The sequence below is a fragment of the Phreatobacter stygius genome (assembly GCF_005144885.1).
Lineage (GTDB): Bacteria > Pseudomonadota > Alphaproteobacteria > Rhizobiales > Phreatobacteraceae > Phreatobacter > Phreatobacter stygius.
Genome location: NZ_CP039690.1, coordinates 1,127,426 through 1,183,525, shown reverse-complemented (window position 1 = coordinate 1,183,525; position 56,100 = coordinate 1,127,426). Strand labels below are relative to the sequence as shown.

General features: G+C 66.3%; 54 protein-coding genes and 1 pseudogene (2 of these 55 only partly in view). 26 read left to right on the top strand and 29 right to left on the bottom strand.

The genetic code is table 11. The annotated features are described in order from the left end of the window. Both E8M01_RS05510 and E8M01_RS05505 read right to left on the bottom strand, forming a co-directional pair. Positions 1-580: the beginning of an ABC-F family ATP-binding cassette domain-containing protein gene (locus tag E8M01_RS05510; RefSeq protein WP_136959205.1), read on the bottom strand. It extends 1,235 nt beyond the left edge of the window; only the first 580 of its 1,815 coding nucleotides appear in the window; it begins with the start codon at positions 578-580; its stop codon lies off the left edge, out of view. Positions 581-667: 87 nt separating this feature from the next. Continuing rightward, positions 668-2,647 (bottom strand): methyl-accepting chemotaxis protein, encoded by a 1,980-nt coding sequence (locus E8M01_RS05505; RefSeq protein WP_136959204.1) that lies wholly within the window; start codon positions 2,645-2,647, stop codon positions 668-670. Positions 2,648-2,838: 191 nt separating this feature from the next. On the opposite strand from E8M01_RS05505, the gene E8M01_RS05500 reads away from it, so the two are divergent. Continuing rightward, complete coding sequence (locus tag E8M01_RS05500; RefSeq protein WP_136959203.1) at positions 2,839-3,432, top strand: NAD(P)H-dependent oxidoreductase; 594 nt, start codon at positions 2,839-2,841, stop codon at positions 3,430-3,432. Here the strand turns inward: E8M01_RS05500 and E8M01_RS35960 are convergent. Both E8M01_RS35960 and E8M01_RS05495 read right to left on the bottom strand, forming a co-directional pair. Continuing rightward, positions 3,429-3,575, bottom strand: a pseudogene (locus E8M01_RS35960) (hypothetical protein); the annotation flags it as partial. The gene E8M01_RS05500 and the pseudogene E8M01_RS35960 overlap by 4 nt on opposite strands. Before the next feature lie 25 nt (positions 3,576-3,600). Further along, entirely contained in the window at positions 3,601-4,524 is a 924-nt protein-coding gene (locus E8M01_RS05495; protein ID WP_170181797.1) for a LysR family transcriptional regulator, read from the bottom strand. A gap of 104 nt (positions 4,525-4,628) precedes the next feature. On the opposite strand from E8M01_RS05495, the gene E8M01_RS05490 reads away from it, so the two are divergent. Further along, positions 4,629-5,636 (top strand): zinc-dependent alcohol dehydrogenase family protein, encoded by a 1,008-nt coding sequence (locus E8M01_RS05490; protein ID WP_136959201.1) that lies wholly within the window; start codon positions 4,629-4,631, stop codon positions 5,634-5,636. 20 nt (positions 5,637-5,656) lie between these two features. Here E8M01_RS05490 and E8M01_RS05485 read toward each other — a convergent pair whose 3' ends face one another. The 5 genes from E8M01_RS05485 to lgt form a co-directional block, all read right to left on the bottom strand. After that, on the bottom strand, positions 5,657-6,610 hold the full coding sequence (locus tag E8M01_RS05485; protein WP_136959200.1) for a ribose-phosphate pyrophosphokinase: 954 nt from the start codon (positions 6,608-6,610) through the stop codon (positions 5,657-5,659). 118 nt (positions 6,611-6,728) lie between these two features. Then, complete coding sequence (locus tag E8M01_RS05480; protein WP_136959199.1) at positions 6,729-7,391, bottom strand: hypothetical protein; 663 nt, start codon at positions 7,389-7,391, stop codon at positions 6,729-6,731. 82 nt (positions 7,392-7,473) lie between these two features. Continuing rightward, complete coding sequence (gene pgeF, locus E8M01_RS05475; RefSeq protein ID WP_136959198.1) at positions 7,474-8,241, bottom strand: peptidoglycan editing factor PgeF; 768 nt, start codon at positions 8,239-8,241, stop codon at positions 7,474-7,476. A gap of 24 nt (positions 8,242-8,265) precedes the next feature. After that, positions 8,266-9,348 carry a class I SAM-dependent methyltransferase gene (locus tag E8M01_RS05470; protein ID WP_136959197.1) on the bottom strand — a complete coding sequence of 361 codons (1,083 nt, stop codon included), beginning with the start codon at positions 9,346-9,348 and terminating at the stop codon, positions 8,266-8,268. Beyond that, positions 9,345-10,160: a prolipoprotein diacylglyceryl transferase gene (gene lgt, locus E8M01_RS05465; RefSeq protein ID WP_136959196.1), complete on the bottom strand. Its 816-nt coding sequence runs from the start codon at positions 10,158-10,160 to the stop codon at positions 9,345-9,347. Before lgt ends, E8M01_RS05470 begins: the two co-directional genes overlap by 4 nt. A gap of 184 nt (positions 10,161-10,344) precedes the next feature. Between lgt and E8M01_RS05460 the strand changes: the two genes are divergently transcribed. After that, entirely contained in the window at positions 10,345-10,620 is a 276-nt protein-coding gene (locus E8M01_RS05460) for an accessory factor UbiK family protein (protein WP_136959195.1), read from the top strand. Between the two features lie 49 nt (positions 10,621-10,669). Here E8M01_RS05460 and E8M01_RS05455 read toward each other — a convergent pair whose 3' ends face one another. The 4 genes from E8M01_RS05455 to E8M01_RS05440 all read right to left on the bottom strand — a co-directional run bounded on the left by E8M01_RS05455 (position 10,670) and on the right by E8M01_RS05440 (position 15,032). Beyond that, entirely contained in the window at positions 10,670-11,320 is a 651-nt protein-coding gene (locus tag E8M01_RS05455) for a class II aldolase/adducin family protein (RefSeq protein ID WP_136959194.1), read from the bottom strand. A 63-nt stretch (positions 11,321-11,383) separates the two neighbouring features. Further along, positions 11,384-12,436: a substrate-binding domain-containing protein gene (locus E8M01_RS05450; RefSeq protein WP_136959193.1), complete on the bottom strand. Its 1,053-nt coding sequence runs from the start codon at positions 12,434-12,436 to the stop codon at positions 11,384-11,386. Positions 12,437-12,486: 50 nt separating this feature from the next. Next, complete coding sequence (locus E8M01_RS05445) at positions 12,487-13,473, bottom strand: ABC transporter permease (protein WP_136959192.1); 987 nt, start codon at positions 13,471-13,473, stop codon at positions 12,487-12,489. Between the two features lie 50 nt (positions 13,474-13,523). After that, the gene (locus E8M01_RS05440; RefSeq protein ID WP_136959191.1) at positions 13,524-15,032 is read right to left on the bottom strand and encodes a sugar ABC transporter ATP-binding protein; all 1,509 of its coding nucleotides are present in this window, start codon (positions 15,030-15,032) and stop codon (positions 13,524-13,526) included. A 230-nt stretch (positions 15,033-15,262) separates the two neighbouring features. Here E8M01_RS05440 and mtnK point away from each other — a divergent pair, with 230 nt between their 5' ends. Further along, the gene (gene mtnK, locus E8M01_RS05435) at positions 15,263-16,534 is read left to right on the top strand and encodes an S-methyl-5-thioribose kinase (RefSeq protein WP_342778683.1); all 1,272 of its coding nucleotides are present in this window, start codon (positions 15,263-15,265) and stop codon (positions 16,532-16,534) included. After that, entirely contained in the window at positions 16,534-17,637 is a 1,104-nt protein-coding gene (gene mtnA, locus E8M01_RS05430) for an S-methyl-5-thioribose-1-phosphate isomerase (RefSeq protein WP_136959189.1), read from the top strand. The genes mtnK and mtnA overlap by 1 nt, the downstream gene beginning before the upstream one ends. Before the next feature lie 9 nt (positions 17,638-17,646). Here mtnA and E8M01_RS05425 read toward each other — a convergent pair whose 3' ends face one another. The 5 genes from E8M01_RS05425 to E8M01_RS05405 all read right to left on the bottom strand — a co-directional run bounded on the left by E8M01_RS05425 (position 17,647) and on the right by E8M01_RS05405 (position 22,150). Further along, entirely contained in the window at positions 17,647-18,540 is an 894-nt protein-coding gene (locus E8M01_RS05425; RefSeq protein ID WP_136959188.1) for a LysR substrate-binding domain-containing protein, read from the bottom strand. Between the two features lie 40 nt (positions 18,541-18,580). Next, entirely contained in the window at positions 18,581-19,279 is a 699-nt protein-coding gene (locus E8M01_RS05420) for a hypothetical protein (protein WP_136959187.1), read from the bottom strand. 123 nt (positions 19,280-19,402) lie between these two features. Further along, complete coding sequence (locus E8M01_RS05415) at positions 19,403-20,293, bottom strand: LysR family transcriptional regulator (protein WP_136959186.1); 891 nt, start codon at positions 20,291-20,293, stop codon at positions 19,403-19,405. A 33-nt stretch (positions 20,294-20,326) separates the two neighbouring features. Beyond that, on the bottom strand, positions 20,327-21,289 hold the full coding sequence (trxB, locus tag E8M01_RS05410) for a thioredoxin-disulfide reductase (RefSeq protein WP_136959185.1): 963 nt from the start codon (positions 21,287-21,289) through the stop codon (positions 20,327-20,329). 222 nt (positions 21,290-21,511) lie between these two features. Further along, the gene (locus tag E8M01_RS05405; protein ID WP_136959184.1) at positions 21,512-22,150 is read right to left on the bottom strand and encodes a 2OG-Fe(II) oxygenase; all 639 of its coding nucleotides are present in this window, start codon (positions 22,148-22,150) and stop codon (positions 21,512-21,514) included. Positions 22,151-22,409: 259 nt separating this feature from the next. On the opposite strand from E8M01_RS05405, the gene E8M01_RS05400 reads away from it, so the two are divergent. From E8M01_RS05400 to E8M01_RS05370, 7 genes are all read left to right on the top strand, one after another. Beyond that, positions 22,410-22,889 (top strand): Lrp/AsnC family transcriptional regulator, encoded by a 480-nt coding sequence (locus tag E8M01_RS05400; RefSeq protein ID WP_136959183.1) that lies wholly within the window; start codon positions 22,410-22,412, stop codon positions 22,887-22,889. Positions 22,890-22,927: 38 nt separating this feature from the next. Beyond that, positions 22,928-23,827, top strand: coding sequence for an alpha/beta fold hydrolase (locus E8M01_RS05395; protein WP_136959182.1), 900 nt, complete (start codon positions 22,928-22,930; stop codon positions 23,825-23,827). Between the two features lie 113 nt (positions 23,828-23,940). After that, positions 23,941-25,140, top strand: a complete 1,200-nt coding sequence (locus E8M01_RS05390) for an OpgC family protein (RefSeq protein ID WP_136959181.1) — start codon at positions 23,941-23,943, stop codon at positions 25,138-25,140. Continuing rightward, complete coding sequence (locus E8M01_RS05385) at positions 25,137-25,925, top strand: SGNH/GDSL hydrolase family protein (RefSeq protein ID WP_136959180.1); 789 nt, start codon at positions 25,137-25,139, stop codon at positions 25,923-25,925. The genes E8M01_RS05390 and E8M01_RS05385 overlap by 4 nt, the downstream gene beginning before the upstream one ends. Positions 25,926-26,233: 308 nt before the next feature. Then, positions 26,234-29,563 carry a carbamoyl-phosphate synthase large subunit gene (gene carB, locus E8M01_RS05380; protein WP_136959179.1) on the top strand — a complete coding sequence of 1,110 codons (3,330 nt, stop codon included), beginning with the start codon at positions 26,234-26,236 and terminating at the stop codon, positions 29,561-29,563. Between the two features lie 112 nt (positions 29,564-29,675). After that, complete coding sequence (greA, locus tag E8M01_RS05375; protein ID WP_136959178.1) at positions 29,676-30,152, top strand: transcription elongation factor GreA; 477 nt, start codon at positions 29,676-29,678, stop codon at positions 30,150-30,152. Between the two features lie 126 nt (positions 30,153-30,278). Then, a complete protein-coding gene (locus E8M01_RS05370) occupies positions 30,279-31,241 on the top strand; it encodes a YiiG family protein (protein ID WP_136959177.1) in 963 nt (320 codons plus the stop codon). Between the two features lie 99 nt (positions 31,242-31,340). On the opposite strand, the gene E8M01_RS05365 is transcribed toward E8M01_RS05370, so the two are convergent. Beyond that, positions 31,341-31,796, bottom strand: coding sequence for a GatB/YqeY domain-containing protein (locus tag E8M01_RS05365; RefSeq protein WP_136959176.1), 456 nt, complete (start codon positions 31,794-31,796; stop codon positions 31,341-31,343). A gap of 269 nt (positions 31,797-32,065) precedes the next feature. Between E8M01_RS05365 and carA the strand changes: the two genes are divergently transcribed. Continuing rightward, positions 32,066-33,286, top strand: coding sequence for a glutamine-hydrolyzing carbamoyl-phosphate synthase small subunit (gene carA, locus E8M01_RS05360; protein WP_136959175.1), 1,221 nt, complete (start codon positions 32,066-32,068; stop codon positions 33,284-33,286). Between the two features lie 384 nt (positions 33,287-33,670). Here carA and E8M01_RS05355 read toward each other — a convergent pair whose 3' ends face one another. Both E8M01_RS05355 and msrP read right to left on the bottom strand, forming a co-directional pair. Next, a complete protein-coding gene (locus E8M01_RS05355) occupies positions 33,671-34,030 on the bottom strand; it encodes a septal ring lytic transglycosylase RlpA family protein (RefSeq protein ID WP_136959174.1) in 360 nt (119 codons plus the stop codon). Between the two features lie 170 nt (positions 34,031-34,200). Beyond that, positions 34,201-35,169: a protein-methionine-sulfoxide reductase catalytic subunit MsrP gene (gene msrP, locus E8M01_RS05350; protein WP_136959173.1), complete on the bottom strand. Its 969-nt coding sequence runs from the start codon at positions 35,167-35,169 to the stop codon at positions 34,201-34,203. Between the two features lie 95 nt (positions 35,170-35,264). Between msrP and E8M01_RS05345 the strand changes: the two genes are divergently transcribed. Both E8M01_RS05345 and E8M01_RS05340 read left to right on the top strand, forming a co-directional pair. Continuing rightward, positions 35,265-35,528, top strand: a complete 264-nt coding sequence (locus E8M01_RS05345; protein WP_136959172.1) for a SemiSWEET family sugar transporter — start codon at positions 35,265-35,267, stop codon at positions 35,526-35,528. A gap of 149 nt (positions 35,529-35,677) precedes the next feature. Beyond that, positions 35,678-36,436 (top strand): class I SAM-dependent methyltransferase, encoded by a 759-nt coding sequence (locus E8M01_RS05340; protein WP_136959171.1) that lies wholly within the window; start codon positions 35,678-35,680, stop codon positions 36,434-36,436. Between the two features lie 15 nt (positions 36,437-36,451). Here the strand turns inward: E8M01_RS05340 and E8M01_RS05335 are convergent, their stop codons facing one another. Further along, positions 36,452-37,582, bottom strand: a complete 1,131-nt coding sequence (locus E8M01_RS05335) for a PQQ-dependent sugar dehydrogenase (protein ID WP_136959170.1) — start codon at positions 37,580-37,582, stop codon at positions 36,452-36,454. Positions 37,583-37,690: 108 nt separating this feature from the next. Next, positions 37,691-38,005, bottom strand: a complete 315-nt coding sequence (locus tag E8M01_RS05330; RefSeq protein ID WP_136959169.1) for a hypothetical protein — start codon at positions 38,003-38,005, stop codon at positions 37,691-37,693. A 303-nt stretch (positions 38,006-38,308) separates the two neighbouring features. Here E8M01_RS05330 and E8M01_RS34975 point away from each other — a divergent pair, with 303 nt between their 5' ends. From E8M01_RS34975 to E8M01_RS05305, 6 genes are all read left to right on the top strand, one after another. Further along, positions 38,309-38,482 carry a hypothetical protein gene (locus E8M01_RS34975; protein ID WP_170181796.1) on the top strand — a complete coding sequence of 58 codons (174 nt, stop codon included), beginning with the start codon at positions 38,309-38,311 and terminating at the stop codon, positions 38,480-38,482. A 189-nt stretch (positions 38,483-38,671) separates the two neighbouring features. Further along, the gene (locus tag E8M01_RS05325) at positions 38,672-40,720 is read left to right on the top strand and encodes an elongation factor G (RefSeq protein WP_136959168.1); all 2,049 of its coding nucleotides are present in this window, start codon (positions 38,672-38,674) and stop codon (positions 40,718-40,720) included. Positions 40,721-41,286: 566 nt separating this feature from the next. Next, the gene (locus E8M01_RS05320; protein ID WP_136959167.1) at positions 41,287-41,790 is read left to right on the top strand and encodes a type III secretion system chaperone family protein; all 504 of its coding nucleotides are present in this window, start codon (positions 41,287-41,289) and stop codon (positions 41,788-41,790) included. Between the two features lie 55 nt (positions 41,791-41,845). Then, positions 41,846-42,724 (top strand): pyrroline-5-carboxylate reductase, encoded by an 879-nt coding sequence (gene proC, locus E8M01_RS05315; protein ID WP_136959166.1) that lies wholly within the window; start codon positions 41,846-41,848, stop codon positions 42,722-42,724. Between the two features lie 118 nt (positions 42,725-42,842). Then, a complete protein-coding gene (locus tag E8M01_RS05310) occupies positions 42,843-43,586 on the top strand; it encodes a TetR/AcrR family transcriptional regulator (RefSeq protein ID WP_136959165.1) in 744 nt (247 codons plus the stop codon). An 11-nt stretch (positions 43,587-43,597) separates the two neighbouring features. Then, entirely contained in the window at positions 43,598-43,954 is a 357-nt protein-coding gene (locus tag E8M01_RS05305; protein ID WP_136959164.1) for a tRNA-binding protein, read from the top strand. A gap of 16 nt (positions 43,955-43,970) precedes the next feature. Here the strand turns inward: E8M01_RS05305 and E8M01_RS05300 are convergent, their stop codons facing one another. Then, positions 43,971-44,852, bottom strand: coding sequence for a branched-chain amino acid aminotransferase (locus tag E8M01_RS05300; RefSeq protein ID WP_136959163.1), 882 nt, complete (start codon positions 44,850-44,852; stop codon positions 43,971-43,973). Between the two features lie 195 nt (positions 44,853-45,047). Here E8M01_RS05300 and E8M01_RS35245 point away from each other — a divergent pair, with 195 nt between their 5' ends. The 3 genes from E8M01_RS35245 to E8M01_RS35750 all read left to right on the top strand — a co-directional run bounded on the left by E8M01_RS35245 (position 45,048) and on the right by E8M01_RS35750 (position 47,892). Continuing rightward, complete coding sequence (locus E8M01_RS35245) at positions 45,048-45,605, top strand: MarR family winged helix-turn-helix transcriptional regulator (RefSeq protein WP_211596701.1); 558 nt, start codon at positions 45,048-45,050, stop codon at positions 45,603-45,605. A 3-nt stretch (positions 45,606-45,608) separates the two neighbouring features. Continuing rightward, on the top strand, positions 45,609-46,328 hold the full coding sequence (locus E8M01_RS35240) for a response regulator (RefSeq protein ID WP_211596700.1): 720 nt from the start codon (positions 45,609-45,611) through the stop codon (positions 46,326-46,328). An 88-nt stretch (positions 46,329-46,416) separates the two neighbouring features. Continuing rightward, on the top strand, positions 46,417-47,892 hold the full coding sequence (locus E8M01_RS35750; RefSeq protein WP_136959162.1) for a TMEM43 family protein: 1,476 nt from the start codon (positions 46,417-46,419) through the stop codon (positions 47,890-47,892). A 67-nt stretch (positions 47,893-47,959) separates the two neighbouring features. Here the strand turns inward: E8M01_RS35750 and E8M01_RS05285 are convergent, their stop codons facing one another. After that, positions 47,960-48,934 (bottom strand): quinone oxidoreductase family protein, encoded by a 975-nt coding sequence (locus tag E8M01_RS05285; protein ID WP_136959161.1) that lies wholly within the window; start codon positions 48,932-48,934, stop codon positions 47,960-47,962. A 363-nt stretch (positions 48,935-49,297) separates the two neighbouring features. On the opposite strand from E8M01_RS05285, the gene E8M01_RS05280 reads away from it, so the two are divergent. Further along, positions 49,298-50,329, top strand: coding sequence for an endo-1,4-beta-xylanase (locus E8M01_RS05280; protein WP_246088605.1), 1,032 nt, complete (start codon positions 49,298-49,300; stop codon positions 50,327-50,329). Next, positions 50,329-51,765: a lipopolysaccharide biosynthesis protein gene (locus E8M01_RS05275; protein ID WP_136959159.1), complete on the top strand. Its 1,437-nt coding sequence runs from the start codon at positions 50,329-50,331 to the stop codon at positions 51,763-51,765. Before E8M01_RS05280 ends, E8M01_RS05275 begins: the two co-directional genes overlap by 1 nt. 55 nt (positions 51,766-51,820) lie before the next feature. Here E8M01_RS05275 and E8M01_RS05270 read toward each other — a convergent pair whose 3' ends face one another. From E8M01_RS05270 to E8M01_RS05255, 4 genes are all read right to left on the bottom strand, one after another. After that, on the bottom strand, positions 51,821-52,963 hold the full coding sequence (locus tag E8M01_RS05270; RefSeq protein WP_136959158.1) for a hypothetical protein: 1,143 nt from the start codon (positions 52,961-52,963) through the stop codon (positions 51,821-51,823). 152 nt (positions 52,964-53,115) lie between these two features. Then, the gene (locus tag E8M01_RS05265; RefSeq protein WP_246088604.1) at positions 53,116-53,895 is read right to left on the bottom strand and encodes a WecB/TagA/CpsF family glycosyltransferase; all 780 of its coding nucleotides are present in this window, start codon (positions 53,893-53,895) and stop codon (positions 53,116-53,118) included. A 13-nt stretch (positions 53,896-53,908) separates the two neighbouring features. Further along, entirely contained in the window at positions 53,909-55,399 is a 1,491-nt protein-coding gene (locus E8M01_RS05260; protein ID WP_136959156.1) for a GumC family protein, read from the bottom strand. Positions 55,400-55,566: 167 nt separating this feature from the next. Beyond that, a protein-coding gene (locus E8M01_RS05255; protein WP_136959155.1) for a polysaccharide deacetylase family protein crosses the window boundary here: on the bottom strand, positions 55,567-56,100 show its 3' portion. Its footprint extends 315 nt past the window's final position; the window shows 534 of its 849 coding nt (coding positions 316-849); the start codon falls outside the window, past its right edge; it ends in the stop codon at positions 55,567-55,569.

Sequence of the window (56,100 nt, the reverse complement as noted above, 5' to 3'; positions counted from 1 at the left end):
TGGTGCCGCGATCGAGCCAGATGGTGGCGCGCGACAGGTTTTCCAGGAAGCGCCGGTCGTGGCTGATCATGACGATGGCCGAAGGCGAAGCGGCAATGGTCTTTTCCAGCCATTCGATGGCCGGCAGGTCCAGATGGTTGGTCGGTTCGTCGAGAATCAGGATATCGGGCGAGGGCGCCAGCGCCCGGGCCAGCACGGCACGCTTGGCTTCGCCGCCGGAGAGCGCGGCGGTGCCTTCTTCGCCCGACAGGCCGAGCTCGTTCAGGAGATAGCGCGCGCGATAGGGGTCGTCGCCCGGCCCGAGGCCAGCCTCGACATAGGCCAGCGTGGTGGCGAAGCCGACCAGGTCCGGCTCCTGCGGCAGGTAGCGGATGGTGGCGCTCGGCTGGGCGAAACGGCTGCCGCCATCGGCCTCGATCAGGCCGGCGGCGATCTTGAGCAGCGTCGACTTGCCCGAGCCGTTGCGGCCGACCAGGGCCAGCCGGTCACCTGCCTCGACCGACAGGTTGGCGCTGGTCAGAAGCGGAGTGCCGCCAAAGGTGAGGCGGATGTCCTGCAATTGCAAAAGAGGAGGAGCCATATCCGGGCGTTTAGCATTGTCGGGCGGCGAGTGCACCCGGTCATTGGCCCATCCGATGCGTCGGCTGCCTGCAGCAGCGCCGGTGCCTCAGGCGGCGGCTACCTCGGTCAGGAAGCCGTCGACCGAGGCCGACAGCCGCTGCCCGGCATGCGTCAGAGCGCCGGAGGCGGTCAGGACGCTTGCCGACTGGGCCGACGCCTCGGCGATCACGCCCTTGACGCCGGAGACATTGCGCGACAATTCGGTCGTGCCGGCCGAGGCGCGCTGGATGTTGTGGGCGATCTCGGCGGTGGCGGCACCCTGTTGCTCGATCGCCGCGGCGACCGTGGCGGTCACGCTGGTGATCTCGCCCATCGTGCCGGTAATGGTCCTGATGGCCTCGACGGCGCTGCCGGTCGAGGCCTGGATGCCGGCGATCTGCGCCGCGATCTCGTCGGTCGCCCTGGCGGTCTGGGTGGCGAGGCTCTTGACCTCGGCGGCCACCACCGCGAACCCCCGGCCGGCGGTGCCGGCCCTTGCGGCTTCGATCGTGGCGTTCAACGCCAGGAGATTGGTCTGCGCCGCGATCGCGCGGATCAGGTTGACGACGTCGCCGATCCGGCCGGCCGCATCGGCGAGCCTGTTGACCTCGCCATTGGTTCGGCTCGCGATGTCGCCGGCCTGTCCGACGATCGCCTGGGCCTGCGTCACCTGGCCGGCAACCAGGCTGATCGAGGCGGCAAGTTCTTCCGCCGCCGCCGCAACCATCTGGACATTGGCCGAGGTCCGTTCGGACGCGGCGGCGGCCTCGTCCGACTGGCTGTCGGCCTCTCGCGCGATGGCGTTCAGCGCGCGGGCGGTGGTTTCCATCTGATCGGTATTGCCGCGCAGGACCGTCACCACCTCGGCCATGTCGGTGCGGAACCGGCCGAACAGCCCGTCGATCCGGGCCTGGCGCGCGGCGCGCACCGCGCCCTCGTCGCGGGCCGCCTCCAAACGCAGGCGCTCGATGGCGCCATCACGAAAGACGGTGACGGCGCGGCCCATTTCGCCGAGTTCGTCCTGGCGTTCGGCTTCGGCGATCACAAGATCGGTCTCGCCGGCCGCCAGGCGCGACATGGTCGCGGTCAGTGCGCGGATCGCCCGGATCAAGCCGGTGCCGAAGACCAGCGCCAATCCGGAGAGCAGGATGACCAGGACGATCGATGCGCCGATCGTCAGGGTGAGGGCGGTGGCGGCGGTTGCGTCGATCCGGGTCTGGGCCGCCGATTGCTGGAGCGCTGCCCGGTCGATCAGCTTCTGGATATGCCCGACCGCGGCCGCGCCGATCCGCGCGCCGTCGGCGGCTTCCCGGCTCCTGTCCTGCACCGTTTCGGCCCAGGCATAAAAGCCCCTGACATAACCGGCCAGCATCTCCTTCATCTTGGCCTGAGCCGGCAGTGGCAGCTCGTTGTCCTGGAGCAGGGCCTCGAATTCGGTGACGCCCTTGCGAAACCGGTCCAGCTCCTCGACCGTCAGACGCAGCATGAAGTCCTTCTCGGAGCGCCTGAGGCGCAGCATGGCGATCTGAAAGTTGCGCGTGTCGGCGCAGCAGACCGATGCGAGCTTCTGCAGCGTGTCCTCGACCCCGTGGATGGCGCGGCGCAATTCACCGTTCAACCCGGAATCGGCATCTCGTCCCATCCGTCCCTGAACCGCTGCGAGACGGTCGAAGGCGGCCGCGACGTCCTGCGGGGCGGCGAGACCGGCCCTGAGATCTTCAGATGCAAAAATGGCGGCGAGGGAGGATGAGCCGATCGCGGCCGCCTCACGCTTGGCGCGGTCAAGGAGATTGGCAAAGGCGGTCGCCTGTTCGGCGCTCTCGCTGGCGGCCTGAAGGTCGATGCTGCTGCCCATGGCGCTGACGGCGGCCCGCAACTCATAAGCGCTGCGGAGCACATCGTTGGCCGCGGTCAGCTCGACGATCGCGCGGTCGGTCTGGCGCGACGACCACCAGGACAAGGCGGTCAGCCCGATCAGCCCGGCAATCGGAATGACGGCGATGATGAGGATCCGCATGCGGACCGAAAGGGCGTTGGACTGCGGCATGAAAATGGTCTGCACTGGCCATGGGAAAGCTGCCGCAACCTCGGCGACCGAGCTGAACCAAGGGTTAAACTTAGCCGGGGTCGAGGGTTGATTTTTTTGGCCAATTCAGTAGTCGACTCAATAGTTTAATATGCTGCGATCCGGTCGTTTGGCAGAGCGTTCCGGCGCGTGATCATCAGGGCCTGCAGGATATGCGTTTTCTCATCGTCTATTGCCATCCTTGCCCTGAGAGCTTCACCGCCGCGCTGCGCGACACGGTGGTCGCAGCATTGCGCCGCGGCGGGCATGAATTGCGCGTCCTCGACCTCCATGCCGAGGGTTTCGATCCGGTGATGAGCGCCGAGGAGCGGCGCGGCTATCACACGCCCGGCGTCAATGAAGCGCCGGTGGCCGAACACCTTCAGGCCCTGCGCTGGTGCGAGGGCCTGCTGTTCGTCTACCCGACCTGGTGGTACGGCCTGCCGGCCATGCTCAAGGGCTGGCTCGACCGGGTCTGGGTGCCCTATGCGACCTTCGGCATGCCGGAGGGGCGCAAGCCGATCGGCCGGGTGATGACCAATATCCGTTTCATTGGCGCGGTCTCGACACTCGGCTCGCCGTGGTGGTGGTGGCGGCTCGTCATGTCGGAACCCGGCCGGCGCACCTTGCTGCGCGGCCTCCGGCCGCTGGTTCATCCACGCGCCAAGACCTTGTGGCTTGCCCTGCATCGGATGGACAGCGCCTCGCAGGATGATCGCGAGCGCTATCTCGCGAAGGTCAGCCGGGTCCTCGGACGGCTTCGCTAGATCGTCACGCGGGCTTCGGCTTTCGCCCGTTCGACCAGAGCCTGAATACGCCGCGCATGGTCGGGCTGCGCCGGCGTGCAGACGATCAGGCGCGGGTCCTCGGCACCCTCGACGCTGAAGGCGGTATGCTCGAGTTCGGTCTCGCCGAGATCGGGATGCCCGAGCCGCTTAGCCCGCCGCCCTGGCCGGGCCGCCCGCCTCCGGCCCGGTCCAGGCCTTGGTCAGGCGGTCGCGAATGACATCGACGGCCTGATCGATGCGGCCGAGATGCGGCCCCCTGACGAGCCGGATATCGAAATCGAGCGGCATGTCCGGGATCGCCAGGCGCTTCAGACCGTGGCGGCGCGCATAGGGTTCGAGGCGGCGCGCCGGCACCATGCCAATACCGACGCCCTGGGCGATCAGCGCCGTCTGCAGGTCCAGGCCCAGAACCTCGGCGGCGATACGCATGGTCGCGCCGGCCGATGCCAGAAGCGCTGCAAGCGCATACCGCGCGTCGCATGGCTCGGGGCTGAGCACCCAGTCCATCGCGCCGAGCGCAGCCCGGGTCGGTTTGCGCGGCAGCGGCCGTCCGGACGGGCCGACGACGACCATCCGCTCACCGCCAATCGTTTCGCTCCTGAGACCCGGCGACGGCATGGGCGCGCCCTGAGCCGTGAGCATCACCGCCGCGTCCAGTTTGTCCTCCAGGACGAGATCGGCCAGGTCGCGCGCCCAGCCGCCGACGACGCGCAGCTCGACCTTCGGAAACTGCTGCCGCACGGCGCGGACGGCATCGGCAATGGTCTCGGCGGCGAGCGCCGAGGCAAAACCGATGCGCAAGGTGCCCTCCGGTTCGGCGGTCGCCGCCGTGCTCGCTTTCAAGGCGCCGATCGCCCCCAGGATGGCCCGGCAGCGCTCCAGCGCCTCGATCCCCGCCGGCGTCAGGCGCGGCGGCTTGACGCGACGGTCGAGCAGGATGGTCCCCAGTTCGGTTTCCAGCCGCTGGATCTGGCGGGTGACCGCCGACTGGGTCAGCGGCAGGCGCTCGGCCGTCATCTGGATCGATCCGGTTTCGGCAAGCAGCACGAAGCTGCGCATTTCATCCAGCATCATGCCTCCAAGGCATAATCATTCTGAGAATAATGAATTTGCATCCTAGGGCTTGCCGGTCGAAAGCTCAAAGCCCGCCCCTCAGACACGCCGGAGCAGTCGATATGAAGGCCTTCTCAATCACCGAACATGGCATCGCCAACCTGCGCGAGGTCGAGCGGCCGATCCCCGAACCGCGGCATGGCGAAGTGGTCGTCCGTGTCGCCGCCGCGGCGCTGAACTATCGCGACGTCGAGATCATCGAAGGCAGCTATCACACGCGCTTCGACCTGCCCTTGATCCCGCTCTCCGACGGGGTTGGCGAGGTCGTCGCGGTCGGCGAGGGCGTTGCACGCGTGCGCGCCGGCGACCGGGTCGCCGGCACCTTCTGGCAGAATTGGATCGCCGGTGGTTTCGACATGGCGGACACCAACCGGCAATTGGGCGGGCCGATCGACGGCATGCTGGCGGACTATGTCCGGCTGAGCGCCGACGGCGTGGTGCAGGTGCCGGCTCACCTGAGCGATGAGGAAGCCGCGACCTTGCCTTGCGCCGGGCTGACGGCCTGGCATGCACTGGTCACCGAAGGCGGGATCAAACCGGGCGACACGGTGCTGGTGCAGGGCACCGGCGGGGTCGCCATTTTCGCGTTGCAATTCGCCCGGCTGGCCGGCGCCAAGGTCATCGTCACGTCGAGCAGCGACGCCAAGCTCGAGCGCGCCAAGGCCCTTGGGGCGAGCGGCACGATCAACTACCGGAGATCACCCGAATGGGGGCTGGAGGTGCGGGCCCTGGCCGACGGTCGCGGTGTCGACCACGTGGTCGAGGTTGGCGGCCCAGGCAGTTTTGGCCAGTCGCTCCTGGCGCTAAGGCCGGGCGGTCAGATCAATGTGATCGGCTATCTCGGCGGTGTCGAAGGCGCGATCAATCCGCTCGACATTTTTCGGCGCAAGGCCCGGGTGCGCGGCATACCTGTCGGATCACGCCAATCGTTCGAGGCGATGAACCGCGGCATTGGCGCGACCGGCCTGCGCCCGGTCATCGACCGGGTCTTTCCCCGCGGCGAGGTGCGGGCCGCGCTCGACTATCTCCGCTCCGGCCAGCATTTCGGCAAGGTCGTGCTGAGATCCTGACGGCGGCCGTCGCCGGTCGATCAGTCTTCGAACAGGCTCGACACGCTTTCTTCGCTGGCGGTGCGCGCAATGGCTTCGCCGATCAGGCTGGCGATCGACAGCGTGCGGATGTTGCGCGCCACCCGCACCGCTTCGGTCGGCAGAATGGAATCGGTGATCACCAGTTCCTTCAGCTTCGAGGCGGTGATGCGGGCAACCGCACCACCCGACAGCACGCCATGGGTGATATAGGCGGAGACATCCTTGGCGCCGCGGGCGAGCAAGGCCTCGGCGGCATTGACCAGGGTGCCACCGGAATCGACGATATCGTCGACCAGGATGCAGCTCTTGCCCTCGACATCGCCGATGACGTTCATCACCTCGCTCTGGCCGGGCGTTTCACGGCGCTTGTCGACGATGGAGAGCGGCGCATCGATGCGTTTGGCGAGCGCGCGAGCGCGCACCACGCCGCCGACATCGGGCGACACCACCATGACCTGCGAGAGGTCGAGCCGCTCCTTGATGTCCCTGGCCAGCAACGGCGCGGTGAACAGGTTGTCGGTCGGGATGTCGAAGAAGCCCTGGATCTGGCCGGCATGCAGATCGAGCGTCATGACCCGGTCGGCGCCGGCGCGGGTGATCAGGTTGGCGACCAGCTTGGCTGAGATCGGGGTGCGCGAGCCGGAGCGCCGATCCTGGCGGGCATAACCGAAATAAGGGATGACCGCGGTGATGCGCTTGGCCGATGAGCGACGCAGGGCGTCGCAGATGATCAGCACCTCCATCAGGTGGTCATTGGCCGGGAACGAGGTCGACTGGACGATATAGACATCCTCGCCGCGCACATTCTCCTGAATCTCGACGAAGATCTCCATGTCGGCGAAACGCCGCACCGAAGACTTGGTCAGAGGGGTCTGGAGATAGGCGCCGATCGCCTCGGCGAGCGGACGGTTGGAGTTGCCGGAAACGATCTTGATCCCGGGTTTTCTCGACATAAGGCTGGTCCCGCTGGCTTTCGGCTGCGCGGACCTCATAGCAACCGAGGTCTCTCGCGACAATGGCATGAAGGCGAGAGAATCCGGAGATCAACAGGGTGTGACGCGGAAATGACAGTCAGCGGAGCGGTTGAGCCGGTATCAGAGGGCCGCCGGTGCCAACCGTGGATTGTGGCGGGGCGGCGGCCGGTGCCGCCTGGGGCGAGGCGAAAGTGGTGACCTGGGCGGTGCCGGTGGTCGAGGCGACCATGGGCTGCGCCGGCGGTGCCGGTTCGGCTGGCGTGACCGGCGCGGAGGCAGGCGCCACTGCCGGGCCAGCCTGCGGCGTGGCGAGCCAGGAGGCGATCTGGTCCATGCTGCGGCTGGCGATGCGGCCGGCCGCAGCGTCGTCGAGGCCACCCCAGCCGTCGCCGCCGCGGGCCTGGACGCGCTCCTCGCCGGCAATGCGGGTGGAACGCCGGCGTTCGGGGTCAAAGACGTCCCAGACATACGAAACGGTGGCGGTATCGCCGGAGCGGGCGGTCGCCATATAGCCGCGGACCCGGTAGCGGGCGCCGTCGCGATTGGCGACGACCTGGATCTGGCGGGCCTGGGCCTCACCGGCAAGCCGGCCGGCAAGCCGCTGGTTGACGGCTGAAGGGGCCCCGTCGATCGGCTCGAAAGCGATCGCGCCGCGCGCTGGCGGGCTACCCGCCACCGGGCCCTCGCCACCGGTGCAGGCGCCGAGCGCCAGCGAACCGAGAAGGAGGGCGACGCTTCCGTGCAACGGGTTTCGGGGCATGGATCATCTCCGATCGCCGCCAGGGATAACCGACGCCAAGGCATCGGTCCAGGCGGCCTTCATGCTTTGTTAACCACGATGGTTAACGGCCAAGCGTGATGGCCGCGATGTGGCGGCCATAATCGGGTTCGCGGCGATGGGTGGTGCGCCGGTAGGAGAAGAAGCGCTCAGGGTCGGAATAGGTGTCGAGGCCGAGATCGTCGATCATGCCGATGCCGGCGGCGGCGAGCCGATGGCCAATGAAACCGGGCAGGTCGAACTGGCCATGGCCGGGCTTTCCGTCGGCGAAAAACCGGGAATAGGACGAATCGACCGCGAGGAACTGGTCCATGAAACTCTGGGAGACCTCGTAGCTCGGCTGGCGGATCAGCGGGCCGATGGCGGTCTGGATCCGGCCGCGCGCGGCGCCGAGCCCTTCCATCGCCTGGATGGTCGCTTCCAGCACGCCGCCAAGCGCGCCCTTCCAGCCGGCATGGGCGGCGCCGACGACGCCGGCTTCGGCATCGGCGAACAGCACCGGGCCGCAATCGGCGGCCGCGACGCCGCAGGCGAGGCCGGCCACGCGGGTCACCACGGCGTCGGCGCGAGGCCGGTCGCCGCCGTCATGGGGTTTTTCGGCGACCACCACGTCGGGCGAATGGATCTGGAAACAGGAGATCAGCGCATTGTCGGCGACACCGAGCGCCTCGGTCATCCGCCGGCGATTCTCGCGGACGTTCTCGGGCGCATCGTTCGAGCCGATGCCGGCGTTGAGCGAGCCGTAGATGCCTTCGGAGACACCGCCTTCACGGGTGAAGAAGGCGTGACGAATGCCGGGCAGGGCGGAGAGGGCGGAGGAGGAAACACGCATGGCGGGACCAAATCCGCTTCGCGCTCAGCTGTCAAACGCCGGCACCGCCAGACCGGGAGAATGGATGACAAGGGCCTTGAACAAGGCCCCCATGCCTGCGGGCGCGGGATCGATCAGCCGCTCGACTGCCGCCTTCAGGCTGTCGATGTCGCGAGGATTGGCACTGGCCAGCGCCTCGGCGCGCGCCTGAAGCCCGAGCCGGAACAAGAGCTCGCGCTGGCTGATGACGGCGCTTGCCGCCAGGCCATGCCCGGCCGCCGCCCGGCCGAGGGCGGCGAAATCGACATGGGCGGTGAGGTCGGCCTCGCCCGGTTCCGCCAGCGGATCGGTGAAGCCATGGGCGCGGACCGCCTGGAGCGTCTCGCCATGAGCGGATCTGGCATGACCGTAATCGATGAACAGCGCGGCGACCGGGCCGGCCTCGCGGCGCGTGCCAAGGGTGGCAGCCAGACCGTCGAGGGCCGGGCAGATTTCGACGACCGCGCCCGGTGGCGCCTGGCGCAGCGCGGCTGGAACGAGTGCTGGTGGAACCGGGTCCGGCGCCAGTCCGAGGGTGAGCTTCGCGTCTGCGAGGCCGACGACACGTTCGCGCCAGCCCTTCGGCGTCATGACGAACTGGCGGATTGGCAAGGCATCGAGAAATTCATTGCCGATCACCAGGGTGGCTCCCGGCGGAACCGTCGCGAGATCGGCATGCCAGGTCGCCTCGGTGCCGGCGGCGGCCATGGCCTCGCGCTGCCTGGCGGCCAGGACCGGCGAGGTCTCGACCAGGTGAAGATCGATGGCCGCCCGGAAGTCCGGCGCGGCGCGCGCGGCACGGATCAGGTCCTGCATCAGCGTGCCGCGTCCCGGGCCGCATTCGATCAGGCGCAGGCGCGGCGGCCGGCCCATGGCGTCCCAGGTCGCCGCCGCCCAGGCGCCGATCAGCTCGCCGAACACCTGGCTGATCTCCGGCGCGGTGACAAAGTCGCCATGCGCGCCCAGGGGATCGCGGGTCATATAGTAGCCGTGGCGGGGATGGCCGAGGCAAAGCGCCATGTAGCGGTCGAGGGCGATCGGGCCTTCGGCCGCGATGAGAGCGGCGATCTCGGCGCCGAGCGCGGTCATGACGGCTGGCGGCGGGCGCGGACGACCAGCCAGAGGCCGACCAGGATCGCCGGGATCGACAGGAGCTGGCCCATGGTGGCGCCGGCGAACAGGAAACCGAGCTGGGCGTCAGGCTGGCGGAACAATTCGCCGAACGAGCGCGCGAGCCCATAGCCGATGCCGAAACAGCCGGCCATGAAACCCGGCCGCTTGAGGCCGCCGGCGCGCGCGATCAGCATGAGGACGACGAAGAGCAGCAGCCCTTCGGTCATCGCCTGGTAGAGCTGGCTCGGATGGCGCGGGTCGGGCCCGGCGCCGGGGAAGATCACGCCCCAGGGCATGGTGGTGGTCCGGCCCCAGAGCTCGGCATTGATGAAATTGGCGAGCCGGCCGAGCATGATGCCGATCGGGGCAACGACGGCGGCGACGTCGATCAGGCTGAGGAAAGGCAGCTTGTTCTTGCGGGCGAAGACGAACAACCCTGCCACCACGCCGACAATGCCGCCGTGGAACGCCATGCCGCCATGCCAGACCGCAATGATCTCGGAGGGGTTGGCGATGTAATAGTCGAAATTATAGACCAGCACGAAGGCGAGCCGGCCACCAAGAATGCCGGCGAGCGCCGCCCAGACGATGGCATCGTCGATCAGGGCCGGATCGAAGGGCGAGGTGTTGCCCCGCCACAAGGAGGCGGTCGCGACGAGGCGCTTGGCCATCCACCAGCCAATGAAGAAGCCGGCAATATAGGCGAGCGCGTACCAGCGGATCGCGAAGGGCCCGATCTGGATCAGGACGGGATCGAAGGCGGGGAACATGATCGCGGAAACCGGCATGGCGCGGGTTTGCCCGGCCCTGGGATCACGTGTCAAGCCACCGTCGACGGCCTGGCGACGTTGCCGTGCGGGCTGGTGCGCCAGGATGGCCGTGCCAAGGCTCTCTTGCGCGACTCTGTTGCACGCGAGTCTTGCGCTCGTGATCGAAGCTCCCCATACCCAGGGTCTGCCGTGGAGATAGGCCATGACCCAGACCACCGACCGCATTGCCGACGAGTTCGCCAAGTTCATGACCGACGCCGCAGGGCTTGCCCAGGGCTTCAAGCGCGAAGCCGATACTTTCGTGAAGACCCAGGCCGAGCGCATGTTGCGTGATCTCGACTTGCCGACCCGCGAGGAATTCGAGGTCGTGCGAGACATGGCGGTGAAGGCGCGCGAAGAGAACGAGGCGCTGAAGGCCAGGCTCGACGCCTTCGAGGCGAGCCTCGCCAAGGACGCGAAAAGCGCCAAGGCCAAATAGCGCCGGAAGCCAGGCGCCGTGGCGTTAGTCTGACCGGGCTTCAAGCCGGTCAGCGGTCGCGCAGCCCATAGCTGCGGAAGCCCTCCCGGACCCGCTCGATCTCGTCGTCGGGCAGCAATACCGGGCCGCCGATCAGCAGGCTGTGGTAATATTGCCTGGCAATGGTCTCCAGCTCGACAGCAAGCCACATCGCCTTGTCGAGCGAGGCGCCAACCGCGATCTGGCCGTGATTGGCGAGCAGGCAGCCGTTGCGATCGGCGAGCGCTGCCAGCGCATTGTCCGACAGGGCCTTGGTGCCATAGGTCGCGTAATCGGCGCAGCGGATCGTCGGGCCGCCGAAGGCGGCGATCATATAGTGGCAGGCCGGGATCTCCCGGCGCGCCATGGCGAGAATGGTCGCGAAGGTCGAATGGGTGTGGACGATGCCGCCGACGTCGGTCCGCGCGCGCATGATGTCCAGGTGGAACGGCCATTCGGTCGAAGGTTTGAGCGGGCCGGACCAGGCGCCGTCCTCTCGGCCAAGCGGCATCACCGCGATATCGGCCGGTTTCATGCTGTCATAAGGCGTGGCGCTCGGCGTGATTAGCATCACGTCCTTGTAGCGCGCGCTGATATTGCCCGAAGTGCCCTGGTTGAGGCCGCTCGCGTTCATCGCGCGGCACAGGCGGACGATCGCCCGGCGCAGGTCCTGCTCGCTCATCCGATGCTCCCATGAAACGAGGCCGTCGGCTTGCGCCGACGGCCCCGCGAGACGTGCCGCCGGTCAGCCGCGCCGCGGCAAGGGCAGCCATTTTGGCACGACGACGTCGGCATGCTCGAACTGCGGCATCTTCTGGCCGAGGTCCTGCATGTTGGTGATGCTCTTGTCGATCAGGTCGCTGCGGGTGATCAGGGTCGGCGGCACGATCACCTGCTGGCCGGGAAACTCGCCGGTCATGTGCACGGCCAGGGCGCGCACGCAGACCTCGCCGACAACCGCCGGATTGGTCGCGGCGGTCGCCACCCAGGCGCTGTCGGGTTCGCGCATCGCCTGGATGTCGGCGGTCGAGATATCGGCGGAATAGATCTTGATGTCCTTGTTCCTGCCGGCTTCGTCGACGGCGATCTTGACGCCCTTGGCGAACTCGTCATAGGGCGCGAACACCACCTTGATGCCCGGATTGGCCCTGAGCACGGCGCCGGTCTGGTTGGCGACGGCATTGGCGATCGGATTGTCCATGGTGCCCCAGCGGGCAACCTCCCGGATGCCGGGATTGGCGGCTTTCACCTTCTGCCAGGTCTCGTCGCGGCGATCGAGCGGGGCGATGCCGGCGACATAGACATAACCCGCCGGGAAGGCATTGCCGTTGTCCTTGACCGCCTGTTCGAGCGCGAGCCGGGCGAGATCGCGGTCGCTCTGCTCGATCTGCGGCACTTTGGGATTTTCGCAGTTCACGTCGAAGGCGACCACCTTCATGCCGCCGTCGACGGCGCGCGCCACCGCATCCTTCATGGTTTCGGTCAGGCCGTGCTGGACGATGATGCCGTCGACGCCGAGCCCGACCGCCTGTTCCAGCATTTCGCGCTGGAGCGCGGCATCCTGGCGGCTGTCGAAGACACGCAGTTCGATGCCCAGCGCCTTGGCCTGGCGCTCGACGCCGGCGAGATAGGCCTGGAAGAAATCGCCGGTCGAGAGATAGCGGACGAGCGCGATGCGCAGGCCGCCCTTGTCGAAGGGTTTCGGCGCGCCGGGAAGCCCGGCGGCCAGTGCGAAGCGGCCGGACAGGACGAAGGGCGCGGCAGCCGCGGCTGTGAGGATGGTACGACGCTTGATCATGAGCTTTCCTCCGCTGGATTTTCGGCCTTGCCTGCCGGCAGGCCGTTGTTTCACCGAACCCGTGAGGCGATGCCGAAGGTGAAGGCGAGCGCCAGCACGAGAACCAGTCCTTTGACGAAATCCTGGGTGTAATAGGGTGCATTCAGCATGGTCAGGCCGTTGAGCAGCACGCCGACGAACAGCGCGCCGATGGCTGTGCCGAAGGCATTGGGCTTCTTGGCGCCGAGCACGGCGAAACCGATCAGGGCGGCAGCGACCGAGTCGAGCAGCAGCGAATTGCCGGAACTGACATCGCCGCGGCCGACCCGCGCCGCCAGCAGGATGCCGCCGATCGCCGCATAGAGGCTCGAGATCATATAGGCGGTGAACTTGTAGGCGCTGACATTGGCGCCGGCGAGCCGGGCGGCCTGCTCATTGCCGCCGATGGCATACATCATGCGACCCCAGCGCGTGCGTTCCAGGAACACCCAGGTCGCCACCGCCAGCACGATCATGATAACCACCGGCACGGGCACGACATCGGCGATGCGATAGCGGCCGAGCATCAGGAACGACGGCTGGAAGCTGCCATTGGCGATGGCGCCGGAGGGCAGCTGCATGCCGCTGGCGATCGAGCGGCCACCGGTCGGGATCAGCTGCAGCCCGACGATCAGGAACATCATGCCGAGCGTCGCCAGCAGGTCGGGGATCCGGAGCTTGACGATCAGGAAGGCATTGACCGCGCCGACCGCCAGCCCGATGGCGAGGCAGAAGAAGATGGTCTCGACGGTGCCGAGCTTCCACACCACCATGGCATAGGCCGAGGCCATCAGCGACGCGGCGGCGACGCTGCCGATCGACAGGTCGAAGCCGCCGACCACCATCGAGGTGGTGACCCCGAGCGCCAGCAGGGCGACGATCGAAACCGACTGCAGGATGATGAAGACATTGCCGACCCGCAGGAACGACGTCTCCAGCACGGCGAACAGCACGACCATGGCGGCGAGAACGACGAGCAGGCCGTAGCGGATCATGCTGTCGCGGGTCTGTGAGGTCATGATTGATGGGGCCTTGGATTTTCAATGTCCCGAAAGGTCGTCATGGCGGCTCAGGCCGCTTCTTCGTGTTCGATGGCGGCGATCTCTGCGATCAATGCGTCATGGCCGATGGCGTGGACCGGATAGCTCGCGACCGCGCGGAAATCGCGTACCACGACGATGCGGTCGGCGACCTCGAAGGCCTCCTCGATATCGGCGGAGATCACCAGCGTCGCGCGGCCGGCGGCGGTGTCGCGCAGGTGCTGACCGATGTCGCGCCGGGCGGCGATGTCGACGCCCTGGAACGGTTCGTCGAGAATCAGCACCCGGCAGGTGTCGATCAGCCAGCGCGCCAGCACGACCTTCTGCTGGTTGCCGCCGGACAGGGCTTCGATGGCGGCGTCGGGCGAGGGCGCCTTGATGAAGAGCTGCTCGATCTGGTGCAGGGCGACGGACCGCTCGCGGTTCCGGTCGACCAGCCCAAGCCAGGAGAACAGCCTCAGGAAGGGCAAGGTCATGTTCCTGGTGACGCTGGTTTCCGGCAGCAGCGAATTGTTGGCCCGGTCTTCGGACACCATGAAGACGCCGCGCCCGACGGCGTCGGCGGGCGTGCCTGGCGTCCAGTCGGCGCCGTCGAGGCTGATGCGGCCGGCGACCGGCCTGTAGAGGCCGAACAGGCACTGGGCGATCTCGCTCTTGCCCGCGCCGATCAGCCCGGTCAGCACGACGATCTCGTTCTCGCACAGCTGCAGGTCGAACGGCCTCGCATGGGTGGCAAGCTGAACCCTGTCGAAGCGGACCACTTCGCGGCCGGCGATCGCCGCCCGGCGCGTCACGGCCGCGGCGAGATCGCGTCCAAGCATGGCGGAGACCGCCTTGGCGAGGTCGAGCGGCGCTTCGAAAATGCCGGTGAGCCGTCCGTCACGCAGCACCACGGCGCGATCGGCCAGGCGCCGGATATCGGCCATGCGATGGGAGATATAGAGAATGGCGACGCCGGATTGGCGCAGATGCTCGATCGTCGTGAAGAGACGCTCGGCCTCGGCTTCCGACAAGGACGAGGTCGGTTCGTCCAGGATCAGCAGGCGCGGCTCATGGGCCAGCGCCCGGGCAATGGCGACCATTTGCCGGTCGGCCTGGCCAATGTCGCGCACGGCCTTGTCGAGCGGCAGGCGGAGCGCCAGGCTGTCGGCGACCCGGGTGGCACGCAGGCGCATCGAGCGGCGGTCGAGGAATACCGGCGTGCCCGGGGCCGAGAGTTCATCGAGCAGCAGGTTCTCGGCGACGGTGAGATCCTGCACGACGCCGTCATTGATGATCTGGTGCACGGTGAAGATGCCGGCGCGGCGGGCATCGAGCGGCGAACCGAACGCAGCCGGCTTTCCGTCGATCGTGATGGAGCCCTGGTCCGGGCGATAGGCGCCCGACAGGATCTTGACCAAGGTCGATTTGCCGGCGCCGTTGGCGCCCAGCAAGGCGACGATTTCGCCCGGGCGGAGATCCAGCGACACGTCCTCGAGGACGCAATTGGCGCCGAATGTCTTGCCCAGGCCGTCAAGCGTCATAAACGCCCGCTTCATGGCAGGTCGCCCTCGCTTTTTTTGCGTTTCCTCGGGGGTGAGTTGTCGCAAAGGCCGGGGGCCGCCGCCAGCGCCGGACGACTTCTAACTGTTATGAGCGGACCATCAATTGTTGCGGACCAGGGCCCCCGCTACGACTTCGCCCGGAGCCTGGCCTTCGCCACACGGGTTCCGACATCGCCATGCCCCTTGGTTCATCCAAGACATCCAAGGGCTCGGGAGGACAATCCGTGAGCGCATCCGCCACCTATCGCCCGATGGACGATGCCAGCCTTCGGCCCTTTCTCAGTACCATCCCGGCGGTGCCCGACCTGCTCGGCGCCGACCAGGCGCGCTGGCGGGTGCGCGAGGTCGGCGACGGCAATCTGAACCTGGTCTTCATCGTCGAGGGGACCGAGGGGGCGGTGGTGGTCAAGCAGGCCTTGCCCTATGTCCGCCTCGTCGGCGAATCCTGGCCGCTGCCGCTGGAGCGGTCGCATTACGAGCATCGCGCGCTGTGCGAACAGGCACGGCTCGCGCCCGGCCTGGTGCCCGACATCTACCATTTCGACCGCGACCTGGCGCTGATCGTCATGGAGTTCCTGTCGCCGCACATCATCATGCGCAAGGGGCTGGTCCGGGGTATCGAATATCCGCGTTTCGCCGAGGATGTTTCCGAGTTCATGGCGCGCATGCTGTTCGGCACCTCGGTGCTGGCCGGAGCTGCCGCACCCTATAAGGGCCTGGTCGCCGATTTCGCGCCCAATGTCGCGCTCTGCCGGATCACCGAGGACCTTGTCTTCACCGATCCTTATCGTGACGCGCCGCTCAACCGCTGGACCAGCCCTGAGCTCGACAACATGGCCCTGTCCTTCCGCAAGGACGCGCCGCTGAAACGCGCGGCGCAGGCGCGGAAATACCAGTTCATGACCGCGGCCCAGGCGCTGCTGCACGGCGACCTGCACACCGGCTCGGTCATGCTGACGCCCACAAATACCCGTATCATCGATCCGGAATTCGCCTGTGTCGGTCCGATCGGCTTCGATGTCGGCGCCGTGCTCGGCAATCTCATGCTGGCCTATTTCGCCCAGTCCGGCCATGAGACCACGGCCGGCGCGCGCGACGGCTATCGTGAATGGCTGCTGGCGCAGGTGACCCAGGTCTGGCGGCGTTTCGAAGAGCGTTTTATCGCGCTCTGGCGGGACAGCACGGCGGGCGAGGCCTATGTTGCGGGGCTCTTCGCCGACGCGGCGGGACAAGCCGAAATGGCGGTCGAACGAGGCCGTTTCATGCGCACATTGTTTGAGGATTCCGCGGCCTTCGCAGGCCTCAAGATGATCCGGCGGGTTCTGGGCCTCGCCCATGTCGAAGACCTCGAAAGCATAACCGACCCAGCCTTGCGCGCGCGCTCCGAGCGGCGGGCGCTGACGCTGGCGCGCGAACTCGTGGTCGGCGCGGCATCGCTCTCCGGTATTGCCGAGGTGACCGGCATGGCGCGGAGCATCGAACAGGAGATTGCCTGATGCGGATCAATGGTCGCGACTACCGCACCATCTGGCTCGCCGATGACGGCTGGAGCGTCGTCGTCATCGACCAGACCAGGCTGCCGCACTTTTTCGAGGTGCAAAGCCTCGAAACCATGCCTGCCGCCGCCGCCGCCATCCGCGACATGATCGTGCGCGGGGCGCCCCTGATCGGCGCGACCGGCGCCTATGGCATGGCGCTGGCCATGCGCCAGGATGCCTCCGACGGCGCGGTGGCCGAGGCTTTCACCGTCCTCGACGCCACCCGGCCGACAGCGGTCAACCTGCGTTGGGCGCTCGAGCGGATGCGGCGCAGGCTCCTCGCCCATCCGCCGGCCGAGCGCGCCGCGGCGGCTTATGCCGAAGCGGCGGCGATCGCCGATGAAGATGCCGCCGTCTGTTCCGATATCGGCGACCACGGGCTCGGCCTGATCGCGCTGCGTGCGGCCAAGGCGCCCCGGGACCGGCCGTTCCAGATCCTGACCCACTGCAATGCCGGCTGGCTCGCCACCGTCGACTGGGGCACCGCGCTGGCGCCGATCTATAAGGCGCACCGCCAGGGCATTCCGGTCCATGTCTGGGTCGACGAGACCCGGCCGCGCAACCAGGGCGCCAGTCTGACCGCCTGGGAGCTCGCCCGCGAAGGCGTGCCGCATACGGTGATCGTCGACAATGCCGGCGGCCATCTGATGCAGCACGGCATGGTCGACATGTGCATCGTCGGCACCGACCGGACCACCCGCACGGGCGATGTCTGCAACAAGATCGGCACCTATCTGAAGGCCTTGGCGGCGTCCGACAACGGCGTGCCCTTCTATGTCGCGCTGCCGTCCTCGACCATCGACTGGCGCATCGCCGACGGCCTGAGCGAAATCCCGATCGAGGAGCGGGCCGAGCACGAGGTGACACATCTGACCGGCCTGACCGAGGCGGGCGTCCTGCAGACCGTGCAACTGACGCCGGCCGGCAGCCGCGCGGTCAATTATGGCTTCGACGTCACGCCGGCCCGCCTGGTCACCGGCCTGATCACCGAGCGCGGCGTCTGCGCGGCGTCCGAGGCCGGCATTCGCGGCCTGTTTCCCGAAGCCGAGCAAGCGGCTTGACCGAGGTGTTCAGGCGAGCTGCGCCTGGGCGAACAGGGTCTTGACCGCCCGGATGATGTCATTGATGCCGCGCACCGGCGCCCGGTGCTTGCCGGTGACGGCAATGATGCTGCGCAACGGCGTGGGATCGATGATCTCGACCGACTGCAGCTCGCGGGCGCGCAGCTCGGTCTGCAGCGGCAGCACGGGCAAGAGGCCGAAGCCCATGCGGCTGCGGATGAGGTCGACAATGGCGCCGAGGCTGTCGACATCGAGCACATGTTTCAGGCTGACGCCGCATTCGGCGGCGAGTTGGTCGATCAGCCGGCGCGCGCCATGCGGCTGGCCGGGCATGATCAGCGGATAATCGGCGAGCGCCGCAAAGGGGATCTGCCGGACGCCGCCGAAGGCGTCGCCCGGGCCAATGAGGTGGAGGCGCTCCTTGACCACGGTCTCGATCTGCTGGCCGTGGGCTGCCGGCGTGTCATAGATCAACGCCAGGTCGACGCGGCCGCTGGCGAGCCATTCCAGGATATGGCTGCTCAAGGCCTCGACCAGGCGCACCTGCACATGCGGGACCCGTTCGGCGAGGGTCCGCACGACCAGGGCCGAGATGAAGCGCGAGAAGGTCGGGGTCAGCGCGATGACGCACTGGTTGTTGCCGATCTTGCCGAGCTCCTGGCGGGCACTCTGCATGTTGGCGTGGATGTCGCGGGCGCGCTCGTAAAACAGCCGGCCCTGCTCGGTGAGCAGGGCGCCGCGGCCGTTGCGGTAGAACAATTGCGCCACGAGAGCGCCTTCCAGCTCCTTGATATGCCGGCTCAAGGCGGACTGGGTGACGCCGAGGCCGATCGCCGCGCGGGAAAAGCTGGCGGCATCGGCGACGGCCAGGAAACATTCGATCTGCCGAAAACTCAGCGACATGAGGCCCCGCCCATCGGCATTCGCGGTCCTGCCGAAACCCCTAGTCCCGCCGCGCCGCGTCGCTGAGCGCCGCCACGACGATCTGTGGTGCGCTCGCGACGATGATCAGCCCGATCAGGCCAATGGTTTCGATGATGGTGAGCGGCGCACGCGGGAACAGAGCGCCGGCCCGTTCGAACGTCGCCCAGCCCCAAGCCAGCACCGCGCCCAAGGCGGCATAAGCCACGAAGGCCAGGATCACGCGGGCGAGCCGGCCCCAGGTGAAGCCCCAGGACCAGTCGATGAGGCCGCGGGCAAACCCGGTGACCAGGCCGAGCATGACCCCTGATATCGCGCCGCCGAGGAGAAAGCCGGCATCGGCGCCGGTAATGCGCCCATCCAGCATGGAGAAGCCGCCGCCCATGAAACCCGGCCGCGCGATGATGCCGCCAAAGGTCGGGTAGAGTGCCGCGACCAGCACCAGGAGGACCGCCGGGATCAACAGCAGCAGGCGAAACAGAATATTCGGCCGGGTGGCGACGATGGCGACCACCAGCAGGCGCACCAGAACGAAGATGATGGCGAAGGCGAGCGCCGGAAAACGGTCGGCGAAGAAGCCGAAAATCAGGTAGGGGCTGCCGACCGCCGTCTCGATCGACCGCGCGGTGGTGCCGGTGACATAGGTCGCGACGATGGCGCCGAGGGTGACGACAAGCGGCACGAGCGCGCCGATGGCCGCACGTCGATCGATACCGGCCATTGCCAGCTCCCCCCGCAATACACGCCCTGGATGTGGAGCCTAGCAGGCCAGAAGGCAGCCTGGGAATCCTAGGGGAGGTCCTAGGGTCAATGAAGACTTGACCCCAGGCACGTCGCGATCGTCTCAGCCCGGCCAGCGCTGCGCCTTGGAGACCAGGAAGTCGCGGAACACCTGGACGCGGGCGACCGATTTCAGTTCTTCCGGATAGACGAACCAGGCGTCGAGCACCGGCATTTCCTCCTCGTCGAGGATCTGGACCAGGCCCGATCCGTCGTTGACGAGATAGTCGGGCAGTACCGCGACGCCGATGCCGCGCTCGACCGCCGAGACCAGGCCGACAATGTTGTTCATGGTCATGGCGAAGGTGCGCGGCGCGAGGCCGTTGCGCCCGGCCGTCGACAGCCAGGTGACGTTCTGCATGTAGTTCGGCGCGCGTCCGCCAAAGGCCAGGATGCGGTGGCCGTCGAGATCGAGTGCGCTTTTCGGCGTGCCGTGGCGCTTCAGATAGTCGGACGAGGCATAGGCGTGGAACTTGATCTGGAACAGCTTGCGCTGGATCAGGTCAGGCTGCACCGGTTGGCGGACGCGAATGCCGACATCGGCCTCGCGCATCGACAGATCCAGTTCCTCGTCGGTGAGAATCACCTTGATCTGGATATCGGGATAGAGATCCAGGAATTCGCCGAGACGTGGCGCCAGCCAGGCCGTGCCGAGACCGACCGTGGTGGTCACCTTGAGTTCGCCGTGCGGCCGTTCCTTGGAATCGGTCAGTTTGATCTTGGCGCTTTCGAGCTTCATCAGCACGTCTTGCGCCGTGTGATAGAGGAGCTCGCCCTGCTCGGTCAGCACCAGGCCGCGGGCGTGACGATGGAACAGCGGAACCTTCAGGTCCTGTTCCAGCGACGAGACCTGTCGGGATACTGCCGACTGGGACAGTCCCAGCGTGTCAGCGGCATGGGTAAAACTGCCGGCGGCGGCGGCCGCATGAAAAATCCGCAACTTGTCCCAATCCATGGGCTTTCTCCCTCGGGCTGGGTGCTGGCTGACTTATTCTGCGGCTTGGCGGATTGTCGCGTGGTGGGCGAGAAACCGTTCTGCTTCGAGGGCGGCCATGCATCCCATGCCGGCGGCGGTGACCGCCTGGCGATAGATGTCATCGGTGACATCGCCGGCGGCAAAGACGCCGGGGATATCGGTGGCGGTGGAATCGGGCGCGGTCCACAGATAGCCCGACGGCTTCTGCTTGAGCTGCCCGACAAAAAGCTCGACGGCCGGTGCATGACCGATGGCGACAAAAATGCCGTCGACCTTGCGGTCTTCGATGGCGCCCGAACGCAGGTTCTTCAATCGTGCATGGGTGACGCCAGGCGGCGTGTCGTTTCCGCGGATCTCCTCGACGACCGTGTCCCAGACGACTTCGATCTTCGGATGAGCGAACAGGCGCTCCTGCAGGATCTTTTCGGCCTTGAAGGCGTCGCGCCGATGCACGACGGTGACCTTGGAGGCGAAATTGGTCAGGAACAGCGCCTCCTCGACCGCGGTATTGCCGCCGCCGACAACCAGCACCTCCTTGTTGCGGTAGAAGAAGCCGTCGCAAGTGGCGCAAGCCGAGACGCCGAAGCCGCGGAAGGTCTGTTCGGACGGCAGATCGAGCCATTTGGCCTGGGCGCCGGTGCAGATGATCAGGGCATCGGCCGAATAGACGGCGCCCGATTCGCACTCGATCCGGAACGGCCGGGTCTTCAGGTCGACCTTGCTGACATGGTCGGAAATGATGCGGGTGCCGACATGTTCGGCCTGCTTTTGCATCTGTTCCATGAGCCAGGGGCCCTGAATCACGTCGGCAAAGCCCGGATAGTTCTCGACATCGGTCGTGATCGTCATCTGCCCGCCGGGCTGGATGCCTTGGATCATCACCGGCTTCAGCATGGCACGGGCCGCATAGATGGCGGCCGTATAACCGGCGGGGCCGGAGCCAATGATGACAACGCGCTCGTGTTGGACGCCCATGGCGGACTCCGGGCCGGTCAGTGGGAACGGAAGGGAGGAAATAGGACGCGAGTCCGTAAGAACCCTATACTGTTATAGCCATGCGCCCGGCGCAAGGCTCGTCCGGTGATTTTCGCTGATAGCGCGGATTTGTTTGATGAATAGGTCGCGCTTCCGGGCGCATGGTTGCGCCCGGTCGAAAACCCGTTCCGGAATGCGTCTGACGGGTCGGCGCGTCGCGGCTCAGGCCGCGCGGCCGGTAATGAAGCGCACGAATTTCTTGAACTTGCTCGAGCGGGCGTGACGGCCCTGTTCGTGATCGACCACCGCCTGGCTGGTCACCCAGTTCATCTGGATGGCGCGGCGCTTGCCAGCGAAGGGCTCGTGGCCGTGCCAGGATTTGTCCGAGCGCTTGAACACCAGCAGCGTGCCGCCATCGGGCGGGATCTCGGCGGCGAAGTCGTTCAGGTCGGTGCCGTTGTTCAGCACCCGCAGCCGGCCGCCATCGGAATCCCATGCATCGTTCATATAAAGCAGAACGGTGATGATCTTGGTCTCGGAATCGGTGTGGATCTTGCCGTCGGTCGCCCGGGTGAAGCCGCGCACCGTGTACATGGTCGGCTTGCCGGTCAGGTCGACGCCGAACTTCTCCTCGATCGCCTTGCGGAACGGCGCCTGGTCGAGCTCGGCCATCAGGCCGGCGAAATCGCCCTTGATGGTCAGGACGGACGGCGGGTGCGAGCCTGGGCCAGGCACGTCGGGATAGTCCTTCAGGACGTCCTGAAGCCGCTCGGGGCGGACGAAATTGCGCACCACCAGATAGTCGTAAGGGGCGGTCTCGACGGGCGTCGCGCGGAAACGCTCAATATCAATGAAGCTCATCTGAGGGTCTCTCGATCTCGGTCAATGGCCCAACATATGATGTCTCGCGCGACATCTGTCCATGTGGCGACCCACACAACAGAATCGTTCTTGTCTGCGAGGGCGACGAGGCCGCCGGGCGCAACGCGATGTTGTCGTGGCCGCAACAGTGTCATTGCGCATGACGTGGCTGACGCGAAATTTTGTTGCGCGGCGAACCCGGCTGGGCTATCCGGCAAGCCTGTTCCTGCCCCTTCCCCGACATTGGAGACGCGCCCCCGTGAAGGCCCGCCTGGACGCGATCGATTGGAAGATTCTGAAGGAGCTGCAGGCCGACGGGCGCATCACCAATGTCGAATTGGCGAGCCGGGTCGGCATCTCGGCGCCGCCTTGCCTGCGGCGCGTGCGCGCGCTCGAGGAGATGGGCGTCATTCTCGGTTATCGGGCGCTGGTCGCCGGCGCCAAGCTCGGCTACGGCGTCACGGTGTTCGCGATGGTGCATCTGGCGAGCCAGGCCGAGGCCGATCTCAATGCCTTCGCCGCCAAGGTCAGGGCATGGCCGATCGTGCGCGAGTGCCATACGGTTTCCGGCGATTTCGACTTCGTCATGAAATGTGTCGCACCGGACCTGTCGAGCTTCCAGGCCTTTGTCGGCGAGCTGACGGCCACCCCCAATGTCCGCAATGTGCGCACCGTCCTGACCCTCAACCAGGTGAAAGACGAGGCGGCCGTGCCGATGGAGATCGCGCCGGCCGGCTGATTGCCGCGGCGCCAGCGAGCACGGGCGGCCTCTGATCCATGACGACATTTCGCTCCTCCACCGGCACGCGCTTCTCGCTGCCGCTTTCCGACGGCAGCCTGTCGGGCCTGCGCTGGGGCGCGGACAAGAGCCCGCCCGATCTCCTGTTCCTGCACGCCACCGGGTTCAACGCGCAGACCTATGCGCCGCTGCTCGATCCCTTGAGCGACCGCTACGCGATCATGGCGCTCGACCAGCGCGGCCATGGCTTCTCCGACCTGCCGACGGATCCGCAGGGGATCGTCGACTGGATGCCCTATGCGCGTGACCTGATGGCGGTGCTCGATCAACTGGTGCCCGCGGGCGGCAAGCCGCTGGTGGTCGCGGGGCATTCGATGGGCGCGATCGTGTCGCTGCTCGCCGCGGTCGCCCGGCCGCGTGCGGTGCGCGGACTGGTCCTGCTCGATCCGGTCATGATGAGCCCGCTCCTGAGGCTCGCGACCTACACGCCGTGGGGACGGGCGAAGTTCAAGAATTTCAGTCTTGCCGTCGGCGCGGCCAAGCGCCGGGCGGTGTTCGGCTCGAAGCAGGAGGCGGTCGACACCTATCGGACCCGCAAGGCCTTCATGAGCTGGCAGCCCGGCTTTCTCGAGGCCTATGTCGATGGCGGCTTCGTCGCCGATGCCGAAGGCGTCCATCTCGCCTGCGCGCCGATCTGGGAATCGGCGACCTTTTCGTCGCACCGGCACAATTCCTGGGGGGCGTTGAAACGCACCCGGATGCCGGTGCACCTGATGGCGGCGGCCCATGGATCGACGGTGACGGGTGGGGTCGAGAAGGTTCGCCGGGCCGCGCCCCAGGTCGCGACCGAGGTGGTTGCCGGTACGTCCCATTTCTTCCCGATGGAACGGCCCGACCATGTCCGCGCCGCGCTGGAGGCGATGCTCGCGAAGACGTGAAGCCGTCATGACGCAATGTGACCGGCCAGGTCAGCCTGCCGAAAGCCAAGTTCTGCTATGAAAATGCCGGCCTTGCATTAGGGCTTGTCATATCTCGGCGGACGGTCGGCGGAATGCCCGGTACGAGTTCATTTGCAACCTGGTTCTGGCGCGGCGCCGCTTCGGCGACGGCGGGAACGGTTGCCCGTGACCCGCGCATCGATGTGTTCCGCGGCCTGGCGCTGCTCATCATCTTTGTCGACCATGTCGCCGGCAACTGGCTGACGCGCGTCACGCCTTCGGCCATGGGGCTGTCGGATGCCGCCGAATATTTCGTCCTGCTCGCCGGTTATTCGGCGGCGGTCGCTTATGGCACTGTTATCGACGAGCGCGGGCTTCTGACCGGCTCAGCCCAGGTGGTGGCGCGTATCTGGCGGCTATACACCGCCCATCTCGGGCTGTTCGTCTTCATGGCGGTGGCGGTGGCGCTGATGGCCGTGAAGGTCGGCAACCCGCTCTATTACGAACATGTGGCGATCCTGCCGTTCTTCCAGGATCCGGCCAATTCCATCCTGGCGATGGTGGTGCTGCTGTTCCTGCCCAATTATCTCGACATCCTGCCGCTCTATATCGTCCTGCTGGCCATGCTGCCGGCGCTGTGGATTCTGGCGCGCATCGCGCCGGTGCTGGCGGTGCTGGCGTCGGCGGCGCTCTACGTCGCCGCCTGGATGCTGGAACTGGCTCTTCCCAACCTGTCGACCGGCGGCGTCTGGTTTTTCAATCCGTTCGCCTGGCAGCTGATTTTCACCATCGGGCTGGTTGCCGGTCACGCGGCGCTGCACGGGGTCGGCCTGTCGCGCTCACGCCTGATCCTGGCTGCCGCGGTGGCCATGGTGGTTGCCGGCTTCGTCAATGCGGCGCCCTGGGCCTGGATCCCCGGCCTGGAGAGCCTGACGCTGCCGGATCTCTGGCGGCTCGACCCGGACAAGACCAATCTGTCGCCCTGGCGGCTCGCCCATGCCCTGGCGCTGGCCTATCTGATCGCGCGTTTCGTGCCGGTCGATGCGCGCTGGATGCGGGGCCGGATCGGCAGGCTGCTCGACGATTGCGGGCGTCATTCGTTGCCGCTGTTCTGCCTGGGGGTGATCCTGTCGCTGCTCGGCACCTTCGTCTTCTTCGAGGTCGGGCGGGGCCTCGACATGCAAATCGCGGTGAATCTGGCGGGATTAGGGCTTTTGCTCGCATCCGGTCGTGTGCTTCAATGGTATAAGGCAGCAGCAGCCAGGACGCCGGCCACCCGGTCGGCGGTGCTGAACGAGGTCAGGCTTCATTGATTCGTGCCACGGCCAAGACATTGCTCACGGCGGCCCTGCTCGCCGGGCTCTCGGTTGCGCCTGCCGGCGCGGCCGGGGGCGACATGGCGGCCGGGCGCAGCCGTTGCGCGGTCAGCGGTGAATTGCGCGCCTTCACCCAGGATCTGCCGCATGCACGCGCAGCACTGCGCGAAGGCCGGACGCTGACCATCGTGACGCTCGGCTCGTCGTCGACGCAGGGCGTCGGCGCCTCCTCGGCGGAAACCAGCTATCCAGCCGTGCTGCAGGCCGAGCTGGCGCGGCTTCTGCCGGGCCATGACATCAAGGTCGTCAACCAGGGTGTCGGCGGCAATTCGGCGCTGCAGATGTTCCACCGGATGGACGATGACGTGCTCGAGGAAAGCCCGGCGCTGGTGATCTGGCAGACCGGCGTCAATGACGCGATCCACGATATCGGCATCGAACGTTTCAAGCGGATCCTGCGCAAAGGCATCGTCAAGCTGCGCGAGGCGGACACCGACCTGGTGTTCATGGACCAGCAGCCGGTTCCCCGCGTCGAACGCTACCCGCTCTATCAGGATTATCTTATGGCCTTGCGTGAGGTCGCCGCCGAGACGCGCACGCCGGTCTATCGGCGTTTCGACGTGATGGCGCAGTTGCTGCGCGAGGGACGGCTGAGGGACGACGAGATCTTCTCGGCGGATGCGCTGCACATGGTCGATGGCGGCTATTTCTGCGTCGGCGTCACGCTGGCCCGCACGATCGCCGAGAAATTGTCGCCGCGCGCGGCCGAAGCGATCAGGTAAGGCCCGTCCGGCCTCGCCCGGAATTCGGCAGGGCAGGGGCTCCGGCAAGCGAGAGCACGGTCCGATGCTGGCCAAACGGGCGCGACGCGGCACCGGCCGAGCGTTCATGCATCCCGGACCTGTGGCCAAGCTGCTGCTCTCGGCTTCCCATGGCGGGAAAAGCCGTCTATAGGGGCGCCTTAATCACGCGACCCGACTTGGATACGGGTGTGCGGTTGCGGGAGGCTGGCTCGATCACCGGAGTCCGGCCTCTTTTTTTGCGCCGCGCGTCCTCGTCCGCGAGCGAGCCTTAACAGGGCCGGAGAACCATGCCGAAAAGAACCGACATCTCCTCGATCCTGATCATCGGCGCGGGCCCGATCGTCATCGGCCAGGCTTGCGAGTTCGACTATTCGGGCACCCAGGCGGTGAAGGCGCTCAAGGAAGAGGGCTATCGGATCGTCCTGGTCAATTCCAATCCCGCCACGATCATGACCGATCCCGACCTGGCGGATGCGACCTATATCGAGCCGATCACGCCCGAAGTGGTGGCGAAGATCATCGAGAAGGAGCGCTACGCGATCCCCGGCGGTTTCGCGCTGTTGCCGACCATGGGCGGGCAAACCGCGCTGAACACCGCGCTGAAACTCGAAGAAATGGGCGTCCTGGCGAAATTCGACGTCGAAATGATCGGCGCCAAGGCCGACGCCATCGACAAGGCCGAGAATCGCGAGCGGTTCCGCCAGGCCATGGCCAAGATCGGGCTTGCCACGCCCAAGAGCCATGTCGTGCAGACGCTCGGCCATGCCCTTGATGTGCTCGACGACATCGGCCTGCCGACCATCATCCGGCCGTCCTTCACGCTCGGCGGCACTGGCGGCGGCATCGCCTATAACAAGGCCGAATTCATCGAGATCTGCGAGCGCGGGCTCGATGCCTCGCCGACCAACGAAATCCTCGTCGAGGAATCGGTGCTCGGCTGGAAGGAATTCGAGATGGAGGTCGTGCGCGACACGGCCGACAACGCGATCATCATCTGCTCGATCGAAAATCTCGATCCGATGGGCGTCCATACCGGCGATTCGATCACCATTGCGCCGGCGCTGACGCTGACCGACAAAGAATACCAGATGATGCGCGACGCCTCGATCGCCGTATTGCGCGAGATCGGCGTCGAGACCGGCGGCTCGAATGTCCAGTTCGCGGTCAATCCGGAGGATGGCCGGCTGGTCGTCATCGAGATGAACCCGCGCGTGTCGCGCTCCTCGGCGCTCGCCTCCAAGGCGACCGGCTTCCCGATCGCCAAGGTCGCGGCCAAGCTTGCCGTCGGCTACACGCTCGACGAGGTCAGGAACGACATTACCGGCGGCGCGACGCCGGCCTCGTTCGAACCGACCATCGACTATATCGTCACCAAGGTGCCGCGCTTCGCCTTCGAGAAATTCCCGGGCGCCGATCCGGTGCTGACCACCTCGATGAAATCGGTCGGCGAGGTCATGGCGATCGGCCGCACTTTCCAGGAATCGCTGCAGAAAGCCATGCGCGGCCTGGAAACCGGCCTGACCGGCCTCGACGAGATCGAAATCGAAGGGCTCGGCAAGGGCGACGACAAGAACGCCATTCGCGCCGCGCTCGGCACGCCGACGCCGGACCGGCTCCTGAAGGTGGTGCAGGCCATGCGGCTCGGCATCTCCAACGAGGAGATCCACTCCTATTGCCGCATCGATCCCTGGTTCCTGGCGCAGATCCGCGGCATCGTCGACAAGGAAGCGGAAATCCGCGCCAAGGGCCTGCCGGTCACCGCAGGCGCCTTCCGCAGCCTGAAGGCCATGGGCTTTTCCGATGCGCGGCTGGCCTTGCTGACCCACAAGACCGAGGCCGAGGTGTCCAAGGCGCGCCGGGCGCTCGACGTCAGGCCGGCCTACAAGCGCATCGACACCTGCGCGGCCGAATTCGCGTCGCCGACCGCCTATATGTATTCGACCTATGAGACGCCGTTCGCCGGCAAGGTCGCCGACGAGGCGCGGCCGACCGACCGGACCAAGGTGGTCATCCTGGGCGGCGGGCCGAACCGCATCGGCCAGGGCATCGAATTCGACTATTGCTGCTGCCATGCCTGTTTCGCGCTCGCCGATGCGGGCTACGAAACCATCATGATCAACTGCAACCCGGAGACGGTGTCGACCGACTACGACACGTCCGACCGGCTCTATTTCGAATCGCTGACGGCGGAAGACGTCATTGAGATCCTCGAGCGCGAGAAGACCAATGGCACGCTGAAAGGCGTGATCGTGCAGTTCGGCGGCCAGACGCCGCTGAAGCTCGCCCGTGCGCTGGAGGAGGCCCGGATTCCGATCCTCGGCACCTCGCCCGATGCCATCGACCTTGCCGAGGACCGTGACCGGTTCAAGCGACTGCTCGACAAGCTCGGCCTCAAGCAGCCGAAAAACGGCATTGCCTATTCGGTCGAGCAGGCCCGGCTGATCGCCGCCGAGCTCGATTTCCCGCTGGTGGTCCGGCCGTCCTACGTGCTGGGCGGCCGCGCCATGCAGATCATCCACGAAGACAGCCAGCTCGGCGACTATCTGCTCGGCACGCTGCCCGAGCTGGTGCCGGCCGACGTCAAGGCGCGCTATCCGAACGACAAGACCGGTCAGATCAACACGGTGCTGGGCAAGAACCCGCTGTTGTTCGACCGTTACCTGTCGGATGCGATCGAGGTCGATGTCGACTGCCTGGCCGACGGCAAGACCACCTATGTCGCCGGCATCATGGAGCATATCGAGGAGGCCGGCATTCATTCCGGCGATTCGGCCTGCTCGCTGCCGCCCTACTCGCTGTCGGCCGAAACCATTGCCGAGCTCGAGCGCCAGACCAAGGCGCTGGCCATCGCGCTCGACGTCGGTGGCCTGATGAACGTGCAATTCGCGATCAAGGACGGCGACCTCTACGTGCTCGAGGTCAATCCGCGCGCCTCGCGCACCGTGCCCTTCGTCGCCAAGGTGATCGGCGAGCCGATCGCCAAGATCGCCTCGCGGGTCATGGCCGGCGAAAGCCTGGCCTCGTTCGGGCTCGAGCCGAAGGCGCTCAAGCACATGGGCGTCAAGGAGGCGGTGTTCCCCTTTGCCCGCTTCCCCGGGGTCGACGTGCTGCTCAGCCCGGAAATGAAATCGACCGGCGAGGTCATGGGCCTCGACCGGACCTTCCCGATCGCCTTCGCCAAGAGCCAGCTGGGCGCCGGCACCAAGGTGCCGACCGGCGGCACGGTGTTCGTGTCGGTGCGCGATCAGGACAAGCCGCGCATCCTGGACGCGATTCGTTCACTGCATGATCTCGGTTTCAAGATCATCGCCACCTCGGGCAACCAGCGCTTCTTCGCCGAGCAGGGCGTGCCCTCGACCAAGATCAACAAGGTCCTGGAAGGCCGGCCGCATATCGTCGATGCGATCAAGAATGGCGGCGTGCAACTGGTGTTCAATACCACCGAAGGTGCACAGGCGCTGGCCGACTCGCGCTCGTTGCGGCGCGCAGCCCTCTTGCAGAAGGTGCCTTACTACACCACTCTGGCGGGAGCGATCGCGGCCGCGCAGGGCATCAAGGCCTTTCTCGAGGGCGACCTCGAGGTGCACGCGCTGCAAAGCTATTTCGACCGTGCCTGACGCAGTCGGGTTATAGTCGAAAAACAGACGTTCGCGTCACACATGGAAGGCTTGCGCGGCCGGCGTCCTCGGCCCGCGGCCCCTTATTCGTCATTGAAAGGTCAGGGCGGACATCATGGACAAGATCCCGATGACCATCGGCGGCTTCGCCAAGCTCGAAGCTGAATTGAAGCAGCGCCAGCAGATCGAGCGTCCGCGCATCATCGCGGCGATCTCGGAGGCGCGCGCGCATGGCGACCTCTCGGAAAACGCCGAATATCACTCGGCCAAGGAGCAGCAGTCGCATAATGAGGGCCGGATCGTCGAACTGGAAGCGACGATTACCCGCGCCGACGTCATCGACGTAACGAAACTCTCCGGCGAGACCGTGAAATTCGGCGCCACCGTCAAGCTCATCGACGAGGATACCGAAGAGGAGAAGGTCTGGCAGATCGTCGGCGACAGCGAAGCCGATGCCAAGGCCGGGCGTATCTCGATCTCGTCGCCACTGGCGCGCGCGCTGATCGGCAAGAAAGCCGGCGTCAGCGTCGAAGTGACGACGCCGAAAGGCGCCAAGAGCTATGAGGTCGTCGAGGTCAGGTGGGGCTGACCCGCCGGGTCCAGGCCGCCGATCGCGTTCATCGTCTTGAAGTGCCGCCCGTTTGATGGCCTGTTGCAGGGTTTGTTTCATGGCCTCTCGGCCCCCGGGGGGCGAATGACCAACGGGATCGATACCATGCCGGTTTCCGTCTTCTTTCGCGCCGCGGCCATTGCCGCGGCGCTGGCGCTTTCGGTCGCGGCCGCCACACCCGGCCTGGCGCAAGGGGCGACCACGATCTCGCGTGGCACGCCGGATACCGGCAGCGACGACCTGCAGGCGTCGATCGCCAAGTCCAATGCCTATACGGCGCTGATGAACCGCACGCTGAGGGCGATCCAGTCCTGGGAGCGCTATCGCAGCTGGGTCGACATGAGCCGCGGACCGACCGGCCGCGAGCGCTACATGTCCTATGGCCTCTACAGCCTCTACGACGTGGCGGGGGAAATCACCCGTGCCCAGGAAGCGACGGGGCGCGAGCCGGCTTTTCCGGAGCTCGACCAGACGGTCAGGCGCTATATCGAAGCCTATCAGGCGCTGGCGCCGCTGATCAGCCGCGCCGAGCGCTATTACGAGCGCAAGGACTATCGCGACGACAACCTGGCCGAGGGCCGCGACCTGCACACGCGCATGGTGCCGGCGGCCGCAGCTTTCCTGCGCGAACGAGCCCTGCTCGACACGCAGATGCGGACGTTCAAGAGTGACCTCGACATCCGCGAACTGGCGGCGATCGAAAAGCGCGAGGGCCGGTCGGCGCGCTGGCAGGTGCGCAACATCATGATCAGCGCGCGGGCGGTGATGGATGTCATGCCGAGCAATGACCAGCCGATCGTCGACCTCAAGGCTTTCGACGCGGTGGTCAGCCGCTACGCCGGCGCGGTGCGCGAGATGGATCGCTTCAAGGAAGGCAATCCGGCGGGCGTGCCGATGATCGAAAGCCAGGCGAGCTCATGGCTCGGCAAGCTCAGGGACTTCCGCGACAAGCTGGCGCGGTCACGCGGCGACGTCCGCCGCGGCGCCGCCAATGACGCCAATTCGCTGGTCACCTCCTACAACATGATGGTGACCATGGCGGATACCGCAATGCGCCTGGCGCGTTAAGCACCCGCCGGCCTCCAACAAAAAGCCCGGCACCGTGATGGCGGCCGGGCTTCTGGCAGGGTTGTCGCATGGCGGTCGGCGCGGGCGCCTGCCGTCCGGTCAGCCGCCGAGCAGCTGCTTCACCGCAGGCGAGGCCTTGCCGAAATCCATGCGGCCGGCGAAGCGGCTCTTCAGTTCGCCCATGACCTTGCCCATGTCCTTGATGCCGCTGGCGCCGATCTCGGCGATGACATCAGATATCGCCGCCGTGGTCTCGGCATCGTCCATCTGCTGCGGCATGAAGCCGGCGATGACGGCGATCTCGTCATTTTCCTGCTGCGCCAGCTCGGCCCGGCCGCCTTCGGCATAAAGCCTGGCGCTTTCCTGGCGCTGCTTGATCATCTTCTGCAGCAACTGAAGGATCTCGTCGTCGCCGAGCGGCTCCTTGCCGAGCCCGCGGGCCTCGATGTCCTTGTCCTTCAGAGCGGCCTGGATCAGGCGGATGGTTGACAGGCGAAGCTTCTCGCCGGCCTTCATCGCCACCTTGAGGTCGTTCATGAACTGGTCGCGCAGCATGGCGGTCTCCGGTCAGGGGAGGCGATCGGCGGCAGGCTGCCGGAACGGCTCTCCCATGAGGCCTAAGCCTCTGAATTTTCTTTCAGAAATTTCCCCGCGACAGGGCGGCAATGTCCCGGCGAAGGGTTGACGAAGGGATCGTCCGACCTTAACTGTCTCGGCAGATCCCGCGCCGGGCGAGCCCCGGCGCTTGCGCGCGGTCGGTGCCCGTTTCGCGGGGCTTTCGGGCCTTCGTCCAGCGCGCTTGCAACGAGCCTGATAGACGAACCATGACCGACACTCAAGATCGCGCCGCCAAAGCGGCCACGACCACGACCACGGCCGGCTGGACCGAGCCCAAGGTGACGGCGCTGCTGGTGCTGGCCGACGGCACGGTGATCGAAGGCTTCGGCCTGGGCGCCGAGGGCGATGCCGCCGGCGAGGTGTGTTTCAACACCGCCATGACCGGTTACGAGGAAATCCTCACCGACCCGTCTTATGCCGGGCAGATCATCACCTTCACCTTTCCGCATATCGGCAATGTCGGCACCAACGAGGAGGATATCGAGACGGTCAACATGGCCGCCGCCTCGGGGGTGCGCGGGGTCGTGCTGAAGGCTCAGATCACCGATCCGTCCAACTACCGGGCCACCGCCAATCTCGACCAGTGGTTGAAGCGGCGCGGCATCGTCGGCCTGTCCGGCATCGATACCCGGGCGCTGACCGCGCTGATTCGCGACAAGGGCATGCCCAATGCGGTCATCGCCCATTCGCCGACCGGCACATTCGATATCGAAGCGTTGAAGCAGAAGGCGGCGGCGCTGCATTCCATGGACGGTCTCGACCTGGTTCCCGGCGTCACCTCGAGCCAGCGTTATCCCTGGTCGGAGACGGTCTGGGTCTGGAATGAGGGTTATGGTGCGGCCGGCGGCGCGCGCCACCATGTGGTCGCCCTCGATTATGGCGTGAAGCGCAATATTCTCAGGCTGCTGGCCAATGCCGGCTGCAAGGTGACCGTGGTGCCGGCGACCGCCAGCGCCGAGGACGTGCTGGCGCTGAAACCCGACGGGGTGTTCCTGTCGAACGGCCCCGGCGATCCGGCGGCGACCGGAACCTATGCCGTGCCGGTCATCCAGGCGGTGCTCGAGCGCAAGATCCCGACCTTCGGCATTTGCCTCGGTCACCAGATGCTTGGCCTCGCCGTCGGGGCCAAGACACTGAAGATGCATCAGGGCCATCACGGCGCGAACCACCCGGTCAAGGACCTCGACACCGGCAAGGTCGAGATCACCTCGATGAACCACGGCTTCGCCGTCGACGAGGCGACGCTGCCCGGCAATGCCCGCTCGACCCATGTCAGCCTGTTCGACGGCTCCAATGCCGGCATCACGCTGACCGACCGGCCGGCCTTCTCGGTGCAATATCACCCGGAGGCGAGCCCCGGCCCGATGGACAGCCACTACCTGTTCGACCGCTTCATCGCGCTCATGGACGAGGCCAAAAAAGCCTGAGGCCAGGGCCCGGAAAACGCCCCTCAGCGACGGGGCGCGGACCTGAGTTATCCACTGTATCCACAGGCTGACGTGCCAGGTGAGGTGTGCGAGGCGGCCGCCAAAATCGGTCCCCTGGCACTGCGCGCGCGAACAAATACTCTTTTGATGACAATGATTTGCTGTCAAGACTCAGGTGCTTTGAGCGCCGGTGTGACGACGCGCCCGGATTGACCGCCGACCGGTGCGCGGCAAATCCTCGCCGGTACAACCCAAGATGCCCGCGGGCGTGGTCAATTCGGCGGTCTGCGCGGTGCTCCGCCGGGTGCCCGAAGGTCAAGGCCATGGGCCCATTGGCGGGTCCACGGCGAGGCGAGCCCAACAGGGCTCGCGAGCCGGGCTTGGTCAGAGCCGTGCGATCTGGACCCGGCCGACGCCACGCTGGATCAGGCCGATGTGGCGGGCGGCGCCGCGCGAGACATCGACAATGCGGCCGCGCACGAAAGGACCGCGATCGATCACGGTGACCACGGCCGAGCGGCCATTGGACAGGTTGGTCACCCGGATCTTGGTGCCGCAGGGCAGGTTGCGATGGGCCGCGGTCATGGCTTCGGGATTGTGGCGAGGTCCGCAGGCGGTCCGGCCGGGCAGTTGATACCAAGACGCCAGGCCGGTGTTGCGGGCTTCGGAGGCTTTGGCGGATGCGATGGGAGCCAATGCAAAAAAAGCGGTGCCGAGCACCGCCATGCGCTTGAATAGTGCCATCGGTATGGAGCTCTCGTCTCGCGCGGGGAGCCTAAACGCCGATCCCGCGGATGGGTTCCGGCGGCACGAAAAAATACAGCCGTGCCGCCAACGACCAGAGCGCTCGTAGAAGTCAAATGAGACGAGAATGAGGTTGGCGCTAGTTACCCAGCGTCAACTGGCCGATGCTTTCAAGCCCAGAGCCTTTCGCGCTGGCGATCCTTGTAGAGGCTGGCGACATATTCGCCATAGCCGTTGAAGATCTGGGTCGGCACTCGCCGGCCGCCGGTGCCGATCAGCTCCTCGGTCGCCTGGCTCCAGCGCGGATGAGCCACCGCCGGGTTCACATTGGCCCAGAAGCCATATTCGCTGGCCTGCATCTTTTCCCAGAACGACACCGGTCGTTCGGCCGTGAAGCTGATCCGGACGATCGATTTCACCGACTTGAAACCGTATTTCCAGGGCACGATGAGGCGCAGCGGCGCACCGTGCTGGCGCGGCACCGGCTTGCCGTAAATGCCGGTCACCAGGATCGCCAGGTCATTGGCAGCCTCGTCGATGGTCAGCGCCTCGACATAGGGCCAGGTGAACCAGACGGCCTTCTGGCCGGGCGCCACCTTCGGATCCTCGAAGGTCTCCATCCGCATGAACTTGGCGGACCCTTGCGGCTGCACCATGTCGAGCAGCGCCTTGATCGGGAAGCCGGTCCACGGCACGGTCATGCCCCAGGCCTCGACGCAGCGGAAACGGTAGAGCCGCTCCTCGAGCGGCATGCGCCGGATCAGCGCGTCGATGTCGATGGTCTGCGGCTTTTCCACCAGACCGTCGATCTTCACCGTCCAGGGCCGGATCGGCAGCGCCTGGGCAGCGCGGGCGACCTGTTTCGAGGTGCCGAATTCGTAGAAGTTATTGTAGTTCGCGGCGATCTCCGGCGCCGTCAGGTCGCGCTCGACCGTATAGGTCGTATTGCGCCTGGCCGGATAGAGATCGGCGGTCGGATCAGCCACATCGGCGGCGCGCTGGGCGCTGGCCGGCCCGCTCAAACCGACCGCGGCGAGCCCTGCCGCGGCGCCGATCAGGCTGCGGCGATCGAGGAAAAGGCTTTCAGGGGTCGCCGCGCTCTCCGGCAATTCCCAGCCGCGCTTCGATTTGATGAGCATGGAGGTCTTCCTTCGCCTGCGGTCAAGCCTTATAGAAGCTGACGTTGATGGACAAATCACACTGCGGCGAGAGCCGTCCCGCCGCTGGAGGCATCATGCTTGCGCCGACCCTCATTCCCCTCATCGGATTGGCCGCGGCAATCGTTACGACGGTCTGCTGGATTCCGCAGGCCTGGCGGATCATCCGCACACGCGACACGCGGGCAATCTCGCTGCCGGCCTATGCCGGCTTCGCCGCGGGGATCGCGCTCTGGCTGACTTATGGACTGTCGCTCGGCGACCTGCCGCTGATCCTGGCCAATTCGGTGACGCTTGGCCTGCAATTGACCATTGTCGGCCTGAAGCTGCGCTACGGCTGAGCCGCGCGGCTCAGGCGGCTGCGTCAATCGCGCCGGCAGCCTTCGCGATATTTTCGCTGGCCTGTCGAAAAGAGCCGCTATCTTGTAGCGGCCCTTGCGGCTCGGCACCGCTTGCGGCTGAGATTTCCTCGGCATTTTCAGGGGCAGGCATGACATCGGCTTTCGCCAGCGGCATTCCGGCGCTCGATCGCTACCTCAGCGACGGCTTCGACCAGGTGCGCGGCATGTCCTCGCGCTTCTCGGCGACCATCTGCGGGCACATCCTGCGCCGGCAGACCGAAATGGGGATCCGCGGTGGGGTCGCCGAGATCGGCACATTCGAGGGGCGGTTCTTCATTGCCATGGCGCTGGCCCTGTCGGCGGGCGAACATGCCTATGGCTTCGACCTGTTTTCCTGGCCTGACGACAAGGTGCTGGACCGGCTCATGGCAAGTGCCGAACAGCACGGCCTGACGGCCGAGCGTTTCACCCCGCGCCCCTTCGATACCGGCAAATTGAGCCCGGAGGACTTTGCCGGCCTGACCGGCGGGCGTCCCCTGCGCTTCATCCATATCGACGGGGATCATTCGCCTGAAGCCTTGACCCACGATCTGACGCTGGCGCATGCGAGCCTGCACCCGCAAGGCCTGATCTGCCTCGACGACATGCTGCACCCGGGCTACCCGTTCCTGGTGGTCGCGGTGCACGACTATCTGACGCGCCATCAGGACATGCGGCTGATGTGCGTGATCGACCGCGAAGACATTGTCGCGGCCCCGAAATTCCTGATCTGCCGCACCGACGCGGTGCGCCTCTACGAGAATGACCTGATGACCAGCTTTTCGGCCCAGCATTTCATTCTCGGCGGCGACGCCATGGGGCATCACTGCGTCGTGCTGACACCCAACCCGCGCATTGCCGAGGTCTGACCGGCGCCGGCTTTCTCAGCGCCCTCGCGGCCTGATGGTGACGAGCTGTCCTTCGGCTGAATCGGTCAGTGCCCAGAGCGCGCCGTCCGGTCCCTCCAGGACATCGCGGAAGCGCTGGCCGAAGTCGGTCAGGTAGCGCCGCTGCGCGATCACGCGTTCACCATCCAGGACGACGCGCACCAGCATCTGGCCGGCCAAGGCGCCGGAGATGATATTGCCGCGCCAGGCCTGAAACAGGTCGCCGGTGTAAAAGGTCAGACCGGACGGCGCGATCGATGGCGTCCAATGGACGAGCGGCTGTTCCAGACCCTCGGCGGCGGTTGCCCCGCCATTGACCGGGCGGCCGTCGTAGTGGGTGCCGTAGGAGATCAGCGGCCAGCCATAGTTGCGGCCGGCCCGGACGACGTAGAGACCGTCGCCGCCGCGCGGGCCGTGATTGCTGATCCAGAGCTCGCCGGTCTGCGGATGCAGGGCTGCGCCTTGGACATTGCGGTGGCCGATCGACCAGATCGCGGCGTTCCAGCCCGGGCGGTTCGCCCCGGGATTGCCGGCCGCCGGCGCGCCGTCGGTGGTGATCCGGACGATCTTGCCAATGGCATTGGCCGGGTTCTGGCTCTCGTTCGGCAGTTGGAAACGTTCGCCCAGGGTGACGAACAGCGCGCCGGACCGGTCGAAGACCAGCCTGGAGCCGAAATGCAGGCGGCCGGCGAAGGCCGGTTCCTGGCGATAGATGACCCGACCGGCCTCCAGTCCGGTGCCGGCGAGATTGAGCCGGCCGCGATAGACCGCCGTGGCATTGGTGTCGCCCGAGCGCCGCTCGGCGAAACTCAGATAGACCAGCCGGTTCTCGGCGAAACGTGGATCGAGCGCGATGCCGAGCAGGCCGCCCTGGCCAACGGCCGCGACGGCGGGCACGCCGGCAAGGGCCGGCAGCACGCGCCCGTCACGCTCGATCAGCCGCAGGCGGCCTGGACGCTCGGTGACCAGCATGCGGCCATCGGGCAGGAAGGCGAGCCCCCAGGGGTGTTCCAGCCCGCGGGCAACGACTTTGACGTCGAGCGCATAGTCGGCCTCGCTGGCGGCGGTCTGCGCGATGGCCGGACCGCCGATCAGCGCCAGGCTCAAGGCAAGGACGGCAGCACGCACGGCAATCTCCCGGCGAAAGACCTGTTGGGATCCTCGGATCCTAACATGAAACCCGCGGGACGGCGGTCCGCGCGGGTTTCGGGACGGCGTCGAGATAGCGCGGGCAGGTCAGACCGGAACGATCGGATCCTTGTCCTGGCCGCCGCCGCTGACGCCCTTGCGCAGCATATGCACGAGCAGCCCGGAAAAGCCGAGAATGGCGATCAGCACCGTGCCGGACATGACCAGGGTTTCCGGATCGGCGCCGTCCTCGAAGGTCGAGGGGTCGACCAGTTCGGACGACAGGAAGAAGGCGGCAACCGCCAGTGCGACCAACAGGGCAATGACCACGCCAGCCGAAATGATGGTCGGCACGCGCGGATGCGCCTGCGGGAAGCCGCGGCGGCCGGGTCTTCGGAGGAGGGGATGCGAAGTACGAGGCATGAAGCGGTCTCCGTCGATCCGGAAATGCAGGCTCGCACGCAACAGGCCAACTTCGCGGCGCGAACGGCGCGCCACCCGGGTCCCATTGAGTTCGATCCTGACGCGGGCACTGTCATGCCAGAATGGGGCCAGGGCTTCGCTCAACAATGACGGCGCGGCGATAATTGCAGGCAAAAATGCGGCATGCTGTCACGACTGCGTGAAATCTTGCGCCGGAATCGTTTCAGAAGCATGAACCCGGCCTTAACCTTGATGGATCGACAATGGAATTCCGACACCTTTCAGTACTGCCTGAGGTCTGGAATGTCCCGTTTCGTGCTTTTCCTGATCGCTGCGGCCGCGGTGGTCTGTGCCCAATATGTCGACCGCGGCACGGCCCATCTGGCAGGCACGGAGAGCTTCGCGCAGCGTGATGGCGGTCCTAGCGCGGATGACGCCATCCTGACCGGCAGCACGCGGCGCCAGCCGGCGCGCTGACCGCGCTGGTTTGCCCCGTTTCAACTGACCGCGGCATTTTCGCTGCAGCGCGAGATTGAACCCTTGCGTCGGCGTTCCGGCGGCGCGAGCATCAGTCCCACGAGAGGTCCCACCAACAAGACCCTCCGTTTGTCCCGTCACTTCCGGGTCGACCTTCTTGCCCGGGCCCCGTTCGACGAGGGAAATGCCATGGGTGAAGCAGGCGGCAGAAGAGTGGCGGGTCCCCGGTGCATCGCGCTGGTGGGCCCGTTCCAGAGCGGCAAGACCACGCTGCTCGAGGCGATCCTGGAGCGCACCGGCGCCCTTCAGCGCATGGGGTCGGTGGAGACCGGGACAACCGTCGCCGATGCGAGCGCGGAAGCTCGCCAGTTCAAGATGAGCATCGAGGGCGGCATCGCCACGACCGGCTTCATGGGCGACAGCTACACCTTCGTCGATTGTCCAGGCTCCGTCGATTTCCTGCACGAGATGCGCAATATCGTGCCCGCGGTCGATGCGGCGGTGGTCGTCTGCGAGGCGGACGAAAAGAAGGTTCCGGCGCTCGGCGTGATCCTGCGCGAGCTCGAGGATCGCGGCATTCCGCGCATCCTGTTCATCAACAAGATCGACAAGGCGGACAAGCGTATCCGCGAGACGCTGACGACACTTCGGCCGGCGTCGCGCGTGCCACTGCTGCTGCGCCAGATCCCGATCTGGTCGAATGGCATCGTTTCCGGTTTCGTCGATCTGGCGCTCGAACGCGCCTTCGTCTACCGCGAGCACGCCGCCTCGATGGTCGTGCCGCTCGATGGCGACGACCTGACGCGCAACCGCGATGCCCGCTTTACCATGCTGGAGACGCTGGCCGATCACGACGACGAGCTGATGGAGGCGCTGCTCAGCGACCTCGAACCGCCACGCGACAAGGTGTTCGACGATCTCGGCAAGGAATTGCGCGACGGACTGGTCTGTCCCGTGCTGTTCGGCTCGGCGACCCGGACCAATGGCGTGCTGCGCCTGTTGAAGACGCTGCGCCATGATGTGCCCTCGGTCGAAGAGGCGGCAGGCCGGCTCGGCGTCAAGCCGAACGAGACCGTGGCGCATGTCATGAAGACCATCCACACCGCCCATGGCGGCAAGCTGTCGGTGTCGCGCATCCTCGCCGGTGCCGTCGCCGATGGCGCCATGCTCACCGGCTCGTCAGGCCATACCGAGCGAACCTCGGGCCTGTTCAAGATGTTCGGCCCGGGCCTCGAGAAGGTCGCCGAGGCCAGGGCCGGCGACACGGTCGCCTTCGGCAAGCTCGATCATGTGGCGACCGGCGATGCCGTGACCACGGCCAAGACGCCGCATCCGCGGCTTGCCGAAACCGCGCCACCGCAGCCGGTGCTGTCGGCGGCGCTGTCGGCCAAGGACCGCAAGGACGACGTCAAGCTGGGGCTGACGCTGGCCAAGCTGGTCGACGAGGACCCCTCGCTGTCGGTCGCCCATGTCGGCGAGACCTCGGAGATGGTGCTTGCCGGCCAAGGCGAAATGCATCTGAGGGTGGCGGTCGCCAAGCTCGCCAACCGCTACGGCATCACCGTCAACCAGGCCAAGCCCGGCGTCGGCTATCGCGAGACCATCAAGAAGAGCGCCACGGGCATACGCGGGCGCCATCGCAAACAGTCCGGCGGTCACGGCCAGTTCGGCGACGTGGTGATCGATGTCCGGCCGCTCGGGCGTGGCGAAGGCTTCGTCTTCTCCGACAAGATCACCGGCGGCGTCGTGCCGAAACAATATATTCCGGCCGTGAAGGACGGCATCGAGGACACGATCAGGAAAGGGCCGCTTGGCTTTCCGGTCGTCGACATCGGCGTGACCTTGACCGACGGCAGCTATCACACGGTCGATTCATCCGACATGGCGTTTCAGCAAGCCGGGCGAATCGCCATCCAGGAGGCGCTGCCGGCCTGCCATGCCGTGCTGCTCGAACCGATCCACCGGGTCGAGGTCGTTGTGCCGTCGGAGGCGACCGCCAAGATCAACGCGATCGTGTCGGGCCGGCGCGGCCAGATTCTCGGCTTCGACAGCCGTGACGGGTGGCCCGGCTGGGACGTGGTGGCGGCGCTGATGCCCGAATCGGAAATCGGCGACCTGATCGTCGAGATCCGTTCGGTCACCGCCGGCGTCGGCACTTTCACGTCGCGTTTCGATCACCTCGCCGAGCTGACCGGGCGCGAGGCCGACAAGATCGTGCAGGCGCGCGCCGCGGCCTGATGTCGCCGGTGGTCTTTTGCGAACAAAAAAAAGCCGAGCTAAAAAGCCCGGCTTTATGAGTTTCGGCCGCTGACGCTAAGCATCTTGCGGCCGCCTTCCAGAGGGGAACGCCGACGGTGACATGGGAGCACAGGGAGGAAGTGTTCCGTAACACCGTCGACGCACCAAACATGGCGCGTTCGTGTGCAGCGCACAACAGAAGAGGGTGCATGGCAGGACCTCGGATGCCGCACGTCTCGGCATGACGCCTAAAAAACGGGCTATTTAGGACACTTTTCACGATCGGTGCCGGCCGGCTCGATTCGGAAGATCAGACACCTGTGCACTGCGGTCCGGCTCGTGTGGATAATCGTGACGGAGCGATTGCGGAAACATGACGAATCCAAGATCGCTTGGCGGGTCAGTAGGCAGCGCCTTCATCCTGCGTTAGGGTCTGGTCAAGGATCGATTCGGGTAAACGAATCAAACGGTTGACGGCGGTGACGCCGGCCTTCCCAAACAGATCCTTCTGTCCAGTTGCGTCCGTCGCGTCTGTCCGACAACCGAGCGAACCGCACGGGGGCGGAATGTCCTTGATCGACTTTGAGACCACCGGTCGCCAGGTCAACCCTGTCGATCTCGTGGAAAACCTGGCGGCCTTGAACGATTGGTCGTTCGACCGCTCCGCCGATGACGAGATCACGCTTTCCGTGACAGGGCGTTGGGGCGATTACCATGCCTCCTTCACCTGGATGGATGATATCGAATCGCTGCATCTGGCATGCGCCTTCGATCTCAAGGTGCCGGACCGGCGCCGTGGCGAGGTCAAGGAGCTGATCCAGCTGGCCAACGAGCAGCTTTGGCTCGGCCATTTCGACCTCTGGCCGCAGGAGGGCGTGGTGATGTTCCGCCACGGCCTGTTGCTTGCCGGCGGGGCGGAAGCCTCCGGGCGGCAATGCGAGGCCCAGCTGGACGCGGCGATCGAGGCCTGCGACCGCTACTACCAGGCTTTCCAGTTCGTCGTCTGGGCCGGCAAGAGCGCGCGCGAGGCCATGGACTCGGCCCTGTTCGAGACTGTCGGCGAAGCGTGACAGGGCGACCCGCGGCAGGTATCGGTCTTGACGAGATCGTGCCACCGAGGTCGCCATGACGAATCCGCCCCGTTCCGAGCTCTCGCCCGAGCCCAAGTCCTCGCCGGAGGCTTTGCCCTTGCATGCCTTCAACGGCCACCTGGTTCTGGTGGGGGCCGGTCAGATGGGCGGCGCCCTGCTGGCCGGCTGGCTGAAGCTCGGGCTGGCGCCTCAGCGGGTTACGGTCATCGATCCGAAGCCGCCCGCGGCGATACGCGCGGTCATCGATGCGCACGGCATAGCGCTCGATCCGCCGAAGCCGGCGCTGGCCGATGTGCTGGTGCTGGCGATCAAGCCGCAGATGGCCGACGAGGTGATGCCGCTGGTGAAACATCTGGTGGGCCGGACCACGGTGGTGGTGTCGGTCATGGCCGGCAAGACCATCGCCCGGATGGAACAGGTTTTCGGGCAGGACGCGGCCGTCGTGCGCACCATTCCGAATACGCCGGCGGCGGTCGGGCGCGGCATTACCGGAGCGGCGGCGAACCGCCATGTCAACGAAGCCCAGCGGGTGCTGGTCGATAATCTCCTCAGCGCGGTCGGCCGGGTCGAATGGCTCGAGCGCGAGGATTGGATCGACGTGGTCACCGCGGTCTCGGGCTCGGGGCCGGCCTATGTCTTCCTGCTGGCCGAGACGCTGGCGCGGGCAGGGGCGGCGGCTGGACTGCCGGAAGACCTGGCGGCCAGGTTGGCCCGCGCCACCGTCGAGGGGGCGGGCGAACTGCTCTACCGCTCGCCGGCGGTGGAGCCGGCGGTGCTGCGCCAGAACGTCACATCGCCGAACGGCACGACCCACGCCGCGCTGCAGGTGCTGATGGCAGCCGACGGCATCGGCCCGGTCTTCGAGGCGGCCGTCGCTGCTGCGACGAAACGCTCGCGGGAACTGGCGGGCTGACACAGCGCACCTATCTCAGAGTCTCGTTGATCCAAGGTTCCGTCGCAAGATCCCGCTGGGTCCCCAAGATCGCTCCGATCCCAAAGACCTCGCCGACCCCGAGAGACTGGAGGACAGCATGGCCAAGGCTTCCAAACCCACCTCGCCCCAGGCGCCGCGCGATGCCATCGTCGCGGCCTATATGGCGCTGCTCGCCGAGAAGGCGCCGCACGACATCGGGCTTGCCGAGATCGCCGAGAAAGCCGGCGTGTCGCTGGCGGTTCTGCGCGGTGAATTCGGCTCCAAGTTCGACATTCTGGCAGCCTTCGTGAAGACCGTGGACACAACGGTGCTCGAAGGCATCGATCAAGACCTCGCCGAACAGCCGACCAAGGAAAAGCTGTTCGACATTCTGATGCGCCGGCTCGACGTGCTGGCGCCCCACAAGGCGGCGATCGGCAATCTGGCGCGCGCCGCCCGGCGCGACGGCGGGATCGCCATGGGCATGAACCGGCTGGCGCTGCGTTCGCATCAGTGGATGCTGGCCGCGGCCGGAGTCGAGACCGGCGGGCCGGGCGGTGCGTTGCGCGCGCAAGGCATGGCGGTGATGTTCGCGCGGGTCATGCGGGTCTGGCTCGACGATGACGACCCGGCGCTGGCCAAGACCATGAAGGCTTTGGACGAAGGGCTTACAAGAGCTGGCCGGGCGGCACGCGCGCTCGACGATGTCGAGCGGATCGCCGCGCCGTTCAAGTCGTTGTTCTGCGCGCCGCGCTCGTTCTGTTCGCGCCGGCGGTCGGACGACCGCGAACAGGGGCGGGAGCCGCGGCCGGGCAGCTGGCGCGGCGACGATTTCCGCGATCCCAACGTCACCCCGGTCTGAACGGACAGAACATGGATGCGCATGAACCGGCCGGCCCGATTGCCTTCGACGATTTCCTGAAGATCGATATCCGGGTCGGCCGTATCGTCGAGGCCGCGCCCTATCCCGAGGCGCGCAAGCCGGCGTTCAAGCTGGTGATCGATTTCGGCGGCGACATCGGCCGGAAGAAGTCGTCGGCCCAGATCACCAAATATTATGCGCCGGAGACGCTGGTCGGGCGTCAGGTGCTGGCGGTGGTCAATTTCCCGCCGCGCCAGATCGGCAAGTTCATCTCGGAGGTTCTCACCCTCGGCGTGCCTGATGGCGAGGGCGAGGTGGTTTTGCTGACCCCCGAGCAGGATGTCCCGCTCGGAGGCCGGCTGTTCTGATCCGGCACGGTCTGGCTTACGCCGCCTTCGGCAGCACCTCGGCCGAATAATCTTCCATGATCACCTTCGACATGTTGCCGGGGGTGAAGCGGTAGGGGCCGATCTCGGAGACCGGCGTCACCTCCGCCGCAGTGCCGGTGATGAAGCATTCATTGAAGCTCGAAAGCTCCTCCGGCATGATCCGCCGCTCGATCACCTCGAAGCCGCGCTTCTTGCACAAGTCGATGACCGTGCGCCGCGTGATGCCATCGAGGAAGCAGTCGGCCTTCGGCGTATGCACCTGGCCGTCCTTGATGAAGAACACATTGGCGCCGGTGCATTCGGCGACCCGGCCTTGCCAGTCGAGCATGAGCGCGTCGGCATAACCCTTCTTCTCGGCCCGATGCTTGGAGATCGTGCAGATCATGTAGAGACCGGCCGCCTTCGAGGTCGACGGGGCGGTTGCCGGATCCGGACGGCGATAGTCCGCCATGTCCATGCGGATGCCCTTCATCTTGGTCGCCGGGTCGAAATAGCTCGGCCAGACCCAGCTGGCGATCGCCAGATGAATGGTGTTGTCCTGCGCCGAGACCCCCATCATTTCCGAGCCGCGCCAGGCGACCGGACGGATATAGGCGTCGATCTGATCGTTGGCCTTGAGCACCGCCGCCTTGGCGGCATCGATCTCGGCCACCGAGAAGGGGATCTCGAAATCGAGCAGTTCGGCCGATGTGCGCAGGCGCGCCGAATGTTCCGTGGACTTGTAGATGACACCGCCATAAGCCCGCTCGCCCTCGAAGACGCAGGAGCCGTAATGCAGGCCGTGGGTCAGCACATGGACCTGGGCCTCGCGCCAGGGAACCAGCTTGCCGTCCATCCAGATGAAGCCGTCGCGGTCGTGGAACGGGATGAGGGTCATGTGTCTATCCTCCTGCTGCTGCACCGGAGCTTGGATGGCCCGATTGCGGTTTTGCGAAGCGCGCCGGGTCCGGCTAACCTTGCAAAGACGGCATCATCGCAAAGCGACGATTCTTGCCAAGGCCAGCGGCCGATTTGGTACGATCGTTTCGTGAATGCGGGCAAATGAGTAACAATCGGCACCGAATATGTCAACATGGCTGACATAAATGTCTCACCGGCCCCGCGCCGGCCATCCTCGGGTCCAGCCGGCGCCAGCCCGGAGGCAGGCGCGCGGGAGCCTGCCTACGATCTGATCGAGCTGATGTTCTTCGCTTATCGCGATTTCGTCGGCGATCCCGATCATGTGCTGGAGCGGTTCAATTTCGGCCGGGCCCACCACCGGGTCCTGCATTTCGTGTTCCGGCATCCCGAGATCCGCGTGGCGGACCTGCTCGACATCCTGAAGATCACCAAGCAGAGCCTGGCGCGGGTGCTGCGCGAACTGGTCGAGCAAGGTTTCATCCTGCAGAAGGAAGGCCAGATCGACCGGCGCCAGCGGCTGCTGACCGTGACCGACAAGGGCCGGGCGCTGGCGCTCGAACTGTCACGCCTGCAGACCGAGCGCTTCGCCCGGGCGCTCGCCGGCTCCGGCACGGCGCGCGATGCCGCTGTGCGCTTTCTGTTTGCGATGATCGATCCGGAGGCGCGCGAGGACGTGACGCGCCTGATCACCAAGGCCGATCGCGTCGCGGCACGGGCTAGGGAGCGCTGAGCCATGCCGCCTGTCAAAGCTTTGCCGGATGATGCGCATCATCTTCTGGTGGTCGACGACGACCGCGTGATCCGCCAGACGCTGGCGCGCTATCTCAGCAATAACGGCTACCGGGTGACGACCGCCGAACATGCCGCCGCGGCGCGGGCGCGGCTCGACGGCCTGACCTTCGACCTGCTCATTCTGGACGTGATGATGCCGGGCGAGACCGGGTTCGACCTGGCGCGCGCCATTCGTGCCGGCAAGACCGAGCAAGCGGCGGCCGTGCCGATCCTGATGCTGACCGCCCGGTCGGACCCCTCCGACCGGATCACCGGGCTGGAGATCGGCGCCGATGACTACCTGCCGAAGCCGTTCGAGCCGCGCGAATTGCTGCTCAGGATCGGCGGCATCCTGCGCCGGGCCCTGCCAACGCCGCAGCCGGTGGTCGAGTCCGTGCGCTTCGGCGATTTCCACTTCCATCTCGGCCGGCTCGAATTGCGCCGGGGCGAGGAAACGGTGCGGCTGACCGATCGCGAGAAGGAGATGCTGCGCGTGCTGGCGGTGAAACCGGGCGAGACCGTGCCGCGTTTCGACCTGGCGGCTCCGGGTGGCGACATCAACGAGCGCACCGTTGACGTGCAGGTCAATCGGCTCAGGCGCAAGATCGAGATCAATCCGGCCAACCCGATCCACCTGCAGACCGTTCGCGGCATCGGCTACCGGCTGATCGCCGCCCCCTGAAGGCGTTCGAAACATCGGCAAAGCGGCGCGCCGTCACGCTGAAACAGTCCCGTGCGAAGTCCTGAGCCTGCTTTTCGAGGGGATTTCCATGAGCATGGACTCGGACAATAACTGGTCCTCCGCCACCAGCTCGGATTCGAGCGGTTCCACCACGCCGGATGGCGACAGCACCACCGAACATGTCGGTTTCTTCCAGCGCTTGATGCAGTCGCTCGTCGGCATCCTTGTCGGCATCGCGCTGGTCGGCGCGACGATCTGGGGCCTGTTCTGGAACGAGGGCCGGGCGATCGGCACGACCCGCGCGTTGAACGAGGGGGCCGCGGCTGCAATCAGCGTCCCCGCTGCCCGCGTCGATCCGGCCAATGAAGGCCGCCTGATCCACCTGACCGGTGATCTCCGCGCCGGCGCGCCGCTTGCCGACGAGGAGTTCCGGATCAGGACCCAGGCGGTGCGGCTGGAGCGCCGGGTCGAGATGTACCAGTGGAAAGAAGAGCAGAAGACCGAAAGCCGCAGCAATACCGGGGGATCGCAGACCCGCACCACGACCTATACCTACGAGCAGGTCTGGTCGGACCGGTCGATCGATTCCTCCAGGTTCCGCCAGCGCGACGGCCATTCAAACCCGCGCATGCCAATCGCCAGCCGCACCCAGGTCGCCCCCAATGCGACGCTCGGGCAGTTCCGCGCCGACGAGCGCGTCATCGGGCTGTTCGGCCGGAGCGCCGAGCGGAGCTTCGCCCTGAGCGCCGAGGCGCTTCAGCCTTTCACGGCGCGTTTCGGCGACCGGGCGCGTCTGTCGGATGGCTCGGTCTATGTCGGCGACGATCCGCAAAATCCGCGCATCGGCGATATCAGGATCCGCTATTCGATCCTGGCCGAGGGACCGGTCAGCGTCGTCGCTCGCCAGATCGGCAGCGGCCTGACGGCTTACGTCGCCCAGAACGGCCGCGAGGTGTTCCTCGGCGAGACCGGTACGAAAAGTGCGGCCGAGCTGTTCACCCATGCCCATGAGGCCAACGGCATCCTGACCTGGATCCTGCGCGCCGTGGCGCTGCTGGTCATGTGGATCGGCTGGTTCCTGGTGTTCCGTCCCTTCGTCATTCTCGCCGACATCATTCCGATCCTCGGCAGCGCCATGGCGGCGGGTGCCGGGCTGGTCGCCCTGGCACTGACGCTCGTCGTCTATCTGCCGGTCATCGCGCTCGCCTGGTTCTGGCATCGCCCGGTCATGTCGATCGCTCTGATCGCCGCGGGTCTGGCTGGCGCCTATGGCCTGCGCTGGCTCGGCCAGCAGCGGCGGGCCGCCAAGGCGGCCGCGGCACCGGTGCAGCAGGGCCTCCTCGCTCAGCCCTATCCCGGACAGGGCTATCCGGCGCAAGGTTATCCGGCGCAAGGTTATCCGGCCAACGCCCCGATGCCGGCCGCAACCTATCCGGCACGGCAAGCCTATCCACCGCAACCCGGTTATCAGCAGCCTCAGGCCTATCCGGCGCCGGGCCAGGCGGCTCCCGCCTCATTCCTCAACGTCCCGCCGGAACTCGGCAGCCGGGGCGGCCAGCGCTGAAGCCGGACGAAAAAAACGCCCCGCGTGATGGCGGGGCGCTTGCTTGACCGCAGCTGACCGCGTCGCGTCAGGGAATGAGGATCATCGAGCCGGTGGTCTTGCGGCCGGTCAGGTCGCCATGGGCGTGGGCAACCTGCTTCAACGCATATTCCTTAGGCTTCTGGATCTTCACGGTGCCGTTCTTGACGACCTCGAAGACGTCCTTGGCATTGGCGAGCAGTTCCTTGCGTGTCGCCACATAGTGGAACAGCGTCGGGCGGGTGAGCGAGGCCGACTTGGCGGCCAGTGCGCCGGGCGCGAGCGGGTCGGGTGCGCCGGAGGCCGCGCCGAACAGCACGAGATGGCCGCGCACCGCCAGGCATTCCAGCGATTTCAGGAAAGTGTCCTTGCCGACGCCGTCATAGACCACCTGGACGCCCTTGCCGCCGGTGATTTCCTTCACCCGGGCGACAAAATCCTCCTTGGTATAGAGGATCGGATATTGGCAGCCGTTCTTCTTGGCGAGCTTGGCCTTGTCGTCGGTCGAGGTCGTGCCGATGACGATTGCGCCGAGCGCCTTGGCCCATTGGCACAGCCACAGACCCATGCCGCCGGCGGCGGCATGGATGAGCACATAGTCGCCCTTCTTCACATGATAGGTCTGTTTCAACAGATAGCGCGCCGTCATGCCCTGCAGCATGATCGCGGCGGCGGTCTTGTCGTCGATGGCCTTCGGCAGCTTGACCAGGGTTGCTGCCGGAATCAGCCGCTTCTCGGCATAGGCGCCGGGCGGGCCGCCGGCATAAGCGACGCGGTCCCCGACGGTGACCTCGGTCACGCCCTGGCCGATCGCCTCGACCACGCCGGCGGCTTCCATGCCGATGCCGTGCGGCAGGCTCGGCATCGCGTAGATGCCGGAGCGCTGATAGATGTCGATGAAGTTCACGCCGACCGCGGTCTGGCGGATATAGGCTTCGCCCGGGGCCGGCGGCTTCAGCGAGACGTCCTCATAGACCATGGCATCCGGACCGCCGGGTTTATGGATACGGATCGCCTTGACCATGTCTTGTCCCTCGCTGTCGGCCGCTGTTCCCGCCGCAACCGCCTGATCTGGGCGTGTTGACCGAAACAATCGATTTCGCCCGTTCGTTGTAATGCGATTTCGAGCGTGGCGTCGATATGCCGCATCGGTCGCGATGTCGTCAAACGGCAGCGCCGCGGCGCCGCGTTGCGATCGGTCCGGTCACGACCGGTTCATCATGGCGGCGATATTGGGCCGACGCGCAGCCTGCGGCCTTGCCGATCGCGCGGACGAGGCATAGCCCTTGCGTGGCCAGGGTCGAGGTACCCCATGTTGTCCCGACGAGAGACCCTTTCGACGGCGCTGAAAGCCGTTTGCGGAATTTCCGCAAGCGTGGCGTCTCCATTGGGGACGTTGCTGGCAACGCCGGCCGCCGCCCAGCCGCCGCTTCGCTCGCCGGCGGAATGGACCATTCCCTTTGGCGCCGCCCTGCGCGACGGACCGCTGGCCGACGAGCCCGACTATCGCGCGGCGATCGTCAAGCACTGCCGCCAGGTCGTCGGCGAGGGCGGGCTGAAATGGTTCGATCTTCGCCCTTCGCGGGAGCGCTTCGTTTTCGACCAGGCCGACAAGCAGCTGAATTTCGCCACCGGCAACGGACTGGAGCTGCGTGGCCATACGCTGGTCTGGTACGGCGCCATGCCCGACTGGACCAAGACGATCGCCAGTGCGGCCGAGGCCGAACGCGAACTGGTCGGTCATATCGAGACCGTCATGGGCCGCTATCGCGGCCGCATCAAGAGCTGGGACGTGATCAACGAACCGATACCGGATGACCCGGCCAGCCGGTCCGACATCCGTCCGTCGATCTGGCAGCAGCGGCTTGGTGAAAGCCATATCGCACTGGCGCTGCGCGCCGCGGCGCGAACCGATCCCGCGGCCAAGCTGATCATCAACGAATATGACATCGAATTCGTCGGCGACCGGTTCCGCCGCAAGCGTGACGCCATGCTGCGGCTGGTGCGCGACCTCAAGCTGCGCAACGTGCCGCTGCACGGCATCGGCCTGCAAGGTCACCTGCGTGGCGACCTGGCCATCGACCGTGAGGGCCTGTCGGCCTTCGTCTCCGAAATGCGGGCCCTTGGCCTCGAGGTGCTGGTGACCGAACTCGACGTGGTGGACGACAGGCTGCCGGCGCCGCCGGAGTTGCGCGACATGCTGGTGGCCGCCCGGGCTTATGAATTTCTCCAGGCGATCCACGCCGCGGCGCGGCCGACCGCCGTGCTCACCTGGGGCATCACGGACAAGTACAGCTGGGTGCCGCTCTGGTTCAAGCGTGGCGACGGCCAGCCGAACCGGCCCTTGCCGCTGGACGAGGCCTACCGGCCGAAGCCGCTGATGCGCGTCCTCGAACATTTCGGGCAGGGCCCGCGCTGATGCTGATCCGCCAGACTTCGACCTATATGATCGCGCATGGGACGTCGGCCGCTTTCGGCTTCCTGTCGGTCGTCCTGTTCACCCGTCTGCTGACGCCGACGGAATATGGTTTTTATGTCGTCGGCATGAGCATTGCCGGCATCGTCTCGGCGCTCCTGTTCACCTGGGTCAGGCTGTCGGTGCTGCGCTTCCAGTCGGAAGGCGGAGGGGTCGACATCCGGCTCACCGCGCTGGCCGCCTATGTCATTTCGGTCGCGTCGACGCCCATTGCCTTTGTGGTCACGGCTTATGGCGTGGGGGTGCCGATCGAGCGGGCGGCGGCGGCCATCGCCCTGGCACTGGCGCTCGGCCTGTTCGAGCTTGGCCAGGAAATCCTGCGGGCGCGCCAGCAGTCGGGCGCCTATATGCGCGCAACCATTTTCCGCGCGATCATGACCATTGGTCTGTCGCTGTTGCTGGTCCATCTCGGCTATGGCGGTCTCGGCCTGGTCGCCGGGGTCGCCGGCGCCTATCTGATCACCTCGCTGTGCTTTTCCAGAACGGTCTGGCGCGCGCCGCTCAAACCCTTCAACCGCGAGGTCTTCGCCGAGATGTTGCGCTTCGGCGTGCCGATGGCGCTGTCCGGCGGCGTCTTCGCACTTCATTCGGCGCTCGACCGGCTGCTGGTCGCCTATCTGCTCGGCGACCATGCCGCGGGCATCTATGGCGCGGCGGCGGATCTGACCCGCCAGATCATCCTGTTTCCGGCCCTCTCGGTCGCCTCGGCCGTCGTGCCGATGGCGATCCGGTCGCTTGCCGAGGACGGGCCGGCAGCTGTCGACGCGCACCTGACCAAGAGCGGCGAACTGTTGCTCGCGGTGGTCATGCCGGCGGTCGTCGGCCTGGCCATTGTCGCACCACATCTTGCCGCCCTGATCCTCGGGCCGGAATTTCGCGCAACCGCGGCAAGCCTGATCCCGATCCTGGTGTTCGCCTGGCTGTTCCAGACCATCTCGCAGCAATTCGTCCAGGTCAGCTTCCACCTCGCCAAGAAGCCGAAGCTGATGGTGGCCCATGGCACGGCGATCCTGATCGTCAACGTCCTGGCCATGCTGCTGCTGGTTGGCCGCTTCGGCCTGGCGGGTGCGGCCTTCTCGCTGGTGCTCGCCGAGGCGGCCGGCGTGGTGGTCGGTTATCTCTTGTCGCGGCAGGCCCATCCTTTGCCTTTTGCCTGGCGGCCGATCGTCAAGGTGGTGGCGGCCGTGGTGGTCATGGCGGTGCCCACCGCGCTGATCGAATGGAGCGATCCCGAGGACAGCATCATCGGGCTTGCCGCCAGCATCGCGACCGGCATTGCCATCTATGGCGTGGTGGCGCTGGCGATCGATCTTGCCGGGGTGCGCAGCGCGCTGGTCGGCCGGATCGCCTATCTCAGGCAACGCAGGGGCGAAGCCTGAGGCCGCCCACGCCGCGTCTTCGCTGATCGGCCCTAGGTCGCGTGGGAAATTCCGGCTAGACGTCCCAGCGGACGCGAGCCAAATGGTCGGCCAGCAGCGGATCCTCCTCATGCCGTGTCGGATCGAAGGCCTCGCGGCCGGTGCGCGCATATTTCCAGCTGTCGCTGATCTCCCGGAAGTGCCGGTAGGAGAACTGCCGGGTGGTCAGGCGCGAGGCGGCATGGCCGCCAATGACATGAATGCGCCACTGCGCGTCGGGCGGACATTTCGACGGCACGATGGTCCATTTCGGCGGGCAGCGATCGCCGTCGATGGTGATCAGGCCAAGGCGCCTCTGCGGCCGTTCGCGCCGCACGATCCGGTAGTCGCGATGGCGCTTGCCGGGCTTGTCCGGCGCCGGCTCCCGGCCTTCGATGCCGAGCACCCAGCGGCCATAATAACGGCAGACGCCGAAGCGCGCGCTTTCGGCTGCCTCGAAGATGCTGCGGCCGTCGATCGACAGGATCATTTCGTCGACGTCGGAACACTGGACGCTGGCCGCGGCCGCCAGGAACCGGCGCCGGCCATGCTCCCAGACGCCGTGCTGGCCGTAGTCGGAATCCCAGAAGCGCTTGGCATCGAGGCCCTGAGGGCCGAATTTGAAGGGCCAGGACACGATACGGGCAACCGCGATGCCGTCGAGCGCGCCGATGGCTTCCGCCAGGGCGCGGAGCGAATAGTCGGTCGAGCCATTGTCATAGATCAGCACGGCATCGGCGCCGTGAATGTCGCGTGAGAACCGGACCCAGTCCTGGATCCAGGCCAGGTGATTGTTCTTCGACTGGGTGAACATGACGCGGCGGCCGGCGAACAGATCGACCTCGCTCGGATTGACCGTGATCTCGGTCGTGCCGAATGCGGCGCTGAGCGTCAGGCTGGTGGTCCCGTCGGGTGCCTCGACATGGATCTGGCCGTGGCGATCCAGCTCGCGGATTTCGAACCGGCAGGCGACGCCCGAAGGCCTTGCCGTCAGCGTCATCACGGCGAGCGCCGGCTGCAGATTCAGGAATGGCGGCCCGACCAGCACGATACGCGTATCGGCGTCCCGGAATGCGTCATAGAACAAGGTCTCGGCATCATATTTCGCGTCGAACTCGGCATCGCGATACGCCGCCGGCCGTGTCGGTTCGCGCCGCGTGTCGGAAAAGGCTGGCAGCATGACAGGCGACGGCTCGACGATCCCTATTCCGGGGGCAATTCCAGGATGCATGGTCGGCTGGCCGCTCTCGTCTTCTCAAGGCTTCGACCATTGGTGAAGCGCCGGGGGCCTGTCAAATGGCGCGTCGGGCTGATCGCGATGCCGGCTATCGGTCAGGCCGAGCGGGTCGCCATCAGATAGATCGCCTTCGGATTGGTGATGGCATAGCGCCAGAACAGCCGGCGCGGTTCCAGCCAGATGCGATAGGCCCATTCGAGGCCCGCCGCCTGCATCCAGTCGGGCGCGCGGCGATTGGTGCCGGAAAGGAAATTGAACAGGCCGCCTGATGTCTTGATCATGCCGACCTTGCCGAGCTTGCCGGCATGGTCGCGGACGAAACGCTGCTCGTGGGGCACGCCCATGGCGAGCCACAGGATATCCGGCGCCAACTGGTTGATCTCGGCGAGCTTGGCGTCGAGCGCGGCGCCAGTGTGAAAGCCGTGGCTGTGGCCGACAATGTCGAGGCCGGGATAGAGCTGGCGGACCCGCGCGACCGCCCGGGCATTCTCGTCCTGGGTCGCGCCGAGCAAATAGAATGACGCGCCGGCCTTGACGGCACGCGCCGCGACGTCGTGGAACAGATCGGTTGTCCCGACACGTTCGGGCAAGGGCTGCCGGCACAGAAATCGCGAGGCGATGACCATCGGCTGTCCGTCCGCGACGATCTGGTCGGCCGCCAGCATCAGGGCGGCGATTTCCCGGTCGGCGGCGGCACGGGCGATCACCTCGCCATTGGCCGAGGTCAGGTAGAGCGGCCGCCCGCCGCGCGGATGCTCGCGGGCCGCACGGATCATCCAGTCGGCGGTCTGGTCGCGATCGAGGACGGTGATCGGCAAGCCGCCGATGGTGACCGTCGGTAGCGTCCGGAAGCTGGTGTCGAAGTTGTCGGGCATGCCTGTCATCCGCTCAATGGACCAGCCGGGCGACCGGCTGGCGGGCAGCCCTGGTCATGCGCGGCGTGGCCGGCGGCACCGATCCGGGAAAGATCAGGGCCAGAAGCAGGGCAAGTGCGGCGCCGGTGCCGATGCCGCCGACGAAACCGGCTGCGGCGACGATGACGCCACGGGGCGGGAAGGTGCGGTTGCGCGGCGGCTGGGCCACGGTGATGATACGCGCGTTGCTGGTGTCGATCCGCTCCAGCTCGCTGGTCTCGCGCGAGCGGCTGAGGAAGGCGTTCAGGAGGTTGCGGTTGACGTCGACCTCGCGTTGCAATTCGCGCAGCTGGACGAAGGCCTGGCCGGCATTGGAGGCTTGGTTGCTGAGCTGTTCGACAATGCGGCGCTGGGCGATTTCGGCCGCCTTGGCACGCTCGAGATCGGCGCGCGCCGACTGGGCGATGCGGCCGAGCTCCTCGGCGATGCCGCGCGCGAGATCGGCAACCTGGGCCTGGGCGTTGCGGACGCTCGGATGGCGCGGGCCGAACTCGGTCGAGGCGTCGGCGAGTCGGCGTCGCGCCTCGGCCTGCTGGCCGCGCAACGCCGCGATGGTTGGTGATACGACGGCCTCGGGCAGCGCGCTGGCCTGGCTGGCGCTGCGCAGCGCCTGCTGGATCTGGTCGTTGCGCGCCTGGGCCTCGCCGACCCGCGCCTGAGCCTGGCTGAGCGCGGTGTTGGTATCGGTCAATTGCTGTTCGCTGACGAGCTGGGTGCGGGTTCCGACCAGGCCGTTGCGGCGGCGGAAATCCTCGACCTTCTCTTCGGCGACGCGGACGCGGTCGCGCAATTCGTCGAGCCGGTTGGTCAGCGACAGGGTAGCGCGCCGGGCGGCGTCGGAGCGCGCCGCCGTCTGCGAGTCGATATAGGCATGGGCGACCGCGTTGGCGATCTGCGCCGCCTTCTCGCCGGTCGCGGCGCGGGCGGTGACCTCGATGACAAAAGTGCGCTCGGGTCGACGGACGATGACCCGGTCATAGAGCGCGGCAAGCGCGATCTGCTCACGCCCTTCGAGGCTTTCCTGGATGGGCTCGCGCCGCAATCCAAGGCTCTTCAGCAAGGTGACCGCCCAGGGCGAGCCGCCGGTGCTGGCACCGAATTCCGGGTCTTCGATCAGCCGCTCGCCGTCGACGACGCGGGCCAGCACGCTCTGCGACGTGATGATGCGCACCTGGCTTTCGACGAAATTGATCGCCGCATTGGAGTCCTGCTGGCGCGCGGTCGGGTCGTTGTCGAGCACCTGCAGGCCACGCGGGTCGATATAGATCTGGGCGGTCGCCATGAAGCGCGGCGTGGCGAATTGCGAGGCGACGTAAGCGCCAAAGGCAAACAGCGGCCCGAGCACGGCGATCAGGATCCAGTAGCGCCGAAGCGCGCCGATAATGTCCAGTCCGAACGGCCCCTTGCCGCTCGGCTGTTGCGCGGAACGCGGCGCGATGGGCTCGGCCCGATCGTCGTCATACATGACTTGCCTCTCCTGCCGATCCGGAACGAACCGTTAACAACGTCCCGAATTGGAACACATATATTTGCCTGTGTTCCGACAGCGCAAGGACGAGGCCAGCACGATCTGTTCGGCGCCGGGTCATCTGCGGGTTCGAGGCGAGGGGGTGGACGGCGTCCGGGTCGGGATCAGGCGACGCCGATCCGGTCGAGCGCTTCGCGCATCGGCAGGATATCGACCTGGCGCCGGAGAGCGCCTTCGAGCGCCGCATTCATGAGCTTCGGCGAAGCGCCGAACTTGGTCGGTTCCGGCGCAATGTCGTGGGTCAGGAACACCAGCCAGCCCTGGCGCGCCACGACCTCGTCGAGCAGCTGCTCGAGCGCCGGCACGGTCAGGCCGCAATCGATCAGTTCGACGGCCTTGATGAAATCCGGATCCAATTGACCCGCATTGACCCCCGGCAGCACCGAGCGGCTTGCTCGCGCCAGCCGGCTCAATTGGCGTTTACGTGCGTAGCCGGCAAAGCCATAGGGGTAAGCAAAGGTCTCGCGGGTGAGGCCTGGGATGAGCCGGCGCAAGGCCGCTCGATTGGCTGCCAGGTCGGCCTCGAACTCACCGCGTGTCATGTTGAACACCGCGCGGTGCGAGTGGGTATGCAGGCCGATCTCGTGACCACGGGCATGAAGATCGATGACGGCGTCCGGGCCGGCCACCGTCCAGAG

Coding starts and splice junctions, on each gene's coding strand:
- E8M01_RS05505 (WP_136959204.1), bottom strand. CDS start 2,647: ATGCCGCAGTCCAACGCCCTTTCGGTCCGCATGCGGATCCTCATCATC.
- E8M01_RS05500 (WP_136959203.1), top strand. CDS start 2,839: ATGCGTTTTCTCATCGTCTATTGCCATCCTTGCCCTGAGAGCTTCACC.
- E8M01_RS05495 (WP_170181797.1), bottom strand. CDS start 4,524: ATGCTGGATGAAATGCGCAGCTTCGTGCTGCTTGCCGAAACCGGATCG.
- E8M01_RS05490 (WP_136959201.1), top strand. CDS start 4,629: ATGAAGGCCTTCTCAATCACCGAACATGGCATCGCCAACCTGCGCGAG.
- E8M01_RS05485 (WP_136959200.1), bottom strand. CDS start 6,610: ATGTCGAGAAAACCCGGGATCAAGATCGTTTCCGGCAACTCCAACCGT.
- E8M01_RS05480 (WP_136959199.1), bottom strand. CDS start 7,391: ATGCCCCGAAACCCGTTGCACGGAAGCGTCGCCCTCCTTCTCGGTTCG.
- pgeF (WP_136959198.1), bottom strand. CDS start 8,241: ATGCGTGTTTCCTCCTCCGCCCTCTCCGCCCTGCCCGGCATTCGTCAC.
- E8M01_RS05470 (WP_136959197.1), bottom strand. CDS start 9,348: ATGACCGCGCTCGGCGCCGAGATCGCCGCTCTCATCGCGGCCGAAGGC.
- lgt (WP_136959196.1), bottom strand. CDS start 10,160: ATGCCGGTTTCCGCGATCATGTTCCCCGCCTTCGATCCCGTCCTGATC.
- E8M01_RS05460 (WP_136959195.1), top strand. CDS start 10,345: ATGACCCAGACCACCGACCGCATTGCCGACGAGTTCGCCAAGTTCATG.
- E8M01_RS05455 (WP_136959194.1), bottom strand. CDS start 11,320: ATGAGCGAGCAGGACCTGCGCCGGGCGATCGTCCGCCTGTGCCGCGCG.
- E8M01_RS05450 (WP_136959193.1), bottom strand. CDS start 12,436: ATGATCAAGCGTCGTACCATCCTCACAGCCGCGGCTGCCGCGCCCTTC.
- E8M01_RS05445 (WP_136959192.1), bottom strand. CDS start 13,473: ATGACCTCACAGACCCGCGACAGCATGATCCGCTACGGCCTGCTCGTC.
- E8M01_RS05440 (WP_136959191.1), bottom strand. CDS start 15,032: ATGAAGCGGGCGTTTATGACGCTTGACGGCCTGGGCAAGACATTCGGC.
- mtnA (WP_136959189.1), top strand. CDS start 16,534: ATGCGGATCAATGGTCGCGACTACCGCACCATCTGGCTCGCCGATGAC.
- E8M01_RS05425 (WP_136959188.1), bottom strand. CDS start 18,540: ATGTCGCTGAGTTTTCGGCAGATCGAATGTTTCCTGGCCGTCGCCGAT.
- E8M01_RS05420 (WP_136959187.1), bottom strand. CDS start 19,279: ATGGCCGGTATCGATCGACGTGCGGCCATCGGCGCGCTCGTGCCGCTT.
- E8M01_RS05415 (WP_136959186.1), bottom strand. CDS start 20,293: ATGGATTGGGACAAGTTGCGGATTTTTCATGCGGCCGCCGCCGCCGGC.
- trxB (WP_136959185.1), bottom strand. CDS start 21,289: ATGGGCGTCCAACACGAGCGCGTTGTCATCATTGGCTCCGGCCCCGCC.
- E8M01_RS05405 (WP_136959184.1), bottom strand. CDS start 22,150: ATGAGCTTCATTGATATTGAGCGTTTCCGCGCGACGCCCGTCGAGACC.
- E8M01_RS05395 (WP_136959182.1), top strand. CDS start 22,928: ATGACGACATTTCGCTCCTCCACCGGCACGCGCTTCTCGCTGCCGCTT.
- E8M01_RS05390 (WP_136959181.1), top strand. CDS start 23,941: ATGCCCGGTACGAGTTCATTTGCAACCTGGTTCTGGCGCGGCGCCGCT.
- carB (WP_136959179.1), top strand. CDS start 26,234: ATGCCGAAAAGAACCGACATCTCCTCGATCCTGATCATCGGCGCGGGC.
- E8M01_RS05370 (WP_136959177.1), top strand. CDS start 30,279: ATGCCGGTTTCCGTCTTCTTTCGCGCCGCGGCCATTGCCGCGGCGCTG.
- E8M01_RS05365 (WP_136959176.1), bottom strand. CDS start 31,796: ATGCTGCGCGACCAGTTCATGAACGACCTCAAGGTGGCGATGAAGGCC.
- carA (WP_136959175.1), top strand. CDS start 32,066: ATGACCGACACTCAAGATCGCGCCGCCAAAGCGGCCACGACCACGACC.
- E8M01_RS05355 (WP_136959174.1), bottom strand. CDS start 34,030: ATGGCACTATTCAAGCGCATGGCGGTGCTCGGCACCGCTTTTTTTGCA.
- msrP (WP_136959173.1), bottom strand. CDS start 35,169: ATGCTCATCAAATCGAAGCGCGGCTGGGAATTGCCGGAGAGCGCGGCG.
- E8M01_RS05345 (WP_136959172.1), top strand. CDS start 35,265: ATGCTTGCGCCGACCCTCATTCCCCTCATCGGATTGGCCGCGGCAATC.
- E8M01_RS05340 (WP_136959171.1), top strand. CDS start 35,678: ATGACATCGGCTTTCGCCAGCGGCATTCCGGCGCTCGATCGCTACCTC.
- E8M01_RS05330 (WP_136959169.1), bottom strand. CDS start 38,005: ATGCCTCGTACTTCGCATCCCCTCCTCCGAAGACCCGGCCGCCGCGGC.
- E8M01_RS34975 (WP_170181796.1), top strand. CDS start 38,309: ATGTCCCGTTTCGTGCTTTTCCTGATCGCTGCGGCCGCGGTGGTCTGT.
- E8M01_RS05325 (WP_136959168.1), top strand. CDS start 38,672: ATGGGTGAAGCAGGCGGCAGAAGAGTGGCGGGTCCCCGGTGCATCGCG.
- E8M01_RS05320 (WP_136959167.1), top strand. CDS start 41,287: ATGTCCTTGATCGACTTTGAGACCACCGGTCGCCAGGTCAACCCTGTC.
- proC (WP_136959166.1), top strand. CDS start 41,846: ATGACGAATCCGCCCCGTTCCGAGCTCTCGCCCGAGCCCAAGTCCTCG.
- E8M01_RS05310 (WP_136959165.1), top strand. CDS start 42,843: ATGGCCAAGGCTTCCAAACCCACCTCGCCCCAGGCGCCGCGCGATGCC.
- E8M01_RS05305 (WP_136959164.1), top strand. CDS start 43,598: ATGGATGCGCATGAACCGGCCGGCCCGATTGCCTTCGACGATTTCCTG.
- E8M01_RS05300 (WP_136959163.1), bottom strand. CDS start 44,852: ATGACCCTCATCCCGTTCCACGACCGCGACGGCTTCATCTGGATGGAC.
- E8M01_RS35245 (WP_211596701.1), top strand. CDS start 45,048: ATGGCTGACATAAATGTCTCACCGGCCCCGCGCCGGCCATCCTCGGGT.
- E8M01_RS35240 (WP_211596700.1), top strand. CDS start 45,609: ATGCCGCCTGTCAAAGCTTTGCCGGATGATGCGCATCATCTTCTGGTG.
- E8M01_RS35750 (WP_136959162.1), top strand. CDS start 46,417: ATGAGCATGGACTCGGACAATAACTGGTCCTCCGCCACCAGCTCGGAT.
- E8M01_RS05285 (WP_136959161.1), bottom strand. CDS start 48,934: ATGGTCAAGGCGATCCGTATCCATAAACCCGGCGGTCCGGATGCCATG.
- E8M01_RS05275 (WP_136959159.1), top strand. CDS start 50,329: ATGCTGATCCGCCAGACTTCGACCTATATGATCGCGCATGGGACGTCG.
- E8M01_RS05270 (WP_136959158.1), bottom strand. CDS start 52,963: ATGCTGCCAGCCTTTTCCGACACGCGGCGCGAACCGACACGGCCGGCG.
- E8M01_RS05265 (WP_246088604.1), bottom strand. CDS start 53,895: ATGCCCGACAACTTCGACACCAGCTTCCGGACGCTACCGACGGTCACC.
- E8M01_RS05260 (WP_136959156.1), bottom strand. CDS start 55,399: ATGTATGACGACGATCGGGCCGAGCCCATCGCGCCGCGTTCCGCGCAA.